At 44.0% G+C, this 57,671-nt stretch carries 48 protein-coding genes, 1 tRNA gene and 1 pseudogene (2 of these 50 running past the window's edge); 30 read left to right on the plus strand and 20 right to left on the minus strand.

What is annotated here, in order from left to right:
* A protein-coding gene (locus L5M71_RS04235) for a hypothetical protein (RefSeq protein WP_263205315.1) crosses the window boundary here: on the minus strand, positions 1 to 396 show its start. 1,518 nt of this gene lie to the left of the window's left edge; the window shows 396 of its 1,914 coding nt (coding positions 1-396); its start codon is at positions 394 to 396; its stop codon lies beyond the left edge, outside the window.
* A complete protein-coding gene (locus L5M71_RS04240) occupies positions 393 to 1,805 on the minus strand; it encodes a hypothetical protein (protein WP_263205313.1) in 1,413 nt (470 codons plus the stop codon). Before L5M71_RS04240 ends, L5M71_RS04235 begins: the two co-directional genes overlap by 4 nt.
* A gap of 439 nt (positions 1,806 to 2,244) precedes the next feature.
* Here L5M71_RS04240 and L5M71_RS23110 point away from each other — a divergent pair, with 439 nt between their 5' ends.
* From L5M71_RS23110 to L5M71_RS04315, 16 genes are all read left to right on the plus strand, one after another.
* Positions 2,245 to 2,394: an AlpA family phage regulatory protein gene (locus tag L5M71_RS23110; protein ID WP_411569126.1), complete on the plus strand. Its 150-nt coding sequence runs from the start codon at positions 2,245 to 2,247 to the stop codon at positions 2,392 to 2,394.
* Between the two features lie 291 nt (positions 2,395 to 2,685).
* The gene (locus tag L5M71_RS04245; protein ID WP_263205310.1) at positions 2,686 to 5,559 is read left to right on the plus strand and encodes an SNF2-related protein; all 2,874 of its coding nucleotides are present in this window, start codon (positions 2,686 to 2,688) and stop codon (positions 5,557 to 5,559) included.
* A 17-nt stretch (positions 5,560 to 5,576) separates the two neighbouring features.
* Complete coding sequence (locus L5M71_RS04250) at positions 5,577 to 7,415, plus strand: AIPR family protein (protein WP_263205308.1); 1,839 nt, start codon at positions 5,577 to 5,579, stop codon at positions 7,413 to 7,415.
* Between the two features lie 57 nt (positions 7,416 to 7,472).
* Positions 7,473 to 9,062: a site-specific DNA-methyltransferase gene (locus L5M71_RS04255; RefSeq protein WP_263205305.1), complete on the plus strand. Its 1,590-nt coding sequence runs from the start codon at positions 7,473 to 7,475 to the stop codon at positions 9,060 to 9,062.
* Positions 9,063 to 9,082: 20 nt separating this feature from the next.
* Positions 9,083 to 11,821 carry a DEAD/DEAH box helicase gene (locus tag L5M71_RS04260; RefSeq protein WP_263205303.1) on the plus strand — a complete coding sequence of 913 codons (2,739 nt, stop codon included), beginning with the start codon at positions 9,083 to 9,085 and terminating at the stop codon, positions 11,819 to 11,821.
* Positions 11,822 to 11,901: 80 nt separating this feature from the next.
* A complete protein-coding gene (locus L5M71_RS04265) occupies positions 11,902 to 12,888 on the plus strand; it encodes a hypothetical protein (protein WP_263205301.1) in 987 nt (328 codons plus the stop codon).
* A complete protein-coding gene (locus tag L5M71_RS04270; RefSeq protein WP_263205299.1) occupies positions 12,885 to 14,924 on the plus strand; it encodes an ATP-dependent helicase in 2,040 nt (679 codons plus the stop codon). Before L5M71_RS04265 ends, L5M71_RS04270 begins: the two co-directional genes overlap by 4 nt.
* Before the next feature lie 324 nt (positions 14,925 to 15,248).
* Positions 15,249 to 15,668 (plus strand): LexA family protein, encoded by a 420-nt coding sequence (locus L5M71_RS04275; RefSeq protein ID WP_069454541.1) that lies wholly within the window; start codon positions 15,249 to 15,251, stop codon positions 15,666 to 15,668.
* The gene (locus L5M71_RS04280; RefSeq protein WP_263205295.1) at positions 15,656 to 16,909 is read left to right on the plus strand and encodes a Y-family DNA polymerase; all 1,254 of its coding nucleotides are present in this window, start codon (positions 15,656 to 15,658) and stop codon (positions 16,907 to 16,909) included. Before L5M71_RS04275 ends, L5M71_RS04280 begins: the two co-directional genes overlap by 13 nt.
* Positions 16,910 to 17,161: 252 nt before the next feature.
* Entirely contained in the window at positions 17,162 to 17,419 is a 258-nt protein-coding gene (locus L5M71_RS04285; protein ID WP_263205292.1) for a hypothetical protein, read from the plus strand.
* Positions 17,420 to 17,769: 350 nt separating this feature from the next.
* Positions 17,770 to 17,937, plus strand: a complete 168-nt coding sequence (locus tag L5M71_RS04290; protein ID WP_263205289.1) for a hypothetical protein — start codon at positions 17,770 to 17,772, stop codon at positions 17,935 to 17,937.
* Positions 17,938 to 17,940: 3 nt separating this feature from the next.
* Positions 17,941 to 18,852: an ATP-binding protein gene (locus tag L5M71_RS04295; RefSeq protein ID WP_263205287.1), complete on the plus strand. Its 912-nt coding sequence runs from the start codon at positions 17,941 to 17,943 to the stop codon at positions 18,850 to 18,852.
* Between the two features lie 26 nt (positions 18,853 to 18,878).
* Entirely contained in the window at positions 18,879 to 20,198 is a 1,320-nt protein-coding gene (locus L5M71_RS04300; protein ID WP_263205284.1) for a hypothetical protein, read from the plus strand.
* Complete coding sequence (locus L5M71_RS04305; RefSeq protein WP_263205282.1) at positions 20,195 to 22,066, plus strand: hypothetical protein; 1,872 nt, start codon at positions 20,195 to 20,197, stop codon at positions 22,064 to 22,066. The genes L5M71_RS04300 and L5M71_RS04305 overlap by 4 nt, the downstream gene beginning before the upstream one ends.
* Positions 22,067 to 22,085: 19 nt before the next feature.
* The gene (locus tag L5M71_RS04310) at positions 22,086 to 22,721 is read left to right on the plus strand and encodes a flagellar motor protein MotB (protein WP_263205279.1); all 636 of its coding nucleotides are present in this window, start codon (positions 22,086 to 22,088) and stop codon (positions 22,719 to 22,721) included.
* 53 nt (positions 22,722 to 22,774) lie between these two features.
* A complete protein-coding gene (locus L5M71_RS04315; protein ID WP_263205276.1) occupies positions 22,775 to 23,467 on the plus strand; it encodes a HEPN domain-containing protein in 693 nt (230 codons plus the stop codon).
* Positions 23,468 to 24,098: 631 nt separating this feature from the next.
* Here the strand turns inward: L5M71_RS04315 and L5M71_RS04320 are convergent.
* The 3 genes from L5M71_RS04320 to L5M71_RS04330 form a co-directional block, all read right to left on the minus strand.
* Positions 24,099 to 24,989 carry a DMT family transporter gene (locus L5M71_RS04320; RefSeq protein WP_263205274.1) on the minus strand — a complete coding sequence of 297 codons (891 nt, stop codon included), beginning with the start codon at positions 24,987 to 24,989 and terminating at the stop codon, positions 24,099 to 24,101.
* Between the two features lie 672 nt (positions 24,990 to 25,661).
* A complete protein-coding gene (locus L5M71_RS04325; protein WP_105252328.1) occupies positions 25,662 to 26,162 on the minus strand; it encodes a peptidylprolyl isomerase in 501 nt (166 codons plus the stop codon).
* Between the two features lie 61 nt (positions 26,163 to 26,223).
* Entirely contained in the window at positions 26,224 to 27,627 is a 1,404-nt protein-coding gene (locus L5M71_RS04330) for a DEAD/DEAH box helicase (protein ID WP_263205272.1), read from the minus strand.
* A gap of 310 nt (positions 27,628 to 27,937) precedes the next feature.
* Here L5M71_RS04330 and L5M71_RS04335 point away from each other — a divergent pair, with 310 nt between their 5' ends.
* Positions 27,938 to 29,710 (plus strand): DUF885 domain-containing protein, encoded by a 1,773-nt coding sequence (locus tag L5M71_RS04335; protein WP_263205270.1) that lies wholly within the window; start codon positions 27,938 to 27,940, stop codon positions 29,708 to 29,710.
* Positions 29,711 to 29,961: 251 nt separating this feature from the next.
* On the opposite strand, the gene L5M71_RS04340 is transcribed toward L5M71_RS04335, so the two are convergent.
* A complete protein-coding gene (locus L5M71_RS04340) occupies positions 29,962 to 30,282 on the minus strand; it encodes a hypothetical protein (protein WP_028760093.1) in 321 nt (106 codons plus the stop codon).
* A gap of 220 nt (positions 30,283 to 30,502) precedes the next feature.
* On the opposite strand from L5M71_RS04340, the gene L5M71_RS04345 reads away from it, so the two are divergent.
* Genes L5M71_RS04345 through L5M71_RS04355 form a run of 3 tightly spaced genes read left to right on the plus strand, consistent with a single transcriptional unit; the run spans position 30,503 to position 33,501 of the window.
* On the plus strand, positions 30,503 to 30,997 hold the full coding sequence (locus L5M71_RS04345; protein WP_028760092.1) for a putative 4-hydroxy-4-methyl-2-oxoglutarate aldolase: 495 nt from the start codon (positions 30,503 to 30,505) through the stop codon (positions 30,995 to 30,997).
* Between the two features lie 57 nt (positions 30,998 to 31,054).
* Positions 31,055 to 32,881 (plus strand): AsmA family protein, encoded by a 1,827-nt coding sequence (locus tag L5M71_RS04350; protein ID WP_263205267.1) that lies wholly within the window; start codon positions 31,055 to 31,057, stop codon positions 32,879 to 32,881.
* The gene (locus L5M71_RS04355) at positions 32,881 to 33,501 is read left to right on the plus strand and encodes a BsuPI-related putative proteinase inhibitor (RefSeq protein ID WP_113939588.1); all 621 of its coding nucleotides are present in this window, start codon (positions 32,881 to 32,883) and stop codon (positions 33,499 to 33,501) included. Before L5M71_RS04350 ends, L5M71_RS04355 begins: the two co-directional genes overlap by 1 nt.
* A gap of 128 nt (positions 33,502 to 33,629) precedes the next feature.
* On the opposite strand, the gene L5M71_RS04360 is transcribed toward L5M71_RS04355, so the two are convergent.
* Positions 33,630 to 35,177, minus strand: coding sequence for a LysM peptidoglycan-binding domain-containing protein (locus L5M71_RS04360; protein ID WP_263205265.1), 1,548 nt, complete (start codon positions 35,175 to 35,177; stop codon positions 33,630 to 33,632).
* Positions 35,178 to 35,409: 232 nt separating this feature from the next.
* Complete coding sequence (gene gloB, locus L5M71_RS04365) at positions 35,410 to 36,201, minus strand: hydroxyacylglutathione hydrolase (protein ID WP_263205262.1); 792 nt, start codon at positions 36,199 to 36,201, stop codon at positions 35,410 to 35,412.
* A gap of 154 nt (positions 36,202 to 36,355) precedes the next feature.
* On the opposite strand from gloB, the gene L5M71_RS04370 reads away from it, so the two are divergent.
* Together L5M71_RS04370 and L5M71_RS04375 are read left to right on the plus strand one after the other, a co-directional pair.
* Positions 36,356 to 37,093 (plus strand): class I SAM-dependent methyltransferase, encoded by a 738-nt coding sequence (locus tag L5M71_RS04370; RefSeq protein WP_105252336.1) that lies wholly within the window; start codon positions 36,356 to 36,358, stop codon positions 37,091 to 37,093.
* A gap of 33 nt (positions 37,094 to 37,126) precedes the next feature.
* The gene (locus L5M71_RS04375; protein WP_105252337.1) at positions 37,127 to 38,035 is read left to right on the plus strand and encodes a LysR substrate-binding domain-containing protein; all 909 of its coding nucleotides are present in this window, start codon (positions 37,127 to 37,129) and stop codon (positions 38,033 to 38,035) included.
* Positions 38,036 to 38,225: 190 nt separating this feature from the next.
* Here L5M71_RS04375 and rnhA read toward each other — a convergent pair whose 3' ends face one another.
* Positions 38,226 to 38,696, minus strand: coding sequence for a ribonuclease HI (rnhA, locus tag L5M71_RS04380; RefSeq protein ID WP_006081489.1), 471 nt, complete (start codon positions 38,694 to 38,696; stop codon positions 38,226 to 38,228).
* Positions 38,697 to 38,766: 70 nt separating this feature from the next.
* Between rnhA and dnaQ the strand changes: the two genes are divergently transcribed.
* The 3 genes from dnaQ (at position 38,767) to L5M71_RS04395 (ending at position 41,347) form a co-directional block, all read left to right on the plus strand.
* Positions 38,767 to 39,495, plus strand: a complete 729-nt coding sequence (dnaQ, locus tag L5M71_RS04385) for a DNA polymerase III subunit epsilon (protein ID WP_263205260.1) — start codon at positions 38,767 to 38,769, stop codon at positions 39,493 to 39,495.
* A gap of 10 nt (positions 39,496 to 39,505) precedes the next feature.
* Complete coding sequence (locus L5M71_RS04390; protein WP_263205257.1) at positions 39,506 to 40,879, plus strand: TIGR03503 family protein; 1,374 nt, start codon at positions 39,506 to 39,508, stop codon at positions 40,877 to 40,879.
* Positions 40,880 to 41,270: 391 nt separating this feature from the next.
* Positions 41,271 to 41,347, plus strand: a tRNA-Asp gene (locus tag L5M71_RS04395).
* A gap of 144 nt (positions 41,348 to 41,491) precedes the next feature.
* On the opposite strand, the gene L5M71_RS04400 is transcribed toward L5M71_RS04395, so the two are convergent.
* The 7 genes and pseudogenes from L5M71_RS04400 to L5M71_RS04430 form a co-directional block, all read right to left on the minus strand.
* A complete protein-coding gene (locus L5M71_RS04400; protein WP_263205254.1) occupies positions 41,492 to 42,367 on the minus strand; it encodes an OmpA family protein in 876 nt (291 codons plus the stop codon).
* Positions 42,367 to 42,789, minus strand: a complete 423-nt coding sequence (locus L5M71_RS04405) for a DUF4398 domain-containing protein (protein WP_263205252.1) — start codon at positions 42,787 to 42,789, stop codon at positions 42,367 to 42,369. The genes L5M71_RS04400 and L5M71_RS04405 overlap by 1 nt, the downstream gene beginning before the upstream one ends.
* Positions 42,790 to 43,134: 345 nt before the next feature.
* Positions 43,135 to 43,311, minus strand: a complete 177-nt coding sequence (locus L5M71_RS04410; protein WP_263205250.1) for a hypothetical protein — start codon at positions 43,309 to 43,311, stop codon at positions 43,135 to 43,137.
* Positions 43,312 to 43,814: 503 nt separating this feature from the next.
* A pseudogene (locus tag L5M71_RS04415) lies at positions 43,815 to 44,604 on the minus strand (Crp/Fnr family transcriptional regulator).
* A gap of 122 nt (positions 44,605 to 44,726) precedes the next feature.
* Complete coding sequence (locus tag L5M71_RS04420; protein WP_263205248.1) at positions 44,727 to 45,425, minus strand: Crp/Fnr family transcriptional regulator; 699 nt, start codon at positions 45,423 to 45,425, stop codon at positions 44,727 to 44,729.
* 104 nt (positions 45,426 to 45,529) lie between these two features.
* Positions 45,530 to 45,862, minus strand: a complete 333-nt coding sequence (locus tag L5M71_RS04425; protein ID WP_263205246.1) for a BON domain-containing protein — start codon at positions 45,860 to 45,862, stop codon at positions 45,530 to 45,532.
* Between the two features lie 37 nt (positions 45,863 to 45,899).
* Entirely contained in the window at positions 45,900 to 46,061 is a 162-nt protein-coding gene (locus tag L5M71_RS04430; protein WP_081729035.1) for a DUF3309 family protein, read from the minus strand.
* Positions 46,062 to 46,346: 285 nt separating this feature from the next.
* Between L5M71_RS04430 and L5M71_RS04435 the strand changes: the two genes are divergently transcribed.
* Together L5M71_RS04435 and L5M71_RS04440 are read left to right on the plus strand one after the other, a co-directional pair.
* Positions 46,347 to 46,766: a PRC-barrel domain-containing protein gene (locus tag L5M71_RS04435; RefSeq protein WP_028760076.1), complete on the plus strand. Its 420-nt coding sequence runs from the start codon at positions 46,347 to 46,349 to the stop codon at positions 46,764 to 46,766.
* Positions 46,767 to 47,309: 543 nt separating this feature from the next.
* Positions 47,310 to 49,325: an ATP-dependent DNA helicase gene (locus L5M71_RS04440; protein WP_263205243.1), complete on the plus strand. Its 2,016-nt coding sequence runs from the start codon at positions 47,310 to 47,312 to the stop codon at positions 49,323 to 49,325.
* Positions 49,326 to 49,562: 237 nt separating this feature from the next.
* Here L5M71_RS04440 and L5M71_RS04445 read toward each other — a convergent pair whose 3' ends face one another.
* Both L5M71_RS04445 and L5M71_RS04450 read right to left on the minus strand, forming a co-directional pair.
* A complete protein-coding gene (locus L5M71_RS04445; RefSeq protein WP_028759787.1) occupies positions 49,563 to 49,853 on the minus strand; it encodes a cytochrome c3 family protein in 291 nt (96 codons plus the stop codon).
* Positions 49,854 to 50,387: 534 nt separating this feature from the next.
* Positions 50,388 to 52,376 (minus strand): TonB-dependent receptor domain-containing protein, encoded by a 1,989-nt coding sequence (locus L5M71_RS04450; RefSeq protein WP_263205240.1) that lies wholly within the window; start codon positions 52,374 to 52,376, stop codon positions 50,388 to 50,390.
* A gap of 432 nt (positions 52,377 to 52,808) precedes the next feature.
* Between L5M71_RS04450 and L5M71_RS04455 the strand changes: the two genes are divergently transcribed.
* The gene (locus L5M71_RS04455; protein ID WP_263205238.1) at positions 52,809 to 53,387 is read left to right on the plus strand and encodes a nuclear transport factor 2 family protein; all 579 of its coding nucleotides are present in this window, start codon (positions 52,809 to 52,811) and stop codon (positions 53,385 to 53,387) included.
* A 43-nt stretch (positions 53,388 to 53,430) separates the two neighbouring features.
* Here L5M71_RS04455 and L5M71_RS04460 read toward each other — a convergent pair whose 3' ends face one another.
* Positions 53,431 to 54,066: a class I SAM-dependent methyltransferase gene (locus L5M71_RS04460; protein ID WP_263205236.1), complete on the minus strand. Its 636-nt coding sequence runs from the start codon at positions 54,064 to 54,066 to the stop codon at positions 53,431 to 53,433.
* Between the two features lie 504 nt (positions 54,067 to 54,570).
* Between L5M71_RS04460 and L5M71_RS04465 the strand changes: the two genes are divergently transcribed.
* Positions 54,571 to 55,860, plus strand: coding sequence for an NAD(P)/FAD-dependent oxidoreductase (locus L5M71_RS04465; RefSeq protein ID WP_263205234.1), 1,290 nt, complete (start codon positions 54,571 to 54,573; stop codon positions 55,858 to 55,860).
* Between the two features lie 45 nt (positions 55,861 to 55,905).
* Here L5M71_RS04465 and L5M71_RS04470 read toward each other — a convergent pair whose 3' ends face one another.
* Positions 55,906 to 56,784: a LysR family transcriptional regulator gene (locus L5M71_RS04470; protein ID WP_014610473.1), complete on the minus strand. Its 879-nt coding sequence runs from the start codon at positions 56,782 to 56,784 to the stop codon at positions 55,906 to 55,908.
* A 176-nt stretch (positions 56,785 to 56,960) separates the two neighbouring features.
* Between L5M71_RS04470 and L5M71_RS04475 the strand changes: the two genes are divergently transcribed.
* Positions 56,961 to 57,671 carry the 5' portion of an S-(hydroxymethyl)glutathione dehydrogenase/class III alcohol dehydrogenase gene (locus L5M71_RS04475; RefSeq protein ID WP_006081880.1) on the plus strand. 429 nt of this gene lie beyond the right edge of the window, so only the first 711 of its 1,140 coding nucleotides appear in the window; the start codon lies at positions 56,961 to 56,963; the stop codon falls past the right edge of the window.

Consider the following 57,671-nt stretch of genomic DNA (forward strand, 5'->3'; position numbering starts at 1 on the left):
CCAGCCGCTTATGCTCAGATTGGCGCTTCCGGCACCCAGTACCATATTGCCGTTAGTATCTTCTAGGAAAATAACTTTAGGGTGGAAAAGCGATTCTTGATCGAAGTTTTCAAGCCAGCTAGGCAAGATGCCGTGTATCGGGATGGCTGTGCGTTTAAGCTGGTCTGCCTCCATCATGCGCATATCGCAAAAAATGCGCACATCGATGCCTAACTCGGCTAATTGGAGCTGCATGTTCTCGTAGTCCATGCGGTTTACTGGTGGGTCGGCTGCAAGTAAGGCTGGTAGTAGGTGTGTCTCGAAAAAGGGAATACCAAGATTAAAGGTAGTAAACCATGCCCGCTTGAGTGGACCCAAGGTTTCCAACTGATTGCGAAAAGCGTTTAACAGTTTCATATGACTCCCCGCATCCCGGAAAGCAAATTGCGAAATTGCGGCAGATAATAGTGGTGCACCCAAGCGTCGACAGGGCGATCATCCTTTACTGGTAGTTGCCGAATACGCACATCGACTTTGAGTTGATTACCTCCAAGTAGTCTTAACCAGGGGGACTGACCACGGGCTTGCATTACTTTTTCGTGATACTGGAGCAAACCGAGCATTTGTTGCTCGATATTTTTAGTGCATGCCAGTGACATCAATTCTCTTAAACGAACGAATGCGGTGCCGGAGGCTTGCTGCCGCATGGTGGTATTCATTTCAATCTGAGCAGCACGATCCGGTAGGGTATGGGAATCACGTCCAAGAATCTTCCATTTGTTGGTTGCTTCGTCGAGTGTCTGCGATTTGGCTGAGAGCATCACGCCCAGTAGTAAGTCCATCTCGGCTAGAAAGGGCTCTAGCAAGCGCACATATTCTAGTTTGGCTTTGTCATTGGCAGTGAGCGAGCGGTTTGCTGCAGCCAATTCAAAAACTTCAGAGGTTTGGCGTTCCTTGCGTTGACTTGCGGATGTCCATTCTTGATTGAGTACCTCGTAGATGGCCCCAGGTGCGCCTTGATCCAACTCTGTGACGGCGAGCCAGAAATCGCGAGTATATGTACCGACCACAACGGGCGAGCGGAATGCACTTACAAAGGCTCGTTTTAGTTCAGTTGGTAGCTCTGAGAAGCTGCATTCCGGTATACTGCGTACGTCAGTCAGCAGCTCGGCAAGATGCTCTCGAACTAGCTTATATAAGTTAGCTAGTGGTTTTGACTTGGCAAGCAATTGCGTCCGAACCTTTTCCCATTGGACGCGCGACTCTGGTAATGCATAGTCATAAGCGCCGTCAAAGAATCCCATTTCAACTAGAGGCGTCTTGTAACGCCCACTCACTCCGAGAGAATGTTGGCGCACTAGCACATGGGCATTAGGTTGGTGGCTAAAATGCAGTCGTGGATTACCTCGCGTTTCCTCCCATCTACGGTGGGCTTTGGAAATGCCAAGAATGCCAGTCGTTTCCACGTCCTTTTGGTCCTGCTCCTCAATCATGACGTATGTGAATACATTTTCCAGATAGATAAGGCAGGCCTGTTTAAAAGCGGTGGAATTCTTATCTCTCCCTCCATATGCAGGGTCATTACGCAGACCTTTACCTAAAATAACGCTGTCATCATCGATTAGTGCCCGAATCACAGCGTGATTGAAAAGGTTCAAGGTAAAGTTGCGCACATCATTAGAGATGGAACTTATGCGACGGCGGAAAATATTCTGCCCATAAGAAGACCAAATAACCAGCAGACCGAGAGGGTCAACATTTAGTTCGCTACTAATGGTATCGTCGTACTCGGTAAGTATTTCATTCAGTACATGCAAATGGCTCATGCATCCCCTCCCTGTTACTCTCCAAGGTAGTGTTCGTAGCGGAACTAGCCAAAGAGCCAATTGTTCTTAGTCTTGTCTGAATGCTCTGGTGATCACTACGCCAGTTAATACTCATTAGGTTGTTGGCTAGAAGTTTAGCTGGCTGAGAGATGAGTCTAAAATGATTCCGTATTTGGATGTTGGGGCTACGTCGTTGATCCATTGGCTTCCTTGGCTCTTCCCTGATTTTTATGGCATCACTGCTTATCGATATGGTTGACGATCGCAAATAAAACGATGCAATTCTGTACTTATTTTTGATTATTAACAAGTGCTTAAAGTTAATGCTAGCAACAATATCATTTTGGATGTTTCTGTAGGCGGCAGTACGCATGAAATTCTTTAGACTAAAGCAAGTTACCGAATTACCAGCCTTGGGCGCTCATCTATCTTCAACTCCATGACAGCCGGTTACTTTCCTAAGTCAGTGAGGCTAGGTCTAAGGCTGGTGGCTTGGGGTGAGGAGAGATTAATGAATGGATTGTCTGTAGGATATTTGACTTTGGAAGACGTTGTGGTTAATGAACGCACAACTAGGGAAAAGATTTAACTGAAGTTGGGTTCTTTGAACTGTAGCACTGGATACAGTTGAGTGTCTCTGGCACAATCATCAATCATTACTTAAGTCAAAGTAAGTGACTGGCTCGTATTGATAAATCGTTAGAAAGTTGTTTGGCTTTTTGTGAAAATTTGGGACGCAATAGCCTTAACCCAACAATTGAATTACCAAAGGTGCAGGGGTAGCCGATATAATCCCGCACTACCGAGAGATACTGCTCCCAGAGCTAAAGAACTGTACTAGCTGGCACCCAAAGTAACCTGACTGTAAGGAACGTCGTAGTTGATAACTGATTATCAAGCCAAGTATTTCGCACATGAACTTACAATCCGGCACGCTGCCGGAGGAGTAGACAGTCTCTCCCAGTCACTTTTTGATGCCAGTGTGGATCTTAACCCCCATCAAATAAATGCGGCACTTTTTGCACTGAATAACCCATTAAGCCAAGGTGTGGTCTTAGCTGATGAAGTTGGTTTGGGTAAGACGATTGAAGCTGGCTTGGTACTGTCGCAGTACTGGGCGGAGCGTCGCCGTAAACTCCTTATCATCTGTCCTGCGTCGCTGCGCAGACAGTGGGCGCAAGAACTTGATGATAAATTCAACCTGCCCTCACAGATTTTGGATGCTAAAACCTGGCGTAATCTGCAAAAAGAAGACGTATACAACCCACTAGCCGAAAAGCGGGTGATTATCATGTCTTATCATTATGCAGCTCGACTGGAAGAGCCGCTGTTGATGGAGTCATGGGACTTGGTTGTCATCGATGAGGCTCATAAGCTTAGAAATGCTTACCGTACCAGTAACCGCATGGGGCAGGTGTTGAGACGGGCTCTGTCTGGCCGTAAAAAACTGCTTCTGACAGCAACACCATTACAAAACTCACTGATGGAGTTATATGGACTCTCAACGCTGATTGATGAACAGCTTTTCGGTGATGAGCGCACGTTCCGCCAAAGTTTTATTCAGGGTCAAAGCGCGGTAACCAAACTAAAAGAAAGGCTAAAGGGCTTTATTCACCGGACATTGCGCCGAGATGTGCTGGAATATGTTCGTTATACCAAGCGACAGACATTAACCGTGCCCTTTACGCCAACATCCCAGGAAGAGGACCTTTACAACGGTATATCCGCTTTGCTGGAGCGGGACGAAAGCTATGCGTTACCTAAAAATCAACGCCATCTCACAGGGCTTATACTGCGAAAACTCTTGGCCTCAAGCTCACATGCAGTCCTCAATACGCTGGAAACTATTCTAAGACGCTTGGAGTCATTAAAAAGCGCTCACAGAAGTGATATCGATATCGTTGCTACCTTGGTAGATGACGATGATCTTGAACAAGAATACCTTGAAGAACTCGATGACTCTGTTGCCCCTGATGAAGATTTAGACCAGCGCTTACTCGATCTCGAAATTACTGAGCTCAAGCTATATATCGACCAGGCCAAAGCCATTGAGACCGATAGTAAAGCAACGGCGCTTCTCACAGCTCTAGAACAAGGCTTCGCCAAAATGGAGGCCATGGGCGCGCCGCGAAAAGTGATCATTTTTACTGAATCGAAGCGTACCCAAGAATATTTGAACCGATTTCTTTCGGCCAATGGCTATCAGGATAAGATTGCCACCTTCAGTGGGTCTAACAATCATCCTCATGCAACTGAGGTTTACCAGCACTGGCTTGTTGAGAATCAAGGTAGTGATCAAATTACTGGCTCACCACAGGTTGATCGCCGCACGGCGCTCATCGATCACTTCAAAAATCACGCCGAGGTGATGATAGCAACGGAGGCGGCTGCGGAGGGGGTTAACCTCCAGTTCTGCTCTTTGTTAATTAACTACGATTTACCCTGGAACCCCCAGCGAGTTGAACAGCGTATTGGTCGTTGCCATCGTTACGGACAGAAGTTCGATGTCGTGGTTATTAACTTTCTCAACCAGTCAAACCACGCAGATCAGCGCGTATTGGAACTGCTCAGTGAAAAATTTCACCTCTTCGATGGGGTATTTGGTGCGTCGGATGAAGTGCTGGGCAGTATCGAATCCGGGGTAGATTTTGAAAAGCGCATCCAAGCTATTTATGGGACCTGCCGTAAAGCTGAAGATATTGATGCAGCTTTTAAGCGCCTGCAACAGGAACTTGAAGCCGACATCAATGAAAAAATGAAAGAAACACGGCAACTGCTGCTGGAAAATTTTGATGAAGATATTCATGACTTGCTAAAAATGCGCTTAGACAGCGCAGAGCAACGGCTTGATAAAGTTGGGCGGTGGTTCTGGGCGCTTACGCGGCATGAGCTGCAACACCATGCCACCTTTGATGACGCAACCCATAGCTTCGAGCTTAACTATACCATCTCACAAGCAGCATCAGGGCTTTATCAGTTGCATAAGCGTAGTAGCGCCCAGCAAAGTATGACCGAATTGCCTCATGCCCATCGCTACCGTTTGTCAGCTCCTTTGGGGGAGTGGGTTTTGCAGCAGGCAATCAATCGTGAGCTGCCGATCGCAACACTGTTATTCGATTATTCAGCGCACAACGCCAAAGTGTCCGTACTTGAAAAACTCGTGGGACACTCAGGAATTCTTCGGTTGCAAAAGTTCAGCATTGAGTCGCTGGAGCGCAGTGAAGACTACCTGCTGTTTGCCACTATCGATGACCAAGGTAAACCTATTCCAGGCGAAGTTGCGCAAAAGCTGTTGCAATTGCCATCGCACGTTCAGGCAGATACGGTATGCCAATTTGCGGCTTTGCCTGAGTCGCAGTCGATGCTGGAAGAGATATTACAAGCAGAATGTCATCAGGTTGAAAAGTCCGTTAACGACCGGAATCTCAACTTCTTTGAGCAAGAAGTCAACAAACTTGACGCCTGGGCAGATGACCTCAAAGAAGGGCTGGAAGCCTCTATCAAAGAGCTCGATAAACAAATCAAAGAAGTTCGCCGTGAGGCTAAGATCGCGGTAACTCTCGAAGAAAAGTTAGCGCTGCAAAAACAGCAAAAGAGCCTGGAAAGCCAGCGCAACAAAAGCCGCCGAGAGCTGTTTGATAAACAGGATGAAGTCGATGAGCGCCGCGAAGCGTTGATTGAGTCCCTTGAAGGCAAGCTGAACAAAAAAACTACATTTGATACAGTTTTCACCATTTTTTGGCAACTGATTTAAGGATAAGGATTTCAGAATTGGCAGCATTACAACCACAATTTCTCTCTCCATTAAAAGACCTGCTTCAAGAGCGCTTTGTGTCTCATTTACCGCCATTGCTTGGGCAAGGAGCAGGAAATGATCTTCCACAAAAACAAGTTGCACGAGCTTTTAGTGCATTCGTACTGCAGCAAAAATTTGATTTAGATGTGGTAACTGCGTCAAGAGCCGTGGTGGACGACTACGAAGATCATGGCATTGATGCAATTTATTATCATGAAGCAGATCAAACGCTCTACCTAGTACAGTCAAAAATGAAGGAAAGTGCTCAGTTCCAGCTAGGCGAGGCACAAGCTTTTATTGAAGGTGTAAAACTACTTTTAAACAAGCAATTTCAACGTTTTAATCGAAACGTACAAAACCTTCAAGCACATATAGAAACCGCATTAGATGAGTGTGAGAGCATTCAACTGCTTGTCGCTTACACGGGTAATGGCATTACTATACAGGCGCAAAACTACCTACAGCCTGCCATACAAGAGCTTATCGATGAAGGTGAAGAGCAGATCGCACCTGATTATCAACAGTACACCGCTACCGAAGTTGAACAGGCACTTCGCAGTGAACATGCGGTTGATACTGTAAACGAACGTGTCGCTGTATATAAGTTTCGTGTACAAGAACAACCGCGAAAAGTGGTTTTTGGTATCGCGAAGTTAACCGACCTAATTGCATTGCACACCACTCACGACCGCAAGCTCTACGAAAAAAATATTCGTTACTTTATTGGCGCAGGCACACGCGGGGTAAATAAGGCAATTAAAGACACCCTTCTAAATGAGCCGGAAAATTTTATTTATCTTAACAACGGTATCACTCTGATTGGCAATACAATAAAGCCAAAAGGGAATATTAAAGGGCATACAGGTAGCAAACACTTTGCAGTCAATGGCCTATCCGTCGTCAACGGCGCGCAAACCATTGCCAGTGCTGCGCAGTTTATGCGTGAAAACCCACAGGCGGATATTAGTCAAGCACAGGTCATGGTTACCATTATCAACACGGGCAACGACGCTTTTCATAAGAAAGTGACTAAAGCGCGTAACTTGCAAAACCCAGTTGATTTAGCCAATTTTGCTGCGTTAGATGATACCCAGGAGCGCTTGCGCCAAGAGATGAAAATGTTCGGTGTTGAATACCTCTATCGCCCGCAACAAACAGCAGCAGCGGGCATTCGCAGCATCACTATTGACAACTTGGCAAAAGCATTAGCATGTATGAAAGCCGATGTGCGTGTTCCTTACCTGTTAAAAGCAGAACCAGGCAAATTTATTGATCAAGAAAGCGTAGAATACCAAAGCATTTTCAACTCTGATTTACAAGGTGTCGTAGCAATTAACGCTGTGAACTGCTATTTGTCCATTCAAGGCTTATGCACCGCAGCTGAGCGCGGTAATCCAAGCCCGGAAAAACTGGTCTATCGCCATTTTAATTACTGTATAACTACGTTATTAATGGCCCAGTTTAAAAGCACAATAGTTGCGCATGAAATGAAAGATGAAGCAGCGTTTAACGTTATGATTAGCCGTACCTTCGATGAGCTTCGTCAGCAATTTTTTGATAGGTTTAGAACGTTGTCACTTGGTAGTGCGCCACATGCTTATTTTAAACGCCTTGGTGATACCACACGGTTAATGCGAGCGGTGTGGATTGGTCACTTCAACTTGGCGCAAACACCTGCAGTGATTGCAAAGCAAGAGCGCTTGCAGGAAAACGATCCGCACAACCAGAATTTATTTAGTTACTTAGCAGATCATGCACAGCGCCAGCAAGGGCAAAACGCGCAAGCTGCCAATCGGCAAGCACAGCCAGTATAGGGAAGAGTGTGGAATGACAACGCTAAGTAACGAACACAAGATAAGAGCACAGAAATCATGAGCAAAACCAAATTAGAACTGACCTGGATAGGCAAAAATGAGCGCAAAAAACTTGAACCTCGGATTTTATTGGAAGACCCGAGCAAGTCTTACTATGCCAGTCAAAAAGTCACTGAAAACGATATCTTTGATAATAAGCTGATTTTTGGCGACAACCTATTGGCCCTAAAAGCGCTAGAGCAAGAATATGCTGGAAAAGTGAAATGCGTGTTTATTGATCCGCCGTACAATACTAAAAGTACATTTACTCACTATGATGATGGGATAGAGCACTCATTATGGTTGTCACTAATTCGAGATAGGTTAAGCTTAATTCATAGCTTGTTGTCTGAAGATGGCTCTCTTTGGATAACCATTGATGATAACGAAGTTCATTACCTTAAAGTGCTATGTGACGAAATTTTTGGGCGAAGCAATTTCATTGCTAATGCAATTTGGCAAAAAAAATATGCACCTCAAAATGATGCAAAATGGCTTTCTGATTCACACGATCACATTCTTATATATGCAAAGAAGAAAGATATTTGGAGGCCAAATCCCTTACCTCGTTCGCAAGACATGGATAGTAAATATAAAAATCCGGATGAGGATCCTCGCGGACCTTGGATGTCAGACAATTTGTCAGCCAAAACATACTCAGCTACTACGGATTATCCAATTACAACTCCTTTTGGTCGTATAGTAAATCCACCAAGCAGTAGATGCTGGGTATATTCCAAAGAAAAATTAGAAAATATGATTGCCGATAACAGGATTTGGTTTGGTAAAGATGGTAAAGGTGTTCCTAGAATAAAGCGCTTTCTCTCTGAGGTGAAACAGGGAGCTGTATGTAAAACGATTTGGTTACGTGAAGAAGTCGGAGACAATCAGGACTCAAAAAAAGAAGTTAAATTTTTTAATTCCAAAGAAGTGTTTGATACGCCAAAACCTGAGAAACTATTAGAAAGAATTTTGACATTAGGAACTAACGCAGGAGATATTATTCTCGACTCCTTTGCTGGTTCTGGAACTACCGGAGCAGTCGCCCACAAAATGGGGCGGCGTTGGATTATGGTGGAACTGGGTGAACATTGTCATACCCATATTATCCCCCGTTTACAAAAAGTCATTGATGGCGACGATCAAGGCGGTATTTCTAAAACTGTTAACTGGCAAGGCGGCGGTGGTTTCCGTTATTACAAGATCGCGCCATCGTTAATTGTTAAAGACAAGTTTGGCTTGGAAGTCATTAATAAAGACTACAACCCCGAAATGCTCGCCGAAGCCGTATGTAAGCTTGAAGGTTTTACTTATGCGCCATCAGAAGTGGATTGGTGGGATCATGGTTATTCAACCGAGACAGACCACATTCATGTCACTACCCAGAGTCTGTCCTTAGAAAAGTTGGAAGCACTTTCAGAAGAAGTGGGTCGTGACCGTACATTACTCGTCATGTGTGGTGCATTTCGCTGCGAAGCAGACCGTTTTGCCAATTTAACGCTGAAAAAACTACCAAAGGCTATTTTAAACAAGTGCCAGTTTGGACAGGATGATTATTCATTAAATGTCGCCAATTTGACAGATGAAGCCACCCCAGCGCAAGATTAACGGTTAAAAGGATAACAATAATGAAAATGGATTTATCGAGCCTAAAGCCTGAGCAGCTACGTGCCATTAATAATGTAATTGGTCGTTTGAGTTTGCGTCAGCCACAGCAAGATTCGCTGCATGCTTTAGCGGTAGCGATTGCTGCATCTGAGTACAAATTACTCGACCCTAAACGTGATTTACCTGAGTTGCTGGAAACTCTAAAAGCCCAGTTCCCTAAGCTCAGTGATTTTGAGCGCGATTTTCCATCGTTGTGTTTTGCTTTGGCTACCGGTGTGGGCAAAACCCGCTTAATGGGCGCTTTTATTACCTACTTGTATCAAATACATGGTATCCGCAATTACTTTGTGTTGGCACCTAACCTGACTATTTATGAAAAATTAATCAGCGACTTTTCGCCTGCTTCACCTAAATATGTATTTAAAGGCATTACCGATTTTGTGTTAGCACCGCCAGAAGTTATCACAGGTGACAACTATGAAAGCCGCGGCGCACAGATGATGGATGATTTATTTGGCTCAGTGCGGATTAATGTATTTAACATCGCCAAAATTAACACCGAGGTAAGAGGTGGCAAAGCGCCGCGCATTAAGCGCTTAGCCGAGACCTTGGGAGAAAGCTATTTTGAGTATTTATCAAATCTTACTGATTTAGTGCTGTTAATGGATGAATCGCATCGCTACCGTGCTGATGCGGGGATGCGCGCGCTTAATGAACTTAATCCCTTGTTTGCTTTGGAGCTCACGGCTACGCCCTTTACAGAATCTAACCGTGGCCCTGTGCACTTTAAAAATGTCGTTATAGATTATCCACTAGCTTGCGCAATGGATGATGGTTTTGTAAAAGAGCCTGCTGTGGTTACCCAGCGTAACTTTGATGCCAGCCAATATGATAAAGACGAGCTGGAAACCATTAAGTTAATGGATGGCATCCGTCTGCATGAACAAACCAAGGTTGACTTGACCACTTATGCCCATGAAAACGATGCCAAGCTGGTTAAGCCTTTTATGTTGGTGATTGCGCGTGATACTACCCATGCTGCAGAGCTGTTAACCAAGCTCGAAAGCGTGTTTGAAGGACGGTATCGTGACAAGGTTATTCAGGTTGATAGCAGCAAAAAAGAAGAAGAAACCATTCAAGCGCTACTAAATGTTGAGCACGTGGATGAGCCTACCGAGATTGTTATTCACGTTAATATGCTTAAAGAAGGTTGGGACGTCACTAACCTGTACACCATAGTGCCGCTGCGAGCGGCCAATGCCAGAACCTTAATTGAGCAGTCTATTGGCCGTGGTTTGCGTTTACCTTATGGCAAACGTACCGGTGTTGAAGCTGTTGATATGTTGAGTATCGTTGCTCACGACAAATTCCAAGAAATTGTGGATGAGGCCAACGACCCAAATAATCCACTGCGCCTGAAACAACGGGTGTTAGACAGACCAGAGGACGATGTAACCAAACAAAGCGTACAGGTGAAGTCAAACCTGGAGAGTCAGATCGGTGGCTCTGTTAGCACCACAACGGGTGCAAATGCCAACCGTGAAGTACATGAGTCAAAAGGAGTTTATACCACTAAAAGTCAGCAGACTGTTGCCCGTGCGACATTGGATGTAATTAAGCAATATCAAACGCGGCCAACAGATGTGCCAACTAGTAAGGCGCTGTTGACGACTGAGGTAAAGGCTAAGATCGCTGAACAAGTCAAGGCTCAGCTAACCCAAGAACAGCGTGAACTGTTTAAGGAAGATTCAGTCAATATTGCTGCTATTGTTGAGCAAGTGACACAGCTGACAGTTGATAACACGATAGATTTACCGCGTATTATTGTTTCACCATCGGGTGAAGTGCTCACCGGTTATCGCCCGTTTGATTTGGACATCACCGCGATTAAAGGCTTAAAACCCATCGAACGAACGCTGATCCAACAAAGCTTGCAAGATAATCACCAAACCATTCGTGGCGAAGGAGATTCGGGTAACTATGAGCCGATAAAGCAAAACTACATTTTGAAGAAGCTATTCGACTACGACGATATTCCTTACGATGAGCAAGCAGAGTTGCTCTATGACTTGGCGACTCAAGCCGTAGATATACTGAGCACTGAAAACGATGACGAAGCCGTTGAAAACATTCTTCAAAACCAGAGTGATGCCATTGCTAGGCTCATTCATGTTCAGCTCAACAATCATTTTTTTGAAGATGCGACCGAATATGTAGTGGACGTACGCAGTGGCTTTAGCACCCTGCGAGAATGCGCCTATACCATAGCCCAAGATCAGCCCATTCAAAATTACCGTGATACAGTACGCGACGTAAGCCGGATAAAAACAATGCTTTTTGGTGGCTTTAGCCGTTGTTTGTACCCATTACAAAAGTTTGACTCGGATACGGAACGCCGCTTTGCCGTGATTTTGGAACGTGATAGCCAGAAGTGGTTCAAGCCCGCGAAAGGCCAGTTCAAGATGTACTACAAACGCGGCAGTGAGCATCCAGAGTATGTACCTGACTTTGTAGCCGAAACAGCTGACTATGTATTGATGATTGAAACCAAGAGTACTCAACATCAAAACCAAGATGGTAGTTGGAATGAGGAAGTAACAGAAAAAGCACGCAGTGGAGTGAAATGGTGCGTACATGCCACTGAGTACCTGATTCAACACGATGGTAAGCCTTGGAAGTATTTGCTGATCCCACATGACGCTGTGAAGGAGGCCAATTCGCTGGATTACTTTGTGCCGCGGTTTGCCCAAGGTGAATGAGCTTTTAATGGAGAGCCCTACAGTCCTATTTATGGACTGTAGGGCTTCATCTGCTGCTAATTTTGTGGAGTCAAACTTTCATGGTAACTCCATCTAGCACCATTCAGTACGCTTATGCATTGGATAGCAGGTGGAGTCTAACCCATATCAGTGATGCGCAGCGTTCAAATACCTACATCTGTCCAGGCTGTAAATGTCCTCTCATCCCTGTTTTAGGTGAAATCAACGCCAAGCATTTCCGGCATTTTGAAGAGTGCTGTGCGCTTGAGACCTACTTGCATAAATGCGCAAAAGAAGCATTTTACTTACGTTATCAACAGGCACTTACTACTAAAAAAGCCATTAGCCTAGAACTGGAGCGTGAAGTCAGTTGCCAAGGTGGGCGCTTAGCTTTGTTAGGCAGTGCAACGGCAAAGTGCTTAAAAACTAAGCCTGCACGTTACAATCTAACGCAGTTTTTTAACTGTGTAGAGCTTGAGAAACGCGATGAACTTACTGGGTTACAACCCGATGTGATGTTATGGGATTCACAGGGAAACAGGCGTTGCTTTATAGAGATTTGTGTAACGCACTCATGCTCTCAGGAAAAGATTGCTACTGGCGTTCCTATTCTGGAGTTTAAGGTTGAATCCGAAGCTGATGTGGAGATGTTGCTCACCGGGCAATATTCCATCCAGGATGAGCGACTCAATGTATTCAATTGGCAGCCCCCGTCACAAACAGTCGAGCACTGTGTCGGGTCCTGTTCTGCTGGCCATGTAGAGATGTCAGTTTGGAGTTTAAGTGATTTAGGTAGGCTTAATGAGCGAGTTATGCCGCTAGAACAAGTGGATTTATTGACATGTTCTGCATTGAATACATGGCCTCGAATGTTAGAGCCTAGGTACATGGCAGATAAGTTAAAAATCTTTTTACGCTACGCCGACCCGAGTTCGCAATTTCCGAACTGCCTTTTATGCAAGCATTCGTTTCAATGGAACAAAGGCTTTATGCAGTGTAGCAGTAAAGGAAAGCTGGTTGCTTATACGGACGCTCGCCAGTGCGCAAAATATCAGGTAGATGTATGACAAAAAGACTGACAGGGGAGCAAAAACGTATTGTTTGCCATGATGCAGGGCATGCTTTAGTTAAGGCAGTTCCTGGCAGCGGAAAAACGACAACTCTGGTTAAGCGTGTTGAAAGGTTGGTCAAAACTGGTATAGACCCTGACTCTATCCTAATCCTGATGTACAACAAGTCGGCGGCAACTAGCTTCACCGAAAAGTTAAAATTGGCCTTGAAGTCGGGGGCTGTGCCAGAGGTGCGCACGTTTCACAGCCTTGCCTTAAAGATAGTTAAATTCGCAGAAGGTCAGCAGCTCACAAAACAGAAAACATTACTTACACCAGACGATTATCGTTATGACCAGTTGGTTAAACAGGCTTACCGCATTGGGTTTAGTTACGAGTCTAGTTACATTGATCCGAGTGATATAGAAGATTTTGAACTATTCGTTTCTAGATGCCGTGCGTCAGCCGTGACACCAGATGATGCCGCAACAGACCCTACTTTTAGTGAAATTAAACCAGAGTTTATTCGAGCTTATAGTTGTTATTGTGAACTATTGGCGACGAATTGCCTGAGGACATTTGATGACATCTTGCTTGAAACTGTTTCGCTGTTACGGGCTTATCCTAGTCTTGGAACTGGGTTTAAACACATTATTGTAGATGAATATCAAGATGTTAATCTCGTTCAGCATGAGATGATCCGCTTACTTTGCACGCCTGATACATCGGTTATGGTAGTGGGTGATCTTAATCAGTGCATATACGAATGGCGAGGAGCACAGCCTGACTTTATGGACGGGTTATTTGAACAACATTTTCCGCAAACAAAGGTATTCCAGCTTTCATGCACCTTCCGATTTGGACATGAACTTTCGTTGATGGCCAACTCTGTTATTCGGCGCAACTCTTCGAAGTTGACTAAGCTTTGTGTCAGCCACCCCAGTACACCAAAAACAGTGGTCAATATTCACTTCGATAAAAATATATCTAATGTACTATCAACTCTTTTGATGGATAAAGGTACGCAAGCTATCCTTTCGCGCTCTAAGGCAAATCTTGCTGAAGTTGAAATTATTTTACGCTTATTTGGGCTTCCATACCGATATTTGACTGGTTCAAGCTTTTTAAATACTCGAACAGAAATTGGATTACTGGTAGTCGCGGTACTGTTGTGTGTTTATGGCGACCTGCGTTTACTTGAGCGCCATCCAAACAAACAAGGTTTTATCTACGGATTTCTAAAGGAGGCTGGATTTCGTTGGCAGCAAGGACAATTCAAAACGGCTCTTGATGGTTTAATGGCTCCCCATGCAGACCTATTTACTGTATTGGCCGGAATATTCGATGGTGTGGAATACCAAAAGGACCGTTTGGAACGGCTTATTACAATTTGTAAGAAAGATACTGAGGGGACGCCTGTTCTAGGAATATTAAAACGTCTGAGCATGATTGGTTACATTGATAGTATCGGTTCTGAAGGGGTAAGGCGAACAAATTCAAATGATAGACAGCGAGGCATTGTTCGAATAGAGGAATTATTAGCGTTAAATCCAATCGACTCTCTTACATTTTTAAATCTTATTTTACATCCAAAGGACGTCGCACCTCGTTGCGAACCATTAACTCTATCGACATTACACGGTTCCAAGGGGCTCGAGTGGGATAATGTTATATTGGTCGGACTTAATGATAGTGAGTTTCCTAGTGGTAAATTCGATAGTATTTACAAAGCATCGGCTTCGTTACACGACTCGCTTTCAGATGAAGAAATTGAGGAAGAGCGGCGGTTGTTTTATGTTGGTGTTACTCGTGCAAAGCAGTATCTCAATTTAGTCGTCCCCTTAGACGATGGGTTAACGCGATGGTTTAATAATCGCTGGGATAGCTCTCCTAAGCAATCACCTGTAGCTACTCGATTTGTTTACGAAACTGGCTGGACTGCTTGTAAAGCCACCAGTAATGCAATTTATGCAAATTCCCTTGAAAAACGATATTTGGAAATCAGCAAATTTCATCAATGGTATTTAAGGGATCTTCAACGACTGAAAATTTAGTGATTTATTTTAAGTGGTCTGCTGAAGAGTTGATTGAGCGGGTTAATAGCTGGAATGCGAGAAAGGCTACAATGAAACCCGCTCATATTCTTCTGGCCTTAGTGAACAAGGCTGGCTAGAGTTAAAAGCGCAAGTTTAATTTGTTATGCGTTAACCATAATTTGCTACGATTATCGATTTTTTAATCATATATACATTCAAACAGAAGCTTAAACCCGCACCCATTGAGTTTTAGTACAGCTAATCTCTAAATCAGTAGAGTTAAACTTGCCAGCCGCATGATTACTGCTAGAATAACTGTATGTTTAACCAGTAGTGTTAGTTATGCGTATCATACCAATCTATGCAAGTGCAGGGCTCACAGGGTTTGAAAGCCCTGCTGAAGAGTATCGCCAGCTTGGCCTGAGTTTAGATCAACTCCTGATTATTCATCCAAACGCGACCTTTATGGGGTTTGCTCGGGGGGATTCAATGCAGGGCGTTGGCATTTATTTTGGTGACTTGTTGATAGTCGATCGCCATGAAACGGCCCGTGATGGTGATGTGATTGTCGCCAATTTTAACGGCGAGTTTGTTTGTAAAATTATCGACAAAACTAGTCGGTTACTGCTATCCGCAAACGAGCAGTTTCAGCCTCAACCTATCCATGATTACGACACCTTCAGCATAGAAGGTGTCGTAGTGAGTTCAATCCGTTTTCACCGCCAAAACCCGACTTTAGCTAATTTAAAATGTATGCTCTAGTTGATGCCAATAGCTTTTATTGCAGCGCTGAGCAGGTGTTTCGTCCGGACTGGCGTGGCAAACCGATGATCGTCCTTAGCAATAACGATGGCTGCATCGTGGCAGCTAATCGTCAAGCAAAGGAGTTAGGGATCCCCAAATTTGCACCTTATTTTCAGTTAAAGGAACAATGCCAAAAGTTAGGGGTGATTGCCTGCTCAAGCAATTATGAACTCTATGCCGATCTATCCACCAAGATGATGAGTATTATCGGCCGCTTTGCTCCAGAGCAGCATGTGTATTCCATTGACGAGAGTTTTTTATCTTTTAAGCATTGCCCCGCAATCAAGTCGTTATTTGAACAAGGGCAGTTAATTCGCCGTGCAGTGTGGAAAGAAGCACGCTTACCTGTATGTGTAGGTATAGGCGCGACCTTAACGTTGGCCAAGCTGGCAAATCACGCCGCCAAAAAATTACCAGGTTATAACGGTGTTTGCGTAATAAATAATGAGCCAGACCGACTCGCTATTTTAAAGTCGGTAGAAGTGGGCGAGGTATGGGGGATTGGTCGCCGCATCAGTAAAAAGCTGGCACTAATGGAAATTAATACCGCTTATGATCTGGCAAGAATGCCGGCAGGACTCGCCCGCAAACAATTTAATATCGAGATTGAACGCACAGTAAGAGAACTCAACGGCCAAGCATGTAAACAATGGGACGAGGCGAGGGCTGATAAAAAACAAATATTCTCAACTCGCAGTGTGGGTGAACGCATCACTGATTATGAATTACTCCACCAAGCCTTAAGCAAACATATTAGTATCGCAGCGGCTAAAGCGCGTAAACAAGGCTCTTTGTGCAAAGCCATGCTGTTGTTCGCCAATAACTCACCCTATGATGAGCAACCAACAGGCGCTAAAACATTAGTTCACTTTCCATGTGCCACTAATTGCAGTGCTGAGCTGACCCGTGCTATGAGTGTCGCCGCCCCTAAGTTATTTCGACAAGGCGTGCGCTACTATAAAATCGGTGTTGGTTTGTTAGATTTAGTCAGCGAGAAACACCGCCAGTTTGACCTATTCAATGCACCCTCCGCTAATCCTCAGCTAATGCGCACCCTCGATAGTGTTAACCACAGCTATGGTAGCGATACCTTATTCCTCGCCGCCCAAGGCATTGATCAAAAATGGACCATGCGTCGCGAACTACTTACCCCGCAGTACACTACAGACTGGGGATGTTTGCCACAGATTAAGTGCTAGAGTCAGGCTGAGGTTACCTTCAAGGAAAGTAACACGAGTCTTTAATTACAACACTATCGGCTTTTAATTACCGCTGAAAGACACCTTTGATACTGGCTGATGCACAAAGTGGCTATTCGTGAAAAATAATGAATAAATTATGGTTTTAAGATATAGTTATTAAAATTATTACATAATTACAATTGGTTAAATGTTGAAATTTTTTCACGTTATAATGGTTATCTAAGTTGTTGCAGATTTTGGGAGGTATTAATGATTATCAAGCGTCGCAAGGTCAAATCGACCGCTTTCTCTGATTTTGTGCGTAACGCATCATCTAGGGAGAAAAGTGATTTTTTTAAAAAAGTTATCGAAGAGGCGATTCAAAAACAAAAAGAGGTGATAGCCAAAGCGAATGAGATCGATGGTCAGGTATATGTGTTTACCATAATGTGGTTTCAGTGTAATGCTGCAAAATACATATACAGCAAAGATGAAAACGCCGTAATTTATAGTGCAAATATTTATTAAAAATATGATCTTAGTTAGTAGTAAAGGTTAAGTCTTATCGTGTAGCATGTGTCACATTCAAGCTTGCGTAAGGATTACCATGCCTGTTCCACCCCCTTGCACGACATTTATTTGTTCGAATTGCCACTGGCAAAAAACTGTGGTGTTCAAAAGTGATGCCATTACGCTTGGCCACAACTGGTTTGATGTATGTCCTAAGTGTGGTGGGGCGCTTGAAAAACGTCCTGCAACGATGATTGAGACTGGTTTATCGAAATTGACCAATATCTTCGTAAGATAATCAGTACTTTTAATTTTTTGTCAGGGATTGACGCAGTCTATATTTCTGGCTTTGTGATAAGGATTGTTGCATGTCTCAAGAAGTCATCACCAAATTTTCCGATTCCGTTGTGGGTCGCAGCAATATTTTGCAGCACATAGCCTGCATGCCCACCCCTCAATTAGCTCATCTACCGAATATGCACAAGGCTCTCAAGTGCCGGCTAGTCATCATTAAAATTTTGAAAGGAATGAAATAATTCATGAGCGACAACGCAAAGCATGAACAGCAATTATTGCCCTACGAGTTACGAACACCGCGAATTACACTTGAGAGTGATGTTGTTTTAGCTCCAGAAACGCGCCGAATGTTTGAGGAAGCAATTGGCGCTATGCGTCATCACAAAACGATCTACACTGACTGGGGATTTGAAGCTGTAGATCCCATGGGACGTAATATGGTGCTCAACTTGTATGGACCACCAGGAACGGGGAAAACACTTGCTGCAGAAGCTCTTGCAGGTACTTTAGGACGTCAATATTTCCACATAGGCATTTCGGAACTGGAAAGTAAATATGTTGGAGAAACAGCTAAGAATATATCTTTGGCATTCAAAGCTGCCGCGATAGAAGGCGCAGTTATTTTCTTCGACGAAGCAGATACCTTACTTGGAGCGAGATTATCATCCGTTACCCAAGGAATTGATAATGAAATAAACGCTATGCGCTCAACGTTACTTATTGAATTAGAAAGATTTGATGGAATAGTGGTTTTTGCAACTAATTTTGCAAAAAATTATGATAACGCTTTTGTAAGTCGAATTCGTTATCACATTGAGTTTAAACTTCCGGATATTGAAGGCCGAAAACGCTTGTGGCATAGGATGTTAGTTCCTGGAGTGCCGCTTGAAGAAGACCGTGATGACATTATTGAACGTTGTGCGCATGCATCAGATGGATTATCAGGACGAGAAATTCGAACAGTGCTACGCACTGCTTTTCCAAGGGCTCTAGTGGAATGCCATAAAGAGCCAATAGTGAAATGGCAACATTTTGAGTCGGCGATAGCTGATGTACGATCTGCAAACAGTAACGTCGGAATTAGCCGTAAAAATGTAGCAAGTAATGCAAATAATGTTGATGCAGGTAGACGTCTACTTGGACTGACGGAATAGAACAATAAAACAAAAGGAGAGAGTAAATGGGTTGGTTCAGTAATGCGTGTAATTTTGTTAGTTCAGCAGTAAGTACAGTCTCAAATGCTGTTAGTTCAGCATATGAGACTGCCAAGAATGTTGCAGGGAAAGTTGTTGGATGGATGGCTGAGAAAGCTGAGGTATTTATTGGTGGCGTAAAAAAAGCTTGGAAAGTAGTAAAACCTTTTGTGCAGCATATTCGGACTGCTTTACTTAACGCATCAAAACTAGCTCCATATCCATGGATGCGTTCAGCCCTAGTGATGCTAGAGAAAGGGCTAGGCGCATTGACTGCATTTGAAAAATCTCCAATTGCAAAAAAAATAGATGCAGCCATCAAATGGGCCATTAATCTGGCTCAGCGCTGGCAGAAAAACCGAGAAGATCTTTTAGACAAAAACAAACAACAAGATGACATGGAGCAAGCGAATGACTTGCTTACTGAAGAAGAGTTAGTTCTTGCGAAGCAACATCAGGCTGAGCTGAGATTTGCAGAAGATGAAGTGATTCCTCAAGATCAACGGCATAATCTAGAGTTAGCATCTGCAATAAATGATTTTGAAATTGCTAAAAAAGAATTAGGTATGGCAATTGAATCAGAACCTACCGATTTTGAGCATTATTTGCGTCTTCGAGCTACCCAAAAGTTACTTAATATGTCGGATAAGAAGTTACGTTCGGCATTAACAGTGGACGATTTGAGTTCAGATGACCTGTTTCTAATTCGTATTGCTTCAGATCTTATCAAGTCAAACCCAGAACTTAGCAAAAATGCCGCTGAACGTTTAGACCGAGTTTTAACCCGACTTTACAATAAAAAACTGACACCTTTTGTTTTTGAAGAACTGATTGCTTCTTGGGCAAAACAAGCTCAATCGTTGGGAGATGAATGGGCAAAGGCAAATGCAAGCTATGCTAAAGATAAAATGCTATTAAATCGCCTTGTCTTAGCTAAAAAAATCCAAGAAGAACTCTCAAATGAAGAGTCATCTCAGCTATCCATACTTGAAAATAGCGTTCCTGAACAAAAGCAAGCACTCGACAGCTTAGCGAGCCAACAACGTGATGTAGAAAGATATGTTGGTGCAGCGGAAGGTTTTTTACAATTATTGGAGAAAACTGAAGAACAGATTGAAAGTGATGACCGCAGTTATTTACTGGAAGATGGACAGTATATTGGGAAGTTACTTATCGAATGTGCTGAACATAACATTCCCTTCAGTGCATTAGAGGAAGACGACCAATCACTTATCACTGACTATGCAAATATTTTCCAGCAAGAAGCTAAAGACCGTATGGATACTATTTTAGAGGTAGCGGTATGAACTTTGATGCCGTGCTAAATTTTTTAATCCCTGATCTTAGTGATCCACTTCAAGTAACTTTTCTATTTCTTATCCTTTTCATGATGTCATTTACGATAATCAGTGCTCATGTCATTGCAAAGCCTAAGTCGTGGGAGGTCAAATGGAATCGTGGAACACCTAATAAGCCAAGTGATAACATCGAAATTGAGCATGGTAGTGTAACTGATTTGTGGAATGCAGTTGCGACTGCTCCAGAAAAGTTGGTGGAATTAATGCCTAGCTTACTACTAGTTGTAGGATTGCTCGGCACATTTCTTGGATTAGGTATGGCACTTAATCATGCATCGAATATTCTGGGTCAGCCAAATGCGCTTGATGCTTCAGGTGCTGCAGACAGTATGCAGCACTTGTTAGGTCTTTTAAATGGATTAGGTACAAAATTTAAAACCTCTACTTGGGGCATTTCAGGTTTTATATTTCTTAAAATATGGAGCGAATTTGCGCGTTTTGACGAAAAGCGCCTCAATTGGGTCATTAGCAAGGTAAAAGTTGAGCTAGAAAAGCGAAAACAACAAAACTTAGGTTTGAGCTCAGAAAAGCAAGCTGCATTATTTTCTACAATAGCTATAGCCTCGCGCAATATAACCGAAGCTTTATCTGCTGAGTTTAATCAGTTGAGAGCTCAGCATAAAGTTCAACATGAACAAGGTTTACATTCGCTTGAGCAATTTTCGACTCATTTACGTGAGGATATTGAAGCGCTGAAGTTGAGTGGTCAAGTTGCAATCCAAGAAGGACTCCAAAAATTCAATGATGAAATTAGTCATTCTCATTCGCAAACTAGGAAGATCATTGAGAGCAGTCTTAAACGTGTTGAGTTAGCTGTAGAGCATGTTTGCATCGCAACGAAGGAAGTCAAAGAAAGTGTCAAACTTGTTCATGTTGAATCCCAAGCTACAAATATCGCAATGCATGACTTTACCCATAACACCCAAAAAGTGGTCGAAAATATGAGTGATGCTGCTCAGCATATGGCGAGTGGTGCTAATCAAGTTGGGATTGCGGCAAATGAGTTAGTTGGTGCAATTGACTCATTCCAGGCTCAATTTACTGAAGTGCTGGATAATGTGCGCAACGATTTAGGCAAGGCGATTAACGATATGAGCTTACAAGCATCCGAAACATTGGAGCGAGGAAGTTCTCAACTTGGATCTGCAACGCGAGAGATATCTACTGCTCTTTCTGTTTTATCTTCAGATGTTAAACAAACCATGGGCGATGTGAAAGACTCCATTGACGAAGCACTTAAAATTCAACAAAATGCTTCTAAAGCGTTTACTATGTCTAGCTCCACATTAAATGAAAATATTGTAATGGCTACAGAGAATAGTGAGAAGGTGAGTAATACTATTCAAGATGGGCTAAGAGCTATTTCTGATTCTAATCAGAAAATGCGTAGTATTGGTGATTCGCTTAAGAAAAATGAATTGCATTTACAAGAAGTCATTTGCAATCTGTCAAACTTACCTATAGCTTTAGCACCATTAGTGGAACTTTCAGCTCATCAAGATTTGCTTCGAACAGAGTTAGTACAGTTTAGACAGGATTTCATATCAAACAATGAGAGTCTGGATAAAAATAGTCTAAAACTCGAAAACGCAATAAATGGAGCACTTGAGCGTTCAGATACAATTATTCAGTCTTTGTTAGCACTACCAGAATTAATTCGATTACTTAATACATCTCCCCACTCACAACAGCTATTACTAGCATTGAGTCCGTTACCAGAAATTACAATTAATCAACAAGCTCTTCTCTCAGAAATTCAAAAAGTACGCGAAGTACTAGAAGCAAGTAATGGTCCACTGGAGTCTGAAGTGGCGTGAGCCAAGCTGATGAAATGATATGAAAGAAAAACCTAGTGAATGGATAGCCATTTCAGATCTTATGGCTGGAGTAATGGCTGTAGTAATGCTATTGCTTGTTGTGGCAGTTTTGCAAAAAAGCATGAGTGATCTTCGTTACAAAGAGGAGTTAGCTAAAGCGTCGGAAAAGAAAGATGATCCATTACTGAAGGTGACGACATTATTAGATGAAATGTTGCGAAACTCTAATGCATCAGAACTCATCGCTTTAGATAAAGCAACGAGAAGGTTAACTCTCCGTGATGGTGTTTTTGAACGGGGGAGTGCTTGCCTCAATACTGAATCCAAAGCAGCGGTAAATGCAATACAAGCTCAATTGGTCAGTTTTTTGATCAACAATCCTAAAGCAAAAATTTTGGTAGAAGGTTACACTGATAATATTCCTGTTAGTCGACCAGTGACTGATTATCAAAGATTTTGTACTGTTTATGATGATAACTTCACTCTCTCTGCAGCAAGAGCTAGAGAAGCTAGGAGGGAGTTAATTGGTACATTAGACGCTAGTACATCTAAGCGTATAATCGTTGCTGGATATGGTGAGTCCAAACCTCTGGAAGGTATAGAACCTTCAGATCCACGGAATCGCAGAGTCGAAGTACAGTTATTGATTGAATAACTAGTCGAACGATTGTTTGCTTAACATGTGGCAACTCGTATATGGTCAATATATTGAACGAGTTATCATTGCTGAGAAAAATCTTAAAAGGACAAATAGCAATGGATTTCGCACAGCTAAAAAATCAACAAAGGATATTACGTGAACAATCTCCGACCAATCTCAACTTGCGAGTTCATCGAGCGTTAAGCTGGTTGCAACGAGCTGAAATGGCGGATGATGACGATGGTCGTTTTATCTTTCTCTGGATAGCATTTAATGCTGCTTATGCCACTGAGATTGATGAACGATTTAAGTTGTCAGAACAAGAATCTTTTAAAGGTTTTTTAGAGAAGCTGTGCGAGTTAGATAAACAAAAACAGATAGATCAGTTAGTTTGGCGGGAATTTTCAGGCAGTATCCGTATCTTACTTGATACCCCGTTTGTGCTACAAAGTTTTTGGGATTTTCATAGCGGTAAAATAACTGAAGACAAATGGAAAGAGCGGCTTCAACAAGGTAAAAAGATGGCGAGTCACGCCTTATCGAGTGGTAATACTCCTATTCTGCTTGGTGTGATATTTAACCGACTCTATACTATGCGCAACCAATTAATCCATGGTGGCGCAACATGGAATAGCTCTGTTAATCGCAAGCAACTTAAAGATTCTGCTAGTTTACTCAGTAAGCTTGTACCATTGATTATAGAAATCATGATGACTCATCCTGAAACACTTTGGGGAGATGCATGCTATCCGGTGGTATAACAGATAGGCGAACAGGTATAGTGGCTTAAGTGTATTGGGTCAAATAAAGAGAGGCTGTTCATAATTCTGTGTCAGGTTTAGGCCGTCCACAGGCTGCTTAGTTTTTCCGATTGGGATTGTTTGTTAAGCTTAACGCTTGCCAGTTAGTGATGAAGCCGTTGCTCAAACAACGTCTGATCTAGGCATTGAGCCATCAAAATAAATCACAGATGTGCTAATAGCAGTTAAATATGGCGACTAGTGCTAGTTGTAGTTAAATTTTTATTGACTTCCATGTGAGTCGGTAAAAATCAATAAATTCAATTAGTTATACTGTTATTTTGAGCTGAAATTGAGGAGCCGGATTCCCAGGGTAAGTCATTGGTCTAATTGAAGAAATTATCAAAAATCGGAAGTAATGCAAAAAGTAATGCAGCCCTGTGTTGCGTCATTATTAACGATACTTTTCAATGCGTTATACCATGAAGTAGACTCCCTCTCTCGCCAAATTAAGCAAAGGGAATCAGTGTATTACTGGTTCCCTTTGCTGCTTTTTGACCTATTTAGGACCAATTCAGGGTGTTCTAGTCCGTTATTCTCCTCACTAAAACCCATCATTTCAGAGATACGATTAGCCATTCTTAGTGAGTCCTTAGGTTTTTGCCACATTAGCTATGTTATTCGTTGTCATTCTTTTACGCGCTTGAACTAAGGTATAGCCGCCACTTAATACTATGAGTAGGCTTCCCAGAATAGTCAGCAAATCTGGGGATTCTCCAAATATAAATATTCCTAAAGCTAAGGCAAAGAGTAAACGCGTATAACGAAAGGGGCTTACCACCGATACATCTCCAGTGCGCATGGCGATTGTCAGCGCATTATAGGCCATTACACCAAAGACGATTGCTCCAATTATCTGTATCGCTGCGTTTGCACTAAACTGTATAGCTTCATTTTGGTACATCAGTATTGCTAAGCCAGTAGGAATCAACACAAAAAAACCATACACTCCAAGTTGCATATTAGATAACACGGGAGAGGCTGCGCGTGTTGCTAAATCGCGTCCTGCAAAACCTAAGGTAGCGATAACGGCGAATAAAGATGTGGCCTCAAAACCATCAAGTCCTGGACGAATGATCATCAGCACGCCCATAAAACCAATCAATACTGCAAGCCATCTCTTGTGATCCACTTGTTCACCGAACAACAATGCCGCGCCAAGCATGGCGATTAAAGGTGTGGCTTGCAAAATAGCGGATGCACTTGAGAGTGGTGTTAACGTGATGGCTAAAGCAAAACAGAATCGGCCGACGATTTCACATAGTGCACGTACTAATATGGGGGTAGACAAGACTGCAGGATGAAGCACAGTTTCACCCTTTCGCCAGGTTAACAGTATAAAAATAAACATTCCACCTAGGCCAAATAACGCTAAAATGAGGCCGATAGAGGTGGTTTCTGCTGCGGATTTGATCAGCATGTCTTCAATAGAAAATGCTGCCATCGCAGCAACCATAAACAGACTACCTTTTCTATTATTCAAAATAAATTCCCTAAATGCTTAGACGCTATCTCTAGTCAAAAAGTTTTGTCATGAGAGTTCTGGTTTAATCAACAAAGACACAGAAGTTACGATATAGCTTATTAGAATCCAATAGAAACATCATTTTCTGATCACTATAGCAAGCTTTCTCTGCTTATCTGAATAGGATTCGCTGCTTAAGGTAGTAATGATTCTGGCTTAAAAATAAATAGGGATAATAAGCATTAGCAAGAAATGATAATAGATACAGATATGGTTTTTTTATCTATATCAGATGGCAAGTTAAGCCTCTTTTTACCATAAGGATTATGGTTGGTGTATTGTTTTAATATTATCAACTTGTGCGGCTAGTATAAGATATTGATGTCAGGTATGTGCTGCTGTTTTTCAGCTTTTATGATGAATAACATTGTTTGAAAGAGGTCTATATTGTGAGGTTAATTTTATATGTAGTAGTCTTAAGTCAATAATGGCAACGCTTAAATAATCCATCAGTTGATTTTATACTAAGTGATTTTGTATTGGGGATTTAGTGTTTTTAGGTTTATATAAAATGAATTTGCATTGAATTGTACAGGAAAGTTCACTAAATAACTTTGGGGAAATGATTAATCGCTCAATTAAAAATGCGCGATTAATCATATTAACGAAAAAGTCTTATTGTTTTAAAAATTAACTTTGGATATTAATCGTTACTTTCTCGATGACGATAGGTTCACGGGGCACGTCTTCGTGGCCAGCGACCGTGGTGGTTTTGACTTTCTCAATCTGCTGAATAATGTCCATTCCCGCCGTAACCTTACCAAATACCGCGTAGCCCCAACCGTTATTGGTGGTGGCGGTATGGTCTAAAAAGTCATTATTGGCTGTGTTGATGAAGAATTGCGCGGTGGCTGAGTGAGGTGCATCGGTGCGAGCCATAGCGATTGTGCCTATGGTGTTACTTAGGCCTTTGTTGGCTTCGTTAACGATAGGCTCGTGGGTCGGTTTTTCCTTCATTTTTGCGGTAAACCCGCCGCCTTGGATCATAAAGCCTTTGATCACTCGGTGAAAAATCGTGTGTTCAAAGAAGCCTTCTTCACAATAGCGGACAAAGTTTTTTGAACTGACAGGCGCATGTTCAAAATCGAGTTCTATAGTGATGTCGCCTAGATTGGTGCTAAATGTAATCATGCTAATATCTTCTATCTTAATGGGTTTTTATATCTAATAAGTCACGGCTTGTACTGAGTCATTACTTAGTTTTAGGGCCGCTATTCCATGGATTAAAGGGCGCGCTGCGACCCGTTGTCTCGTTACCGTTGTCAGTCTGAATAGATTGCTGCCGTGTTACATTGGCTTTAACCTCTGGCTTTGATTTCGCGCTGCGATGCTTTTTCGCATGGGCGGTTTCAAAGGAGCCTTCTTTCGCGGGGCGCGAGGATCTGGCCTCAGGTGCCCGAGCTTTAAAGGTTTTTGGCGTAGTATTTTTGGGCACAAAATCGAGAATAGACACAGGCACTTCTTTGTTTGGCACAAAGCCTTCAATTTCTTTACGCACTATGAGGTGACCTAGACGGCGCTCGATAGCACATAGATTCCTAAAATCATCTTTAGAAACAAAAGAGATGGCTTCGCCGCAGGCGCCAGCACGACCGGTTCGGCCGATACGGTGAATATAATCATCGGCTTCATCGGGCAAATCATAATTGACCACACGGGTGAGGGCATCGATATCGATACCGCGGGAAGCAACGCCAGTCGCGACTAAAAAGCGTAGTTTGCCAGATTTAAAATCCACTAATAATTGCTCGCGTACCGCTTGGCTGCGACCGCTGTGAATGGCTTCGGCGGCAATGCCACGTTTTTCGAGTTGACTAACCAGTTTGGCGGCGCCTTGTTTCGTCTGGATAAAGATCAGTGCCTGTTCCCACGCTTGTTCAGTGATGAGTTTGCTTAACAGTGCCGACTTTTTATCTTTATCGACAGTGATCAACCATTGGTCGATTTGCGGTGCGTTTGCGCTGTCGCGGGCAATTTCAATTTCGACTGGGTTTTCAACCGCTGTTTTCGCTAAAAAGCGCACTTGCTTAGATAAGGTTGCCGAAAACAACAGATTTTGGCGTTCTGTTGGCAGACGTTCGATGATCTTATTGATGTCTTCGATAAATCCCATATCGAGCATTCTATCGGCTTCATCTAGGACTAATACCGAGATTTCATCGAAATGAATCGCTCTTTGGGTGTACATATCGAGCAATCTACCGGGTGTTGCCACCAGAATATCGACGCCTTCAATAAGACGTTGTTTCTGCGGCGCGGAATCCACGCCACCATACATGGCCATAGACGTCAGCGGCAGGTATTTTGCGTACTTGGCAATATTGTCTTCTACCTGAACGGCCAATTCGCGGGTAGGCGTTAAGATTAATGCACGAACGCGTTTAGCACGGATTTTCGGCATCTCGGCGAACATTTGCAGTATTGGCAACACAAAACTGGCGGTTTTACCTGTACCTGTTTGCGCGCCAGCAAGCAGGTTTTTGCCTTTCAAGATCACCGGAATGGCTTTTTCTTGGATCGGAGTAGGTTGTGAATAGCCGAGCTCAGTGATGGCTCTTAAAATCGGATCGCTTAATCCAAGTTTGGAAAATGGCATTGAATGTCTCAGGTAAAGGGTCAGGTCAATAATGTATAAGCAAACTGTTACGCTAAAGCATGAACAGTGGAGCAGGGCGATATTATAGCAGGAGGTGAAACAGAATAGGCGATTATCATTATTTGTGTGTGTTTGGTAAAGAGGGGCTTATACGTCGAATAGGCGAATGATAGGCGGTAAAATATTGAGAACTTACAATTTTGTAACCGCGCATGTATTCATGGCTAACATAGCTGCAATTATTGGGGCAATATGATTAACTGAGGTAATTTTTGTATGCCTGATAAATCTTAACAAAGGACCCATAATAATGAAAAAAAACGCTATTTCCCTTGCGATAGTGCTATCGCTGGCCAGCCTTGCTGGTTGTCAATCCCATACGAGTCAAACCGCGCCCGTAGTCGCACCTGAAGTTAAAGCCCACTCATTTGAGCAATTTTCAGCATCCTTTATTGATTCATTGTGGGAATTATCACCGACTTGGGCCTTATACAGTGGCAAGCATGTTAACGATGGTTACCTTGAAATCCCCGATGCAGCAGGTCGAGCAAAGACCTTAGCGTTTGTGAAAGCTCAGCAAGCGCAATTGACTCAGTTCGAGCAAAAGTCGCTAACGCCGAATGAGCTGATTGATTACCATCTGATCGACAATTTACTCGGTAGCATGGCATGGGAAATTGACAGTTTTAAATCCTGGCAGTGGGATCCTTCAAGCTACAACGTATCGGGCGGTTTTGCCCAAATCATCAATGAAAATTTCGCTCCATTAGATGACAGATTACGTTCGGTATTAGCGCGTTTAGAAAATGTGCCAGCTTATTATGCTGCCGCGCAGGCGAACATTAGCAAACCAACATTGGAGCACACTGAGTTAGCTGTGCTGCAGAATCAAGGTGCATTTTCGGTTTTTTCCGATGACTTATTAAAACAGGTCGCCGACTCTGGTCTGACTGATGCGGAAAAAGCGTTATTTAAAACGCGTTTCGATGCAGCAACTGCCGCGATTAACGGCCATATCGCTTGGTTAGACAAATTAGTGGTTCAACTTAAAAAAGATGGAGCACGTAGTTTTAGAATTGGCGAGGTGTTATATGAGCAAAAATTTGCCTTTGATATTCAAGCGGGGATGACGGCGAAACAGCTATATCAAAAAGCCGAAGCCGATAAAGAGCGTGTTCAAGGAGAAATCGCCAAAATTACCGATAAGTTATGGCCTAAATATTTTACTACGCCAAAACCTGCTGACAGTAAGCTCGCCATTCGCCAATTAATCGATAAATTATCGACTCAGCATGTTCAGCGCGATGAATTCGTGAATGAAGTGCGTAAGCAAATTCCAGAGCTGATTGAATTTGTAAATATGAAAAAACTAGTCACATTGGATCCTAAAAAGCCACTCGTTGTCCGTGAAACGCCCGAATATATGCGTGGTTATGCCGGTGCATCAATTAGTGCGCCTGGACCCTATGAGAAGTCAGGTAATACTTATTATAACGTGACGCCACTCGATGGCATGAGTGATGAGTCTGCCGAGAGTTACTTACGTGAATATAATCACTGGATCCTGCAAATCCTCAATATTCATGAAGCCATCCCAGGGCACTACACTCAACTCGTTTACTCTAATCAATCTCCGAGTTTAGTGAAAAGTTTATTTGGCAATGGCGCTATGGTTGAAGGTTGGGCGGTTTATACCGAGCGTATGATGTTAGAAGAAGGCTATGGTAATTTTGAGCCTGAAATGTGGTTGATGTACTACAAGTGGAATTTACGTGTTATCTGTAACACTATTTTGGATTATAGCATTCATGTGAAAGGCATGACCGAAGACCAAGCTATTGCCCTGATGATGAATGAAGCCTTCCAACAGCAAGCTGAAGCCGAAGGCAAGTGGCGCCGTGCGACACTTAGTCAAGTGCAACTGACGAGTTACTATTCCGGTTATCGAGAAATCTATGATTTCCGTGAAGAATACAAAAAATCGCAAGGTAAAGATTTTGACCTTAAAACCTTCCACGAAACATTCTTGAGTTATGGTAGTGCACCAGTGAAATATATTCGCCAATTAATGCAGAGCAAATAAGTTCGCATATTGATATAAATCAGCAGAGCTTAGGCTCTGCTTTTTTATACCAAATCGCTAGACAGGTATAGTGTGAGCTTAACATAAGTTGGCATTGTTACTTATGAAATGAAATCGTTAACACTGTGCGAATAATGAAAAGCCGAAAATTCTGCCATATAACCGAAAAAGTATATATTTCGTTATATGGCATATGCAGATGTTAATCAAACAATTTAACTGCGAGGTGATAGAGCACAATGGCGATAAATTTACTTCTTAGATTTAGATGATGCCATCAGCGCTAATACTTCATCGTAAGAAATGTTAAATTCTCTCGACAAGTTAATGATTTTTGTTTTGTAGGTTTGAATATTCTCTTGCTGAGCTAATTGATGTTTCTTTTCTTCAACTAACTCATTAACGGTTTCTTGTAATATCAATAGTCGACGTAAACTATAGTCGAGAGATTTAATATATTTACCCATTTGTTGCTTGTTACGTGCTTGCTCAAGATCCGTTGAGACTTTCTTATCATATCCATACTCATCAAGAGCTGCGATTGCGCTCTGTAAATCAAGATCAGTTGTCATTTGGTTTTCGCTTTATAACAAAGAGGTGTGGGAACAAATGTATGAAACTTTAAAGAGTGTCATAGGACGTTAACTATCGCAGATTATAATGCTTATGCCAATATACACCAAGCCTTTGCACGTTAAAATGAAATAAAAAATTCCGCTGATTTTTGCTTTGACCTTGTCGGGGTCTACAATTATGAGTAGTCTAAAGTTATAGACTATCATGGAGATTCAAATGCTTGATCTACTACCAGATTTATTCGACCACTATCCGTCTAAATTACAGTTACTTCCCCTTGCATTTAAACCCTTTGGTGGTAAACGGCTCTTCTGGGGTGAGATAGTCACAGTAAAGTGCTTTGAGGATAATTCAAAGGTAAAAGAGATACTTGCACAGGATGGGCATGGAAAAGTGCTCGTTGTCGATGGCGGCGGTTCTCTGCGCCGCGCATTGTTAGGGGATCTCATAGCGCAGAGCGCCTTAGATAATGGTTGGCAAGGGATAGTGATTAATGGTTGTGTTCGCGATGTGGCAAGATTAAATACTTTCAGCTTAGGTGTCTTTGCCTTAGGGGCTATGCCGATAAAAACCGAAAAGTTAGGTCAAGGCCAAATTAATGTGGCTGTCGATATGGGGGGCGTGACGGTTAAGCCCGGTATGATGCTCTATGCGGATGAAAATGGTATTGCAGTAAGTGATGAAATGTTGAACTTTGCATTTTTAAATTAACATTTCTAAATGCATTAGTTGCTATAAATTCAAGTTGTTTTTGATAAGGATATTTATATGAAATTCATTAAGTGGCTCTTAGCCTTAATGGTGACGCTCATTCTTTTAGTCACCGTTTATCTCACCGTCTTTTTCGACCCTAATGATTTTAAACCTGAAATAGTCGATGCCGTAAAAAAACAAACGGGTCGTGAATTAGTCATTTCTGACGATTTATCTTGGACATTTTTCCCTGTTATAGGTATTAATTTAGTAGGGGTGTCTTTATCTAACCCTGAAGGCTTTACGCCTAAGGCTATGTTAGAAGTCAAAAAAGCCGTTGCTGAAGTGGCGCTAATGCCGTTGTTTAGTCAGAAAATTGAAATTGCAGAATTGAGTCTCGATGGCGCAACGATCAATTTAGTCACCCGTAAAAATGGCACTAGCAGTTTCGATGGGTTGAGTGGCGATAATAGCCCAAAAACTGCGTCTCCAGCTGCCGCCGAATCCTCATCGAATGCCAAACTTAACGACATTAATATTGGTGGCATTTCTATCACCAATACCCAAATTAATATGATTGACGAAGCTAATAAGCAGACTCAAGTCTTTACCTTAAGTAGCTTCACCCTAGGTGAGTTCTCCTTAGATAAATTTGCGCCTATCGCCTTTGAATTCAGTGCAACTATGCCGGATATGACGATAAGTAGCGAAGCTAAAGGTGAACTAAAACTCAGTCGAGACTTTAAACAACTCGTTATCAATGGGCTGAAAATTGATACTGTGGTGGAAGGTGAGAGTATTCCGAACAAGAAACTCGAAACATCTGTCAGCTTAGCGACTCAAATTGCCCTTGATAAACAGCATTTGTCCGTCGATATTGCACAGCTCACCGCGGCGAGCATTACCGCTGCGGGTAAAGTGGGTGTTAATTATGGTACGAAAATCCCACAAATTAATGCTGATTTTCAAGTTGGCGATATTGATTTAGATACACTGTTACCTAAAACAGAGGCCACCGCCACCGCTGAACAAGCGCCAGCAGCAAACACTCAGGCAGTTGAGCCTGATCTCTCAGCCCTTAAGCAGCTTGATGTAAAACTCAAGTTGACTGTTAAGTCTATTAAGGTCGCTAATCTGTCGACTCAAAATTGGTTAATGGATGTGGGCATTAAAAATGGCGTGTTAGATTTGACGAAATTGAATGCGGATTTATATCAAGGTCAGTTGCTGGTGAGCGCTCAGGTTGATGCTCGTCAAGCAGTGGCGAGTTATCAATTTGATAAAAAAGTGACGGGCGTACAAATTCGTCCTTTGCTGAAAGATGCGGCGGATGTGGATTTATTGGCCGGTACAGCTAACTTTGATGTGAAGGGGAAAGGTAAGAGTTTGATCCCTGAGCAGTTAAAGAAAAACCTGTTAGCGAATGGTCATTTTGATATTAATGACGGTGCTCTGTACGGGGTAAATATTCCACAGATGATCCGCAGCGCACAAGCTAAGTTAAAGGGCGACTTATCGCCAGAAACGAAGGCGGAGCGCAAAACTGACTTCTCGAGTCTGACGGGCAGTTTCTCGTTGGATAATGGCGTTGCCACGAATCCAGATCTTGCCTTGTCTTCGCCTTTACTGCGTTTGGATGGTAAAGGCACTGCGAATTTATTGACTGAAGCCTTGGACTACAGACTAACCGCTAGCCTAGTGAATTCATTGAAGGGTCAGGGTGGTAGCGACAAAGATGCGCTGGCTGGAGTTGATATTCCGCTCGCCATTACAGGCACTTTCCAAAAACCTGAATATGCTTTGGATACTAAAGCCTTACTGAATAATCAGCTAAAGGAAGAAACCGACAAAGCTAAGGAAAAATTAAAAGACTCCTTATTGAAAAAACTAGGCGGTTTTTAATGGTTGCTTCAACGCGTTACGCATTACTTGTTTGCGCGAGTGCTTTTGTCGGCGGGCAACTTGTTGGGTGCTCGGCGCCCGAAGCCGCTGACACGAGTCAGTCAACCAAGGGGGAGACTACAACAGCTGCGGCCGTTCAGCCTGAGATTATTCGCGCTGCCGATCTGGCGCTCGATGTTTCTGGGCTTAAAAGCACTCCGACATTAAAGGCTGAACCTGTGATGGCAGAAAAGGCACAAGGCTTGCTTCGCGGCGAATTAACTCTAGAACCTTTTATCGATTTTAAGCAGTCGGTTAAGGCGACATTGACTGTGACAAATCCACAAACCTATGCTGTCGGCCTACGTTATAACTCTGGGATGACGGCGGATTTGTGGTTGGTAACGCAAGAGGGCAAACGTCTGTGGGCTTGGTCGGATGATATGATGTTTACCCAAGCATTACGTGATAGCCAATTGGCGGCAGGGAAAGTGATCACGACTTCATTTAGTATTCCGCCCAAAGCATTTGCAGGAATACCTGCAGATGGTGCTCGCTTAGAAGCGCATTTTGCCGCTAAAGCATTAGAGTCTGATGCCGTTGTTATGGCGCCCGTTGTCTTATTACTGACGATGGAATAACGCCGCCTCTCGTAATAGAAAAGCCCGTAATAGAAAAAGGCAGCAATCCGATAGGGTTGCTGCCTTTTTGTTATCTATGGCTCAGATTTATAGCACTAATCCGTTCGAACTATGTGCCAGTTTAGTCCTTACGCACTCAACTTAGTTTCATCAACCACTAATTTGATCACTTGGCCTGGTTGTAAATACTGTGATTGCGCTAGGCTATTCCACTCGAGTAGCTCGGCAACAGTTACGTTAAATTTATTGGCGATACGGGCAAGTGAATCACCGGATTTTACCTTGTAACTGACAGTACGAATTTGTGCGGTTTGCTCAAGCTCCTTTGGTGCTAAGATCACTAACTTCTGACCGTTTTGTAGCTTGCTATTCTTAGCCAATTTGTTCCAAGTGCTGAGTTGTTTCACCGTCACTTTATGGGCTTGGGCTATTTCTGAGAGTGTGTCTCCTGACTTAACCTGATAAGCAATTTTTGTTGATTCAACTGCAGCATGTGATTTTTTCGGCAATTGCTGCTTAGTTGACAGGGCATAAAGCTGCTTGTCTTGCGCATCGACAGGAATAATCAAATGCTTGCCTGCGACGATCGTGTTGCTTTTCATGCCGTTGGCGGCGCGAATAGCGGCAACGGTCGTATGGTGCTGCGTAGCAATTTTGCCAATGCTATCGCCAGATTTGATCGTGTAACGTAACCAGCTGATCCTATCTTCGGTTTCTGTTTCAGCGAGCGCCTTTTTAAATTCTTCCGATTTATCAATTGGTAGCACTAAGGTGTGCGGACCAAGTGGCGATGTAGCCCAGCGGTTATAACCTGGGTTGAGTTTTTGTAACTCAAGCGTGGTCATATTGGCAAAACCTGCCGCCATGGCTAAATCAATTTGACTATCAATATCAACCACTTCAATAGTGGGATTGTTGTCGATTGGCGCTAAAGAAATGCCATATTCATCAGCGTGTTTAATGACTTCTGCCAGTGCGAGCAGTTGCGGCACATAGCGTTCTGTCTCTCTGGGCAAATCCAATGACCAAAAATCCGTTTTTAAGCCTTTTTTCTCGTTACGTTTGATTGCATTGAGCACCCGTGATTCACCCGAGTTATAGGCAGCAATGGCATAAAGCCAATTGTTATTGGTTTTATCGTAGAGGTATTCCAGCATATCGAGCGCCGCAGTCGTTGATGCGGGGACATCACGGCGACCGTCATACCACCAGTTCATTTCTAAACCGAAATGACTGGCCATAGGTGTGGTAAATTGCCACAGACCCGATGCCGCGCCAGTCGATGATGCGGAAGGATCAAAGGCGCTTTCAATTATGGGTAACAAAGCTATCTCAATAGGAAGATGACGCTTTTCAAGTTCTTCTACAATCATGTACATATAAGGTGCAGCACGTTCCGAGATGATCGCCAGATGCTGTGGATTTTTGATGTACCAATCACGGTATTGATTCACCAATTTTTGATCTGGAACCGGTAACTGCATGCCCTGACGAATTCGCTCCCATACATCGGTAATTTGCGCCGATGGAGCCTCGGTTGCGAGGTAATATTCTGGGACTGTATTTTCGGTTGTGACGGCTTCAACTTCTGTTTGGTTAACGCCATGGTTGTCTAATGTTTGACAGCCTGTGAGTAGGGCAAATCCCACTACAACAACATAAAGTGATACTCTCATTGAAAACGGTAGTCCTCTGTTAGTGCATCGCTTTTCTTTATAGTAACAGTATGTTTTATATGAAGATAAAGACGACGCAGCGCGCAAAGTTTTCACGCAAAACGAGCCATTCTATGGGATCTTTTCGATCTTGTCCCTTAATTATCGTACATAATGTAAGGCCATTTTTGACTTACATCATCAAAAATGAGAAAAACTGTTTGAATTTCAATCTATAATATTGCTTTTGTGATCAAAAATTATCTTTCCACTGTCTGAGTAAGGTAAAACCGCTGAGTTCGTCTAAATTTGCGTGATTTAGACCGCTAAAATGCTGTTTTATGTTATCGACAATTTCAGTGTCGCTGGGGCGTAAAAAGGGATTGATGGCACGCTCTAAAGCGATGGTGGAGGGAATAGTCGCTTTGTCTTGGCGACGTAACTGCATCGCGCGTTCGTTATAGTCTTGGAGCTCGCGATTGTTGGGATTGACCGCGAGGGCAAATTTGAGGTTTGAAAGTGTGTACTCATGGGCACAATAAACCCGAGTGTCGGCGGGAAGCTGGGCAAGTTGCTGTAGTGAGTTAAGCATTTGCGCTGGCGTGCCTTCAAATAAGCGTCCGCAGCCGCCGCTAAACAGGGTGTCACCGCAAAATAAGGCATCTTCAACAACGTAGGCTATATGTCCTGCAGTGTGGCCTGGTACATCTAAGACTTGCAGATCAGCGCTGAGATACTCCAGCGTGAATTTGGGCTTGGATTTTGCGTGCAGTGGATGTGTGATGCCTTCGATCTTCTCATTATCTGGACCATAAACCCTGAGTCTATTATGACTATAGGCTTGAAGCGCTGCTACGCCACCCGTATGGTCATTGTGGTGGTGGGTCAGTAAAATACCCGCTAGCGTGAGTTGATTGGCTTGCAGGTAGTCAATGACCACACTTGCATCGCCGGGATCGACAACATAAACCTGAGTATGGGGCTGTTGTTGTAACACCCAGATATAATTGTCATTAAAGGCTTTGATCGCTGTTATAGTGAGCATAGAACTGCCTATGTCTGTATTTCAATTTGAAGATAAAGGTATTATCCATGAGTGAACGGCCCTTGGCGACCTTTGCCGCTTTTGCCCTGTGGCAGAATGTTGGTCATCTTTGACCCCATTGGATACTTGTCTACCCAGCTAACGGAGGAACTCTGTGTCGCATTTTAGTACTGAGCTCAAGCCCGAACAATGGAGTGACCTACCCAATGGTGAGGCACTACAGCAAGCCGTCGCTAAACAGCTTGAAGATTGGTGGCCAAGAGTCTTTGGTTATCATTTATTAAAGTTAGGGCCTTTGAGTGCCGAATTGTCGAGCATGGCATCGCCAGTCGCCCATCATTTTTCACTCTCGCCATCTAAAGGCGCCTCTATTGAAGGCGATTTTTGCCATTTACCCCTGCAGAATGCGGCGATAGATGCGGTGGTAATGAGTCTATTGCTCGAATTTGAACCCGATCCTTACCGTATTCTTCGCGAAACCGATAGGGTCCTCATCGCCGGAGGCTATCTTTTTATCGTCGGTTTTAATCCCTTGAGTCCGGTATTTTTGGGTAAGTTATGGCCTAAATATCAGGATTGTCTTCCTTGGAATGGCCGTTTTTTTATGCCTTCGAGGGTGCGAGATTGGTTAGGTTTATTAGGTTATCAAGTGGTGGGGGATGAGCGTTTGGTCTATCACCCATTAATGGGCGAGTTTACCCAAGGTAGATTTTTTCAACAGAGTTTAGCGTCATGGCTTCCTAGCGCGGGCAGTTTGTATTTGATTGTGGCACGTAAACTCGAGTCGCCACTCACACCTATTCGCGATAAACGTAAGGTGCGGCAGACAAATTGGACCACGGCGCCGACAGCGGGTCGTTCGGGGCATTTATCAGAGCATTCGGAAAACTGATAAGCCATTTCCATTTTAAGTACAGGTTTTTATATGCGGATAACCTTAAGACAACTGGCAGTATTTGAGGCTGTGGCACGTAGCGGCCAAGTCGCGAAGGCGGCTGAACAAGTGAATTTATCACCACCGGCGACATCTATGGCCTTGGCTGAGTTAGAAAAACAGCTTAATGCCCGCCTATTTGAACGTATTGGCAATCGATTACAGCTTAACTCCCAGGGTAATTTACTGCTGCCATTGGCAACGGATCTATTACACCGTGTTGAACAAATTGAGCAGGCATTTACTTATCATGGTGGTGATCTGGTTGGGCGTTTAAGCATCAGTGCCAGTTCGACAATCGGCAATTATCTAATGGCGAAAGCCGCAGTGGCATTTTGTCAGCAACATACTCAAACCCATGTGGATGTGGCGATTACTAATACTCAAGATGTGATCCAAGCGGTAGCTCAGTTCCGCTCTGAAATGGGTTTTATTGAAGGCCATTGCACTGACAATCGTTTGAGTGTCGAGGCATGGCATAAGGATAGGCTGCTGGTGTTTTGTCATCCGGCGCATCCTCTGGCGGGGAAAGTGGTTAAACCTGCAGCTGTTAAAGGCCTGTCTTGGGTGCTACGTGAGGAAGGATCGGGCACTCGCGAATATTTTGTAAATGCCGCCAATGAGTTGGATATGCAGCCGGAGGCTAAATTCTGCTTTACTACGCCGGATGCGATTAAATTGGCCGTGAAACAAGGTGCTGGGCTTGGGGTGTTATCTGAGCTGGCGCTGGAGAAAGAAATCAGTCGTAAAGAATTGGCGTTAGTCACGATTGAGGGACTCGTTCTCGAGCGGCAGTTTTATCGCATTACCCATAAGAGCCGTCAGGCGACATCCCTAGGTCAAGCTTTTGTGCTGTTTTGTGAGAATTTTTTCAATATTGCAGGTGTGGAACTAAAATAAGCCGTTTGATAGCAATGGCCCTCGTAAACAGTGAGCTTAAGCGATTTATTTAAAAGGTTAATTTTGACGGTAAGCTTAAACTGTAAGATGAATCGCGAATTAAATCATCACGCCCAAGTGCTTAACTTAGGCGTGATTGCATCGAACTTACTTTTTCGCACTTAGCGAGTTTACACTGAGTGGCACAGGGTTAAGGCTGATAACCTAAATCGGGTTGGGTTGGTTTAGATTCTGCTGCGGTGCGAGCTAACACATCGCAACGTTCGTTTTCGGCGTGGCCTGCATGACCTTTAACCCATTGCCAGTCGATAGTGTGCATCTGTGAGGCTTTATCTAATCGTTTCCATAGGTCAACGTTTTTGACTGGGGTACGGTTTGATGTCATCCAACCTTTTTTCTTCCAGCCATGGATCCATGTCATTATGCCTTGGCGCATATATTGGCTGTCGCTGGTGAGCACGACTTGGCAAGGCTCTTTCAAGCTTTCTAACGCTATGATTGGGGCTAACAATTCCATGCGATTATTGGTCGTGAGCGCAAAACCGTCGGACATCTCCTTTGTATGGCCTTTATAATTCATTACAATGCCATAGCCGCCAGGACCGGGATTGCCTAAGCAAGAGCCGTCGGTGAAGATGTGGATCAGTTTTAGTTCAGTCATCAAATTGTTACCATAGCCGGGAATTTCGGCCGAGTATAACTAAAAATTGTCATAAGAAGCGCATAAAAACATGAATATTATCTCTAATGCTAGCCGTCAGGTTATTTTAGATACCGAAACCACAGGTATGAACCAGGGCAGCGGCGCCATCTATTTAGGCCATAGGATCATCGAGATTGGTTGTGTGGAAGTGGTAAACCGTCGTTTGACGGGGCGTTATTACCATCAATATATCAATCCTGGTCAAGCAATTGATCCCGAAGCCATCGCCGTTCACGGTATTACCGATGAGCGCGTGGCTAAAGAGCCGCGTTTCCATCAAATTGCTCAAGAGTTTATCAACTTTATCGACGGCGCTGAAATCGTCGCACATAACGCGAACTTCGACGTGAACTTCATGGATCATGAGTTTTCACTGCTGCAGCCGCGTGGTCCGAAAACCGCTGATATTTGTCAGATCCTCGATACCTTAGAGATTGCTAAGTTTTTACATCCCGGCCAGAAAAACAATCTCGACGCTCTCTGTAAGCGTTACGGCGTCGATACCTCTCGCCGCGAGTACCACGGCGCATTACTCGATGCCGAGATCCTCGCAGATGTTTATCTGATCATGACTGGTGGACAGACAAAGTTTAATTTGTCTAATGAAGAAGCGGGGCAGGAAGCGGGGGGGATTCAACGTTTTGATCCGCAATCACTTAATCTTAAAGTGATTAGCGCATCGGCCGATGAACTGACAATGCATGAACAACGCCTTGATTTAGTCGCAAAATCAGGTAAATGCCTCTGGAGAGGATAGAAGAATTACTATGCCGATGTCGCGCCATAAACCCATTTTAGCTTTTTGCCTGCTTGCCACTACGCTGTTATTTAGTGTGGCGAGTGTATTGGCCGCTGACCTAGATCCCGCTAAAAAAGTCGTCAAGCCGCCCAAGGCTACGCCGATTGTAGGATTGGCGACGGCTTCCGAGCTTAAAAACCGTTTTCGTATTGATCATATGGTCGATAACATGACCTTATTAGTGGAGCGTGAATATGGCTCTGCGCCTGTGGTCATAGTGTTACCCGATGGCAGTAAATGGTACGCCAATCGTCATCCCGCAACCGTTAAGTGGGTTGATGGTATAACGGGCGATATTATTTACATTGAGTCACCACAGCCCGGACCTTGGCAGTTGGTGGGCAAGGTTGTCTCAGGTTCAACCCTTAAGAAGCTCTCTAAACTCGAAATCGAAGTCCAGCCTTTACCACAGCCAATCTTCCAAGGTGAACAAGTTAAAATTGTCGCGCAGTTAATGGGTGACGAGCAGCGTGTGCGTATGCCTGGGTTAGATTATTTAGTCGAATGGACTGCACATTTTGTGAGTAAACATAAGGCGGGCGATGAAAACTTTGCCGCGGGTGACATTATTGTTGGTTCCTATAAAGACAATGGTGAAGATTACGATGAAAAACCCGACGATGGTGTATTTACCAGCAATATCAATATAAAGCAGCCTTGGGGTGATTATGAGTTTGTCGTGCAGGCACGTAATAATGTGTTTGAACGGCAGGTTTCATTCCCGTTTAAATTGTCACCTCGGCCAATTAATCTAGAAGTTATTACCCCTGACGATCCGCTAACAGGGCAATGGAAAGTCATGTTACACGTGGATAAGACAGTGTTGCAGCTGGCTGAGACGCATTTTTCCTTTGAGTTAGTCGGCCCTGCTGGCTTGCAACTGCCTTTGGTTGTTAATGGTCTCACTGAGCCTGACTCTGAGTTAAATTTACCTACAGTGACAGAGTTTGGTAGTTATCGAATAAAAGGTTTTGTGGCGACGACGACTGTCACTGGTCGTGAAATCGTGCTGGATTTACCTGAGCTTTTCTTTAACTTAATTCAACCACCAGAACCACCACCGAGCGCCGAAGAGCTGGCTGCTGTTGCTGCACAAAAAGCGGCAGAGGAAGAAGAGCTTGCGAAGAAAGATGCGATGTTCTGGATCATTACAGTCAACGCTATCTTATTAGTCTTAGGCGTGGTGGGATTAATTGTGTGGCGTAAGCGTCAAAGTTTGGCGCAGGCCTTAGCTGCCGCGGAGTTACGTTTATTGAATGAAGCATCTGCAAATCCACCCGCAGCGCCTTCATTAGATGAAATCGATCTCACTATGCCAGATGAGGCAGATAAAGACCGTTAGCCAAGCGTTGCTTAATGTGTTTGATTTATGACTTTGAACTGGAACGTTGCAGCGATATTTGGGATATAAATCAAGGTCTGCAATTGATTTGGCTTTTTTTTAATCAAATGATAAATCGAAGTAAAAAAACGGTTGACGCCTGCAGGGCTCAACCGTATTATTCTTCGCATCTTAAGCAGAGCCTTGATAAGTGTGTTGAATTATCGTTCTGTTTTAATATCAGCGGCCTGTCACGTTGTGTTTAGTGGGTTAGATACTCGTTAGATATTTGGATATGGAAGAATTTGGAGCGGTAGTTCAGTTGGTTAGATTATCGTTTTGACATCAGCGGCCTGTCACGCTGGGGTTAGTGTGTTGGATACCCGTCAAATATTGGGATATAGAAGAATTTGGAGCGGTAGTTCAGTTGGTTAGAATACCGGCCTGTCACGCCGGGGGTCGCGGGTTCGAGTCCCGTCCGCTCCGCCAAATTGCAAAAGCCCCATCGAAAGATGGGGCTTTTTGCTTTTTACTGATCTCCTTAATTTCTGCGCTGTTCATCTTATTAGCGATGAGACTCGATTCAAATGTCAGCAAGGATCACGCTGAAATCTTAATATGATTAAGTGATCGCTACTGTGGAGCCTGTGCGGTGTCGGTGAGGATGACTTCAACCCGACGGTTTTGCTGGCGGCCACTGGCGGACTCATTATTGGCAACAGGTGAGCTTTCACCTTTACCTAGGCTACTGAGCCGATTGGATTGGATCCCTTTTCCTTGTAAAAAATGGCTAACACTATCAGCTCTTTGCTGCGATAAACCCAGATTGTATTGTTCACTGCCTACACTATCTGTATACCCTTCAATCATGGCACCACGCGCGGGATACTTGTTCAGAAAGTTCGCTAGGTTGGTTAGATGTTGACTGGTCGATGACTTAAGATCCGCTTTGGCAGTATCAAATAAAACATCACCTAAGGTTACGACCCAACCACGTTCTGACTGACGGGCATTCAGCAATGTGAGCTGGGCTTGCAGTTCGGTCGTTTCCTGACGCGCATCTGCAGCATCTGCAGCATCAGCACGGGCTAGGCGCGCATCTTGATGGGCTTGATTGGCCTCTGTGGTGCGAGCATCCAATCTGGCGTCATCGCGTTTTTTAGCGAGGACTTTGTGTTGATCTTCGGCAAAGCGGCTCTGCGCTTGAGCTAAGGCAATATTGACTTTCTTATCAGCAACAAACACGAGGTGCTGTGATTGTTGCTCATCTTTTACCGGTTGTTCAGCAGCGCGAACGGCTTCTTCAGCTTGTTTAATGGCAGCAGGGGCTAAAATGGCCAGTTCATTATTCGCTTGTAGTTTATTAAGTACTGTACGGATATCACCGATGCCTTCAGCTATTTTGGGCGTACTGCTACAAGCTGCTACTGTGCTTAGGAGTAGGCTATATGCCAGTAGATGGCGGCTAAAACGTAAAGGCAGACCCGACGAAGCGATAAGTTTTTTCATTACTGAATTCCTCCTGAACGGCGTAACATTTCTTGCTGCAGTATGCTGATATTGTTTTTCATTTCATTATTGACGCTATTGGCTTGTGCCAGCTCAGCGCGAGCTTGGGCCAATTCGGCCTCAAGGCTCGCCTCTATGGCGTAACGATCGGCGCTGACAGTGTCCATATAGAGTAATGCGCTGCTTGCAGATTGAAGTTTAAGTCTGGCCTGTGCCAGTTCATTTGAGGCATATTGGCCGACTCTTGCTTGCTCTGCGCGGGCAATGGTGTGTTCAGCCCGTTCCATTTCTGCGGTCTTAGTCAATGGCGTTGAACTGCAGCCCACGAGCGCTGTTGCAATACAACCTGCTAATAAGAAGTACTTGGCTCGCTGCAGACCGATTGAATATTGCTGTGGTTGTTGATTTTTATTGATGTTCATTTGAAATTCCTTTCTCGGAAACAGTGCCCCGAGTGTGGTCTTTAGGTTTGTTATTCCACCATGCACACTTAAACATGCTGGCGAATAGCCCCATTTTTGAGTCAGTTGGTATGAGTGAGTAATTTGACGCCACGGAAATTCATGATCTACTCCTCTGAGTTAAAGAGGGCCGACACAGTAAGGATTGCATCGGCTTGAGCTAAACGCAGTGTGTTACTGCATGGTTTAGTTTTTGCACTTAATCAATGAAACTTTTCCCTGTTTGTTCGTCACGTCCTAGTCTAACGAGTGATGATTTGGCTCTTTTCAGTCCAGTTACCTTCCTTGTTGTTTGATTTAAGTTCTTCAACCTCGCTTATTTTGTGTGCTTTTACTGGTATCCACGTCTTGTTTAGCTTTATCCGCAACCGTGGTTTTGACCATCTGACGGTTGCGGGCTACGACGGGGTGATTGGTTTTGTTGGTGTTGGAATTCTGCACATCGTTATCGATGGATTTATGTTGTTCAGTGAACTTTTTCATATAAACCTCAAGTAACCCGGTGTAGTGCAAGAGTGCATGAACCGTACATTCAGCATGACCTGTTAACTATTAAACGTCTGTGCGTTAGCGCGCATGGGATCCGTGGTGGCAGTATTGGCTGCTCGGCACGTTTTTTGTTTGCTGGGTGGGCTAAAAAATGAGTAACCATAATGCTTTGATTACAAAGGTAATATGGTGGATATTAGGCAGCATCAGTTTTCGCCATGTTGGCGTGTCGGGTTGATGACTGCCTGTTCTTATTTATGGTTTGCAGTACCAGTGTGGGTTTAGTACTGAAGTGGCATATGGGATAACGATAGAATGGCTGTTGTACGAGTGGTCTAGCCATCCGCTATGTGTATTTTTATTTGAAGTACCGGTTATGATACAAGAATTGAAATGTGAGTCTTTATGGCTGATGTACTAAAGTATCGGTTGTTTTTAAAACACTTCCTTTTTAACGCACTTCCTATTGTTACTGTATTCTTATATTCACTGTAGGTTTATGTTTGCTGCGCTTGTTTAGGTGGCATCAGCCGTTCTGATTCCTGCCTAACGACCGTGTAACATTCACAACAGGTTTGTTCTAGTAACGCGCGATCGACCACTTCAATATTCCCACGACTGTAATTGATAATTCCCACGACTGTAATTGATAATTCCCATGCGCTGCAGTTTGCCTGCCGCATCGGTGACACCTTCACGGCGTACGCCGAGCATATTAGCAATCAATTCCTGTGTCATCAGCACGCGATCATCGGGCAGCCTATCTATCGAAAGTAGTAACCAACGACACAGTTGCTGTTCAATACTATGGTGGCGATTGCAAACCGCGGTCTGGGCCATTTGGGTCAGTAGCACCTGACTGTAACGCAGTAACAGATGGAGCAGGGCGCCATGACGGTTAAATTCGTCTTTAAGCCGCTGACCAAACAAGCGATAGGCAACGCCAGCACTTTGCACTACAGCGCGACTCGTCGTGCTTTCTCCTCCCATAAACAGTGCAACGCCGACCATACCATCATTACCAACCACGGCAATTTCAGCGGATGCCCCATTTTCCATCACATACAGCAGCGAAATAATCGAGTCCAGCGGGAAATACACATAACGCTGCTTTGAGCCTGCTTCACAGACTACTTGTCCGAGTTCTAATGGAACCAGTTCCAGATGCGGGAAAATACGTTGTTTGACTTCTTCTGGCAATTCACATAACAACCGATTGGATTCTGGCGGGAAGTAAGTTTCCGGTGGCGGTCGCTCTGATACAGATTTCAGTTCTAGTGTGTCCATTATGATAGCGTGTCCTTGTTTGGTGATGTCGCTAACTCAGGTTACAGCGAGAAACACCTATGCTATGTACGGTAGCGAACATAATGGCAGGTTTTTTGAATCGTTGAGTGGACAATATGCACTTAAGTGCGCATTGAGTGATAGCAACTGCAGCAACGGGCAAGTAGAGCTTGCCGATCAAGAATATGTAATCGCCCACGATTATATGAAATGCTACCTTGGGTCTGTAAATTGCCTGCGGCCTCGGTAATACTGCTTCGCCTAACACCCAGCATGTCGGCTAAAAATTGATGGGTTAGATATAACTCATCAGTCTGAATTCGGTCGTGACTCATTAGCAACCAACGTGCTAGCCGAGACTCAATGGAGTGAAAATGGGCACAGACTGCATTTTGTGATAATTGGCATAACAAGGTGTATAGATAAGTCTCTACTATTTGCTTCAGATTGGTATTTTGAGCGAGTAAGTCTTCAAAGGTTTCAATGGGGAGCCGCCAAGCTTGACCAGAACCTTGGATGATCGCCTCTGAAGGCACTTGCTGAGTGCCCAGCAAAGTCGTCGCTCCAAGCATACCTTCGTAACCAATCAAACCCATTTCCAATGCCGGATGTTTGGGGAGTTTAGCAATCAAAGAAATAAAAGCCGTTAAGGGAAAATAGACATATTGATATGACTCGCCAGGCTTGCACAGTAAGTCGGCAAAGTTAAGTTGGACTAACTCAGCTTGCGATAATAAATCCGCTTGTTCCACCACTGGCAGATGACGGATTAATCGGTTCTGAATTTGTGGGGCTAATGTGTCTTGGTGTTGAGTGGGCATAGCGGTTCAACCTGTGGTGGCATTGACTTGGCACCAGAAAATCTGCTGCAAAAAGAAGGGCCGCAGCATCAGAACGGGGCTGCGGAATGATGGAGATTAAATGACTAGTTTTTTAGTTGCGGTGAAGGTGCGCCAGATTTCAGTTGCATATCGTTTTTGACTGAAATAACGCCGGGGACTTTGCTTGCTAGTTTTACCGCAGTATTGATATCTTCACGCGATTTAACAAACCCGCTGAGCTGGACCACGCCTTTAAAGGTTTCAACATTAATCTCGGCCACACTTAAGTTTAAAATGGCAGCTTTCACTTTGGTGGTGACCACACTGTCATCTAAATACTCGCCAGTACCTTCTTTGTTGTATGCAGAACTGCAACTGGCCACGGCGACTAAGCCTAGAGCCAGCAGGAAGATACTTAACATTTTAATTGTTCTCATCAGATTATCCTTTTTGATAAAGAGTAAAAATGGGGGATTAGCTAACGCGTCCCGTTAACAGCAATATGATCAGTACCAGTAGCACTATGCCTATAAGTCCACCAGGACGATAACCCCAGTTTCGGCTATGGGGCCAAGTGGGGAGCATGCCGAGAAATAACAAAATTAAAATAATTAATAAAATAGTCGCAATTGACATGGCTAATCTTCCTGATACCGGGGCAATTTTGCACTGGGTAACATGAGTCTGTGCCGTAGCAAATGGGATGTCGGTACGGTGGCGCACTTACAGGGATCTGAGGAGTCGATGTGTTTATATTCGCATTACCTGATAAGCGATATGCCGAACAGAGCGAGTGATTGTAGAGATGCATACTCTAATTTATGTCCAATGACGGACATGTTCAATTCGAAACCAACGTTTGGTATTTCACTTATTCCGTTGTCCAGTTTCATGGGCTGCGCTAATAAAGAGGTCAACAAAATGAATTATCATGATCGCGATGTTTACGGCATTTACAACAATCCACAGTTCGCTTCTCCATCATTGGCACAAGGACCCGGCCCATATCTGATGGGCGCTGAAACACTGATCGGCAATAATGTTGTTAATAATTCTGGTGAAACCTTAGGGGATATCAAAGAAATTATGCTTGAAGTGGAAACGGGCCACGTCGGGTATGCGGTACTGTCGTTCAGTACTTATTTTGGCTTTGGAGAAAAGCTGTTTGCTGTGCCTTGGAAGATGCTGACACTTAATCATGAGCAAAAATGTTTTGTCATGGACATATCATTAGAGCGACTCAAAACGGCGCCGGGGTTTGACAAAGGCCATTGGCCCAATATGAAAGATGTTGAATGGGAAAACGAACTGCACGATTACTACGGTAGCCGTAGGGATTAATGGTGTTAAGCAGGGGATTTATCCCCTGCGTTATTATTTGGATGCGGTAAATATGTATAAGTGTGGTTGTGTCTATCAAGTGAGTAGGGCCACACGCATTTTAGTTGTTAGACATTAGCTCATCGTTATAGTTGACACCTACTAACGATAAAAGTTTGAGCTAATGTATTATCGAAAGTCACCAGCGTGTATCGCTGATCAATGTCTTCGCTTCATCAAATGATTAAAGCCTTGTCGAAAAATAAGGCTTTTTTGTTTTCGATTCTTAGTATTCACTAGATCTATGGAAAAACCTCATAAATCATAAGTTTTTGTATTGCTTTGTGTCAAAACTGACTTACTCATAATGAACGGATTTAATGCCGTCTCTCGTATGGCGCGATGGAAAGTTCCCGTGAAATTATCCTTACTAACTTGTAGTCTTATCTCAAATCAGCATAATGCTTCGAGCTGTTAAGCTTGACGTTATAGTTTACGGCAGCGGCTTGCAGTACTGTTTTCACTAACGTTTCCTAACACCTTGATAAAGGATAGATTTTCCCTTTGACTCGCTCCCGCCAACCTAACTCAAAGCATGCTTTCTCTAAAGAAAAAGAAATAGTCGCTAAGCCTGCTGCCTTAAAAGACGCCGCTGCGGTGAGTCGACTCGCGTCCGAAGTGCAACGCGCATTTTTGCCCGATGGAGTATTGTCTAAACATATTCAAGGGTTTAGTGCGCGAACAAGCCAGATGCAGATGGCACAGGAAGTGAGTGAGGCGATAGCGGCGAAGGGCAATGTGGTGATTGAGGCGGGTACGGGGGTAGGTAAAACCTTTGCGTATTTGATCCCCGCGATATTGAGCGGTAAGCAAGTCATCGTCAGTACGGGCAGTAAAAACTTGCAAGAGCAGTTGTTTTTTAAAGACTTACCCGCGCTGGTCGCCATGTTGGGGATTGAGCCTAAACTGGCTCTACTAAAGGGCCGCAATAATTATCTGTGCCAGTGGCGACTCGATAAGCAAATGAGCGAGGCGACGCATATCGATGCGCGTTTGTTGGATGATTTGTTGAAAATTAATCAGTGGGCGAGCACCTGTAAAGATGGTGATATTGGCGGCTTAACCTCAGTGCCTGAGAATTCTTCGGCGCTGCCGCTTGTGGTCAGTACTAAGGAAAGCTGTATTGGTAAGCGCTGCGATTTTTACGATGCCTGCTTTACCCGCAAGGCGCGCAGCCGTGCTCTGGATGCCAAAATTATTGTGGTTAACCACCATTTATTTTTCGCCGATAGTGTACTGAAAGACACGGGCTTTGCCGAGTTATTACCCGATCCTGATGTGGTGATTTTCGATGAAGCGCATTTATTACCCGATATTTGCGTTAACTATTTTGGCCAGCAATGTTCGAGTCGTACTATCGATGATTTCATTCAAAAGCTACTCGCTATTTATCAGACTGAACTCAGTGATACTGGGCAACTCGCCCAATTTTGCCAGCGTTGCCTCGCTAAATTAAGTGATTGGCATAATCAGTTATATTCCTGCGGCGAATCCGATTGGCGTTTAGTGCTGGGCAATAAAGCGCTCGCGGCGGCGTCATGGGATTTATTAGCGGAATTAACCGCGCTGCAGAATTTATTAATGGCACATATTGGCCGCAGTGAATTGTTAGATGATATCGCCATTAAGTTGGCTGAGTTGAATAACAAGCTCAGTGTGTTTTTTAACTGCGATAATAATCTGGCGGCCTACAGCATCGAATTTGGTAGTCGCTTTGTGGTGTTGCGAATTTCACCAATCAATATTGCCCGTGAGTGCCAACAGTTATTTGTGCCCGAAACCAGCTGGATATTTACCTCGGCAACTTTGCAGGTTAACCGCAGTCTTGTTCATTTTGCCCGAGAAATGGGTATCGTTGATGCGCAGCAAAGTATTCTCGACAGTCCCTTCGATTATCCCCGCCAAGCGGTATTTTGTGTGCCGAGACAACTTGGGAGCGTGACCAATCAACAGCAAGCGTTAAAGCAGTTGGTGGATGTGTGCGTGCAAGCGATAGATGCGGCGCAGGGACGGACTTTTATTTTATTTACCAGCCATAAAATGCTCGAACAAGCGGCGCTGGCACTGCGAACTCGCACTCAGTATCCGCTGCTGGTACAAGGCCAAGCGGGTAAACAGAGTCTGCTGACTAAGTTTCGCCAACTTGGCAATGCGGTATTGCTCGGCACCAGTAGTTTTTGGGAAGGGGTGGATGTGCGCGGTAAATTGTTAAGCTGCGTGATTATCGACAAATTACCTTTTGTGTCGCCCGATGAGCCCCTGTATCGCGCCCGAGCCGACAATGTGAGTCGTCAGGGACTCGATCCTTTTACTGAAGTGTCGTTACCGCAGGCGATTATTGCGCTGAAACAAGGTGTTGGCCGTCTCATTCGCGATGAAAAAGATCGCGGTGTGCTGATCCTTTGCGATAATCGCATTGTGAATCGCTACTATGGCCAAGCTTTTTTAAACTCGCTTCCACCGATGGCGCGCACCCGTGACCTAGAAAAGGCATTGGCGTTTTTGAGAACAATCCCCTGAGAGTCGTCTATGGCTTACCTAGCATACGTAAACTTGTCCTATTTGCCGGATATGGAATTCTGAGCTAAGTATTGAGCCGTTACACATATTGTAAGGATATAAAAACGGAGGTAAAAATTGCCACCTGTGAGCAATAGGTGGCAAACACCCTTGGAGGTTGGGTCAAGTGGCATCCTGCCTAATGGTTCCATTCAAAATAAATAATTCTTCGGCCTTTGGTTTTAGATTTTTTGTGAATTAATGGCATTCTTTGCAAGCATCTGCTGGTGCTTTTTCTTGATGAGCGATATGGCAATTGGTGCATGTTAAAACGCCATCATGTTTAGTATGAGCTTCACCTGCGAGAGTTTTCATTTCTCCATGGCATGATACACATTGCTGATTTTCAAAAACATAATCCGCTGAAGGTTTTTTATCTTTATGGCAGGATTCACAGTCAGATCTTTCAGAATGACTGTCGGCAAGTGATACCGCCATTAAATTAGTTGAAAAGCACAGTGCGCACATTAGCATCATCTTTTTAAGCATGTTATTTTCCTTTTTTATTGTTGGTTAAATCATCATTCTGAAGCGAGTAAATCACATATCTAGCTATGAAATATGTAACTTGAAGTTGGAACTGTATTTTTCTCGCTGTTTTATTAGTGATATAAACGGAAAGATAATATCGCTTTTGCTTGGTGCGTAAGTTTAATAGTCGAGAATTTTACACCTCAAGCTTTAGCAGTCTTGCGTGTGTATAATAGTTTTTTAATATGACAAAACCTTGATCGTTATCAAAGGTTAACGGGTGAGTTATTTTTTAGCTTTAAAGTATGATCAAGGTTATATTGCAGAATGTAAAAGACTAATGATTTAAATCTGGATTATGCAATTTATATTTTTAATGTTTATTTAAAAATTCTCTATTTTAGAAAATATATTGATTTTACTTTTTCTAGTCGGATGTGTGATATTCATTTTGCTCTTAAACAATAGGCGAAGCCAAAATGGGCTTCGCCTATGATGTTTAATGTTGAGTAGCAGAGCTATAATTACACATTAGTTTCTGGCTTGTGAAGCTTAGAAACTTGCTGTTACCCCTGCATAAATACTGCGACTCTTTTGAATATAATCAAGGTCGGTGGCAACTTGGTCACGTTCAGAATCCGTTAGGTTAGTCACGCCAAGCTTCAGTCTAAACATAGGATTAATTTGATAATTCGCACCTATATCGAGCGAGCCATAACCCTCTGATTTGACATTGGCTCGCAAATACTGCTCGCCAGTATAATGGTAGGCGATAAAGGTGGATAAACCATCGAGTGCCTGCCATTGCAGTTTCAGGTTATAGCTGTCGTCCGGTGTTAAGGTAAAAGGCGCGCCATTTTGCTTATCTTCGGCATCGGTTTTACTGTAATTACCGTTTAGGCTGAGATCTTGAGTTAAATTGTACCAAGCTTGTAATTCCCAACCAGTGATCTTAGCTTCGTTCACGTTTTGGTAAGTTAATACTGTACCTGGGACTCTATTCCAAGTTTCGGTGATAATTTTATTTTCTACATCGTTATGGAAGTAGGTGATCGAGCCACCAAAATCCGTGGTTTGATATTGGGTCGATAACTCGTAGTTCACTGAGGTTTCGGGTTGTAGATCAGGATTTCCCGCAACGGTACAGGCGCCACGACAAGCGGGGATAATATAATCGGCTTGGGATTGCGCCATATTTGGCGCTTTAAAGGCTTTGCCGCCACCACCTTTAATGACCCATTCAGAGCTTAAGTTATACACCAAATACAAGCGTGGGCTAAATTCGGTGCCGTACACATCGTGGTGATCGACGCGCCCGCCTAAGGTGATATTGAGTTCGCCTAAGCTAAATTCATCTTGTAGATACAATGCCGATTGGCTGTCGTCTAAGGTGCCATCACCTAAAATATTGCGGCTATTTTCGAGCTGGGTCCAACGGTATTCTGCACCGCTGGTTAACATGTGATCGCCAAGCAGGACAGTGGTTTGACCGTCGAGATTGTGGTTGGTTTGGGTGATATTACCAATCTCGGCGATTAACGCTGAGTCGTCAGTCACCTCAACATTTTCATAGTAATAGCGCAGGCGAGTATCGCCCCAGTTCCAGTGGCCATTATGGGTCAGACCTGAACTTATCCGCTCCGCTTGTTGGTTATTGGTGAGAATCGTGCCGTAGTTATTCCAATCAGACTCGCGTTCATCGTTGGCGTAACTTAAGTCAAATTGCAGATCTTGCTGGTTATCAATCAGCCATTGTAAATTGGCGAGGGCGCTGATTTCATCTCTGTCTTCTAACGCATCAATAGTGGGTTTTAAGTCCGAGCGCCATGCATCGCGTTTATTGCTGTCGACGATTAAGTTTGCCAGTAATTTATCTTTGATCAGCGCGCCACTGCTGTAGAAATTGTACTTAGTGCTATCGCCACCCTTGCCACTGGTAGGTGCATCGTATTGCACGCCAACGCTGGTTTGCCAGTCCTCAGTTGGTTGACGCAGTATGACGTTAACCACACCGCCCAAAGCTTCTGAGCCGTATAGGGATGACATAGGCCCACGCACAACTTCGATACGTTCAATGGCAGACATTGGAATAGAGGACAAGTCAAAATCGTTGCCATAACCAGAAGTTAATGCTTCGCGGGAGTTAATGCGGCGGCCATTAATCAAGATTAAAGTGTAATCTGAATCTAAACCTCGCAGGCTGATTTCATTGCGACCATAGGGCGTGCCTTCGCTGATGTTCACACCCTGTAAATAACGGACTGCGCTAGCAAGATCGTCTATGACTAGCGCTTCAAGTTCACTGCGGTTTATCACGGACACCGAAGCGGGCGCCGAAAGCTCCGAGTGTTTAGTTTGTGTTGCTGTGATCACCATGCGTTCCATTTCTGGAGTGGTATCTTGCGTGTTTGCAGCACTAGCCCATGCTGCAGGTAATAACAAACATAAACCAATAGCGCGCGATAGCTGGCTCAACATAGGTGTCTGTGTTGCATGAGATAGATGCGAGGTTTGGCGAGTGCGACGGATAAAGTGGGGCATATCATTCTTCCTTCGGTAATTTTGGCGAATGATAATTATTCTTAATTATAGCTTCAAGCTTGGATGTCTCTCTTTTGTGTAAAGGCAGTGTAAATTTTTAGTATTTAATAACAGTGTGATAGCCCGTATATTCGACGTGTTGCTCGCTAGCATGGTCATCCTGATTGAGCGCATTGAGCACAAGGCACTGAGTATGATGATCTGAGTCTGACTGTCGTCGGATAAATCACTAAAAAATAGTGAGAATAATCAGAAACTATCACCGCACAAAACTGCATAACGTAATATGAAGCTATATCAATATGATTAATATGGATATTTTAACTGGCATAAGCTTTGCTGGCGATGTGACTTTATGTTTCGTGGTGCATTCATGTTTGTGATGTGAATAGTCGCCATACAAAATGTATTGCCAATATTTACGGAGAGAATATGAATCCAGCATTTTATAGCCTAGCCACAGTCACTGTTTTAACTTTGTCACTCGCCACTACCGAACCTGCTGTTGCAACAGATGCGCCCGCATTAGCTAAAGCAGCATCAGTTAAAACGGCTGGGGCTCCACAAGCTGACATTGCGCAGCCCGCTACTGCACTTACAGACACTTTATCTACCCAAATTGCAGCGGTGGATTTTGCTGTGTTCGACAGTTTCAATAAGTGCGCCGTCCCCGCTGAACTAAAGAAACACGCGGCGTTTTTCACTGAAGATGTGGAGTTTTACCACGACACGGGTGGCGTGACGTGGAACCGCAAGGACATGATCGCTAATACCGAAAAATATGCCTGTGGCCATTACCGCCGCGAGTTAGTTGCGGGCACGATGAAAGTGTTTCCGGTGAAAGAGTTTGGCGCGATAGAGCAAGGCGCTCATCGTTTTTGCAGCTTTGAAACCGGCAATTGTGAAGGTCTAGCCGACTTTGTCATTGTGTGGCGCAAACAGGACGAGCAGTGGAAAGCCACTCGAGTACTGAGCTATGGACACAGAACCGCTGAGGCCAAAACGGACTAAACCAAAGCTAGCTTTTAACAAAAAATGAGCCTTTAACAAAAAGCTAGCCTCTAACAAAATGTAGTAGTCGATTATTGGCGGGCATAGCCACATCTTGCTTCAGCGTTAAGCCTTGCTCGCTGGCTAAATTGCAAATCCATTCAATATCGCGAATGCCGCTGGCGGGATTGTGTTGTTTTAAAAAGGCATCGAATTGACGGTTGCTATCACTGCTAAATTCGCCTTGGTAGTTAAAGGGGCCGTAAATGCACAGGGTCTTGAGTTGGGGGAGATACAGACCAAGGCCAGTAAAAAACGCTTCAACCATATTTTTGCTCATAATATGCAAAGTGTTCGCAGTAAATACGCCATCAATATCAGGTGTTAGTCCCTTCACCGGCCATGGCACAGTGACATCAAGGGTAAGTGGTAAGCGTAGGTTTGCCGCTGCGTTGGGTAGCTTGCCTTCATGCATACACCTTGCGGTAATGACCTCAATATATTCAGCTTGATCGCTGGTTTGCCAGATTAAATGGGGAAGATTTGCTGCAAAATACACAGCATGTTGCGCTGTGCCACTGCCGATTTCGAGCACATGTTGGTTGAGTGAGAATGCTTGTGTTAATACCGCTAAAATCGGCGCTTTGTTGTTTTCACACGCTTGGGAAAACGGCAATTGGGTAAGTGGTAATAGTGGCATAATGGACTCTAGGTTGCTGAGATTAAAAGAGGATGACGCCGCACAAGCCTATCTTAAACCAGCAAAAAGTATAAGGCTTAAAAGATAAAATGAGCCGCGCCTTAACATTCGGAGTCTCTATCTTAGGTAACTTAATCTTAGGAACCTTAATTTTAAAGCCTTAATTTTAGTGCCTTAATTTTAGGTACCGCCATTTCAGAAGCTTCCATCTCAAGCACCTCCATTTCAGGTTCTTCAAGAAGGAGCCTGCAGTCAGCTCAACTTCCTTTGTCATGTCCTGCAAAAATAGTTATCGCAATTCACTGTTGACCTCGATCTCAACTTAGATATACTCACAAATTCTGAACGCTTGTAAAAAATATAAAACAACGTCGGCATGATGCCGTGTTAAAACGAGTGTCCAAAACTGAGTGTCCAGAAGAACTGAGTGCCCAGAACTAAGACTTAACACTCACTTTCAGCCATCAACTTTCAACAGTTAACTTTCAACATCAAGGAATGACCATGCCAGCAGAGCGTTGCGCCTCCTACTACAATGCCACCATTGACCAAGAGTCAGATTATCCTGCGCTTGAAGGCGACATTCGAGTCGATGTGGCGATTGTCGGTGGTGGGTTTACCGGCGTGGCAACGGCGTTGGAATTATCTGAGAAGGGCTATAAAGTGGCACTTATTGAGGCCAATAAAATTGCGTGGGGCGCGACCGGACGCAACGGTGGGCAGGTGACGGGCAGTTTGTCCGGCGATGTTGCGATGACAAAACAGCTGCGCCGTCAAATCGGCAATGAAGCTGAAGATTATGTGTGGAATATGCGTTGGCGCGGCCACGATATAATTAAAAATCGGGTGGCCAAGTACGGCATAAACTGTGATTTAAAGTTTGGTCATATCCAAACCGCTTACCAGCCAAAGCACATGCAAGAGCTTATGGCTATGCATGATGAGGCGCAGCGCCGCGACATGGGTGAATTTATGACGCTGGTATCCGCCGATGAAATGCCTGCCTATTTAGGCTCGCCCTTGTATCACGGCGGCTTAGTCAATCGGCGTAACATGCATTTGCACTCAGTCAATTTATGCCTGGGTGAAGCCCGCGCCGCAGCAGGTCTTGGGGCGTTAATCTTTGAACACTCACCCGTACTTGATATTGAAGAAGGCGATGTGGCGACTGTTGTCACTGCCAAGGGAAAAGTGCGCGCCAACAGTGTGCTGATCGCGGGTAATGCTTACCATAAACTCGCCCGTCCAAAACTGCGCGGTATGTTATTTCCGGCGTCCTTAGGCAATTGTGCCACTGCGATTCTGCCCGATGATATCGCTTTGCAAATCAATCCGCAGGACTTGGCCGTGTACGATTGCCGCTTTGTACTGGATTACTATCGCCTGACCGCGGATAAACGGCTGATGTTCGGCGGCGGCACTAACTACAGCGGCCGTGATCCTAAAAATGTGGCTGCGGAATTACGGCCTGCAATTGAGCGTACATTTCCACAATTAAAGGGCATTAATATCGAATTTGCGTGGGCCGGAATGGCAGGAATTGTGATTAACCGTATCCCGCAGCTCGGCAAAGTGTCGCCTAATGTGTTCTATTGCCAAGGATATTCTGGGCATGGGGTGGCGACATCGCACATTATGGCCGAGATCATGGCCAATGCGATGGATGGGCAATTGCGTGAATTTGATTTGTTTGCGGCCATGCGCCATATCCGTATTCCGTTAAATGAATGGTTTGGCAATCAAGCGCTGGCATTAGGCATGTTGTATTACACTTTGCGGGAAAACTGGCGCTAGTTTGCGCCGTTTTGTCTGCTACCAATCAATCTGCTCAAACAGTGTTTAATCCTGCTCGGCGAGTTTTTCGGCAAGATAATCGACCAATACGCGGATCTTGGCCGACAGGTGGCGGTTTTGCGGATAGAGTGCCCAAATGCCTTCTTTGGCTTCGCGGTGACTGTCAAGGAAGGAGAGTAACCGTCCGGCTTGAATATCTTCTTCAATATAATAATCAGGCAGTTGAACTATCCCTATGCCTTTTAGTGCCGCATCCCTTAATGCGTAACCGCTGTTACAATTGAGATTGCCACGGACTTTGATATTACGCTCGCGGCCATTTTCCACAAAGCGCCAGTAATTATGATTACCGATCAAACAATTGTGCTGGCTAAGTTCAGATAAGGTATGGGGCTGACCGTATTTTTCTACATAACTCGGTGAGGCGGCGACATAGTGGGTACGGCTGCTTAAGGGTTTGGCCATCAAACTCGAATCGGCAAGTTTTCCGAGGCGAATGGCCAGATCATAACCGCCTTCAATCAAGTCTAAGGTGCGATTAGTTAGGTCGACGCTAAACTCAACGCTGGGATATTGCACCATAAAATCATTGAGTAACGGCATGATGAATTTCTCGCCATAGGCGACGGGCGCTGTGAGCTTGACTAAGCCTTGGGGTGAGTCCTTTAGGTTTGAGATGGCGCGCTCGGCTTCTTCTAACCCCGTTTGTAATTGGCGGCAATGACGATAATAAATCGTGCCTTCTTCGGTTAACGACACTTTGCGGGTTGTGCGGTAAAAGAGTTTTGTGCCAAGGCGATTTTCTAAGGTGCTCACTTGGCGGCTAACGTGGGCGGTGGAGATATTCAGCCGCTGCGCTGCTAGGGTAAAACTTTCGGCCTCGGCCACTGCGACAAATTCAGAAATGCCGTCCCAGAGATACATTGTTGTTACTCAGTAAAAATGAATTGCTTGAATACTAGATTGTCTCTCGCTGAGAAACAAATACAATCCTCCTATTCAGTAGCATTAGTGCAATGGGCGCAAGAGTTTGCTTGGCCTGAATTGAATTTATGATACACCAATGACTTACTCCTATTACCTATTCAAGGGACGTAACAATGTCGAACGAAAAACCGCAGTTTATTAAATCAAAGGCCGCTGTTGCTTGGGGACCAGGACAACCACTTAAGATTGAAGAAGTGGATGTGATGTTACCTAAAGCGGGCGAAGTCTTAGTGCGCATTGTGGCTACGGGCGTGTGTCACACGGATGCGTTTACCCTGAGCGGCGACGATCCAGAAGGCGTATTCCCAGCGATTCTAGGCCACGAAGGCGGCGGTATCGTTGAGCAAGTGGGCGAGGGTGTGACCAGCGTACAAGTGGGCGATCATGTGATCCCACTTTATACCCCAGAGTGCGGCGAGTGTAAGTTCTGCCTATCGGGCAAAACTAACCTGTGCCAAAAAATCCGTGCGACCCAAGGTAAAGGTTTAATGCCTGATGGCACCACGCGTTTTTATCTCGATGGCAAGCCCATTTTCCATTACATGGGCTGCTCGACCTTCTCTGAATATACTGTACTGCCTGAAATCTCATTGGCTAAAGTCAATAAGAGCGCGCCATTAGAAGAAATTTGTCTGTTAGGTTGCGGCGTAACCACTGGTATGGGCGCTGTGATGAACACGGCCAAAGTGGAAGAAGGTGCAACCGTGGCGATTTTCGGCCTCGGCGGTATCGGTTTATCGGCGATTATCGGTGCCACTATGGCCAAAGCCAGCCGCATTATCGCGATTGATATCAACGAATCTAAGTTCGAGTTAGCCAAAAAA

Source organism: Shewanella sp. SW1 (assembly GCF_025653545.1).
Lineage (GTDB): Bacteria > Pseudomonadota > Gammaproteobacteria > Enterobacterales > Shewanellaceae > Shewanella > Shewanella oncorhynchi.

Excerpts from the sequence above, each read along its gene's own strand:
- L5M71_RS04240 (WP_263205313.1), bottom strand. The coding sequence starts at position 1,805 with ATGAGCCATTTGCATGTACTGAATGAAATACTTACCGAGTACGACGAT.
- L5M71_RS23110 (WP_411569126.1), top strand. The coding sequence starts at position 2,245 with ATGACAGCCGGTTACTTTCCTAAGTCAGTGAGGCTAGGTCTAAGGCTG.
- L5M71_RS04255 (WP_263205305.1), top strand. The coding sequence starts at position 7,473 with ATGAGCAAAACCAAATTAGAACTGACCTGGATAGGCAAAAATGAGCGC.
- L5M71_RS04260 (WP_263205303.1), top strand. The coding sequence starts at position 9,083 with ATGAAAATGGATTTATCGAGCCTAAAGCCTGAGCAGCTACGTGCCATT.
- L5M71_RS04265 (WP_263205301.1), top strand. The coding sequence starts at position 11,902 with ATGGTAACTCCATCTAGCACCATTCAGTACGCTTATGCATTGGATAGC.
- L5M71_RS04270 (WP_263205299.1), top strand. The coding sequence starts at position 12,885 with ATGACAAAAAGACTGACAGGGGAGCAAAAACGTATTGTTTGCCATGAT.
- L5M71_RS04275 (WP_069454541.1), top strand. The coding sequence starts at position 15,249 with ATGCGTATCATACCAATCTATGCAAGTGCAGGGCTCACAGGGTTTGAA.
- L5M71_RS04280 (WP_263205295.1), top strand. The coding sequence starts at position 15,656 with ATGTATGCTCTAGTTGATGCCAATAGCTTTTATTGCAGCGCTGAGCAG.
- L5M71_RS04285 (WP_263205292.1), top strand. The coding sequence starts at position 17,162 with ATGATTATCAAGCGTCGCAAGGTCAAATCGACCGCTTTCTCTGATTTT.
- L5M71_RS04290 (WP_263205289.1), top strand. The coding sequence starts at position 17,770 with ATGTCTCAAGAAGTCATCACCAAATTTTCCGATTCCGTTGTGGGTCGC.
- L5M71_RS04295 (WP_263205287.1), top strand. The coding sequence starts at position 17,941 with ATGAGCGACAACGCAAAGCATGAACAGCAATTATTGCCCTACGAGTTA.
- L5M71_RS04300 (WP_263205284.1), top strand. The coding sequence starts at position 18,879 with ATGGGTTGGTTCAGTAATGCGTGTAATTTTGTTAGTTCAGCAGTAAGT.
- L5M71_RS04305 (WP_263205282.1), top strand. The coding sequence starts at position 20,195 with ATGAACTTTGATGCCGTGCTAAATTTTTTAATCCCTGATCTTAGTGAT.
- L5M71_RS04310 (WP_263205279.1), top strand. The coding sequence starts at position 22,086 with ATGAAAGAAAAACCTAGTGAATGGATAGCCATTTCAGATCTTATGGCT.
- L5M71_RS04325 (WP_105252328.1), bottom strand. The coding sequence starts at position 26,162 with ATGATTACATTTAGCACCAATCTAGGCGACATCACTATAGAACTCGAT.
- L5M71_RS04330 (WP_263205272.1), bottom strand. The coding sequence starts at position 27,627 with ATGCCATTTTCCAAACTTGGATTAAGCGATCCGATTTTAAGAGCCATC.
- L5M71_RS04335 (WP_263205270.1), top strand. The coding sequence starts at position 27,938 with ATGAAAAAAAACGCTATTTCCCTTGCGATAGTGCTATCGCTGGCCAGC.
- L5M71_RS04340 (WP_028760093.1), bottom strand. The coding sequence starts at position 30,282 with ATGACAACTGATCTTGATTTACAGAGCGCAATCGCAGCTCTTGATGAG.
- L5M71_RS04345 (WP_028760092.1), top strand. The coding sequence starts at position 30,503 with ATGCTTGATCTACTACCAGATTTATTCGACCACTATCCGTCTAAATTA.
- L5M71_RS04350 (WP_263205267.1), top strand. The coding sequence starts at position 31,055 with ATGAAATTCATTAAGTGGCTCTTAGCCTTAATGGTGACGCTCATTCTT.
- L5M71_RS04355 (WP_113939588.1), top strand. The coding sequence starts at position 32,881 with ATGGTTGCTTCAACGCGTTACGCATTACTTGTTTGCGCGAGTGCTTTT.
- L5M71_RS04360 (WP_263205265.1), bottom strand. The coding sequence starts at position 35,177 with ATGAGAGTATCACTTTATGTTGTTGTAGTGGGATTTGCCCTACTCACA.
- gloB (WP_263205262.1), bottom strand. The coding sequence starts at position 36,201 with ATGCTCACTATAACAGCGATCAAAGCCTTTAATGACAATTATATCTGG.
- L5M71_RS04375 (WP_105252337.1), top strand. The coding sequence starts at position 37,127 with ATGCGGATAACCTTAAGACAACTGGCAGTATTTGAGGCTGTGGCACGT.
- rnhA (WP_006081489.1), bottom strand. The coding sequence starts at position 38,696 with ATGACTGAACTAAAACTGATCCACATCTTCACCGACGGCTCTTGCTTA.
- dnaQ (WP_263205260.1), top strand. The coding sequence starts at position 38,767 with ATGAATATTATCTCTAATGCTAGCCGTCAGGTTATTTTAGATACCGAA.
- L5M71_RS04390 (WP_263205257.1), top strand. The coding sequence starts at position 39,506 with ATGCCGATGTCGCGCCATAAACCCATTTTAGCTTTTTGCCTGCTTGCC.
- L5M71_RS04400 (WP_263205254.1), bottom strand. The coding sequence starts at position 42,367 with ATGAAAAAACTTATCGCTTCGTCGGGTCTGCCTTTACGTTTTAGCCGC.
- L5M71_RS04405 (WP_263205252.1), bottom strand. The coding sequence starts at position 42,789 with ATGAACATCAATAAAAATCAACAACCACAGCAATATTCAATCGGTCTG.
- L5M71_RS04410 (WP_263205250.1), bottom strand. The coding sequence starts at position 43,311 with ATGAAAAAGTTCACTGAACAACATAAATCCATCGATAACGATGTGCAG.
- L5M71_RS04420 (WP_263205248.1), bottom strand. The coding sequence starts at position 45,425 with ATGCCCACTCAACACCAAGACACATTAGCCCCACAAATTCAGAACCGA.
- L5M71_RS04425 (WP_263205246.1), bottom strand. The coding sequence starts at position 45,862 with ATGAGAACAATTAAAATGTTAAGTATCTTCCTGCTGGCTCTAGGCTTA.
- L5M71_RS04430 (WP_081729035.1), bottom strand. The coding sequence starts at position 46,061 with ATGTCAATTGCGACTATTTTATTAATTATTTTAATTTTGTTATTTCTC.
- L5M71_RS04435 (WP_028760076.1), top strand. The coding sequence starts at position 46,347 with ATGAATTATCATGATCGCGATGTTTACGGCATTTACAACAATCCACAG.
- L5M71_RS04445 (WP_028759787.1), bottom strand. The coding sequence starts at position 49,853 with ATGCTTAAAAAGATGATGCTAATGTGCGCACTGTGCTTTTCAACTAAT.
- L5M71_RS04450 (WP_263205240.1), bottom strand. The coding sequence starts at position 52,376 with ATGCCCCACTTTATCCGTCGCACTCGCCAAACCTCGCATCTATCTCAT.
- L5M71_RS04455 (WP_263205238.1), top strand. The coding sequence starts at position 52,809 with ATGAATCCAGCATTTTATAGCCTAGCCACAGTCACTGTTTTAACTTTG.
- L5M71_RS04460 (WP_263205236.1), bottom strand. The coding sequence starts at position 54,066 with ATGCCACTATTACCACTTACCCAATTGCCGTTTTCCCAAGCGTGTGAA.
- L5M71_RS04465 (WP_263205234.1), top strand. The coding sequence starts at position 54,571 with ATGCCAGCAGAGCGTTGCGCCTCCTACTACAATGCCACCATTGACCAA.
- L5M71_RS04470 (WP_014610473.1), bottom strand. The coding sequence starts at position 56,784 with ATGTATCTCTGGGACGGCATTTCTGAATTTGTCGCAGTGGCCGAGGCC.